We start from the raw sequence: 41,630 nt of genomic DNA on the forward strand, positions 1-41,630 counted from the left end.
ACGACCCGCCGCCGCCCGCCGACCCGGCGGCACTTCCGCCACCCCCGCAGGGGCTGCTTCCCCCGCCCGGGACCATCGCGGACTCGGTCAGTGGATTCTCGAATTATCTGGCCGGCCCGGCAGGTAACCAGTTGCTGCTCGGACAAACCCCGGCCCCGGCGCTGGCCGGCACCGCCGCGGCAGCGCCGCCGAATGTTGACATCCTCGACGGCACCCAGCTGTTGATCCCGCAGAACTATGGGATGCCGACCGCCGATCAGACATCGCCGTACCAGCTGGGCCCCGGCGCTGATGGCCCGTTCGCTCGGGTGAATCAATTCAAGGGTGTTCACGCCATGCTGCACGGCGCCCTGGGCCGGATGCCGGCCGATCAACTCGGCCAGCCGCTGCCCGGAACCGCGCCGCCGCCCGAGATCAACATCCCGGCCGGGCCCGAACAGTTCCTGCCCGACCCGGCGGCTGCGCCCGCTCCGGGAGCACCGGTCGACCCAGCCCTGCCGCCACCTCCTCCACCGGCGCCCGGCGGCTGATCGCCCCCTCGGCGCCGTTCTCGGCATCGTCACGGCGTTGGCCGACTACGGTGTGACGAGAATCGAGGCAGGAGGCGCGGCGGAATGAGTACGGGCGAGCGGTCATTGTCGTCGGCGCTGCTGGTTGCGGCCGTGATCGGTGCCGGACTCGCGGCGTCGCCGGGTGCCCTCGCCGATCCGGCGCCCGCCGACCCGCCGCCACCGCCAGTCTTCGTGCCGCCCAACGCGACCGTCGGCAGCGTGCTGGCGCAGGACGGCACGCCGCCGGTCGGGCCCCTGGGACTGCCCGACCTGTCCGCCTACGCCCCGGGACTTCTGCTGGGACAGAACCCGGTTCCGTCGGCGCCGGGCGTACCGGGCGCGGTCGCGACCCCCGACCTGCACGCGTTCAACAACCAATACCTGCTGCCGCAGAACGTCGCCCCGGCCGCACCCGGGCAAGGTGTCACCGACGTCGGCATCGGACCGTCGGCCGACCAGCCGGGCACGGGGCGGCTGGCGTTCCTGCGCCGGCTGCACGAGATGTACCGGGGCGGTGGGCTCGACGGTGCGCTGCTCGGACAGATCCCCGACGAGCAACTCGGCGAACCGCTGCCGGGCACCGCTGCCGGCCCCGGGATCTATCTCCCACCGGGACTCGGCTCAGGCCTGGTAGATCCCACTTCGCCCGCACCCGCACCGTGAGCGCGACGCGCACGCGACATTCACCCGACGGCAAAGTGCCGGGCGGCTTCTGGTGCTAGCATCCGAAACCTATGCCTGCTAACGCCCCGCGCGTGATCGTCGAGCCAGACGACGGTTTGGACCCGGTCCACGAATTCATCATGAGCGCGCAAACCTCGCTTCTGATAAAGCAATTCACCTTCACCGAGCCCAGCCTCATGGATGCTGTGGTCGATCGGAAGAAGGCCGGGGTCGACGTTCGGATCATGCTGAATCCGCAACGTTCGGGCGGTGACCGGGCTAACGACGAGAGCTACGAGGCGTTCAGGAACGCCGGCATCGACGTCCGGTGGTCGAGTCCCAAATTCTATGTGACACACGAGAAGTCGATCGTCGTCGATGAGACCGCAGCCATGGTCGCCACCTACAACCTGATGACCAAATACTTCACCCTCACCCGCGACTACGGGATCATCACGCACGACCCCCAACACGTGGCACAGATCATCGACGTGTTCGACGCGGATTGGGAGCATCGCGACTTCACACCGCCCAGATACGAAGGATTGCTGTGGAGTAACTCCAATTCGCGCTACCACATGGCGCGCTTCATCGACAGCGCTGAGCGCAAGCTGTACATCCAGCACCCCAAGTACGTCGACGCGGTCATCCTCGACCACATCGCGGCGGCCGCCCACCGCGGCGTCAGGGTGCGAGTCTTGTGCGGGGGCAAGCACGGCATCAGCGAATGGGACATTCTCGACACCTTCGCCTCGTTGCGGACGCTACGCCGATTCGGCGTCGAGGTACGTAAGCAGAAGAACCTGCGGGTGCACGCCAAGCTGTTGATCGTCGACGGCAAAGAGGTTCTGGTCGGGTCGATGAACATCGACCGCAGCGCCTTCGATCTGCGCCGGGAACTCGGCATCACCACCGACGATCCGGACGTCGTCGCTCGACTCAAAGCGGTCTTCAAGAGCGACTGGCAGATTTCCAACCACTACGAACCGCCGGACCCGCTGGAACAGAACCGCCCGGTCGAAGACGAGTTCCCGCACGACAACGATCTGGTCCATGAGTGAGCCAGGCCCTACCGCGGCGAAGGTCTCGCTGCTGGAGGTCGCCCGGACGTTCAACCACATCGCGTTGGCGTCGTTCGGCGGTGGGCTCTCCGCGTGGTCACGCGAAGTCATCGTCGTCCAGAAGCACTGGCTGGGCGAGGAGGAGTTCCTCAGTGCGATGACGATGTGCCGCATCGTGCCCGGCGCCAACCAGGTGAACCTGGCGGTCTTCGTGGGCACCAAGATGCGGGGCCTGACCGGGGCCGCCGCCGCCTTGATCGGACTGTGCCTGGTACCCGTCGCAATCGTGCTCACCCTGGGCTTCGTCTACTTCACCTTCAAGGAAGTGCCCGCGGTCAAGGGCGCCCTGCACGGCGCCTCGGCGGCCGCCGTAGCCCTCACCCTGGCGATGGTGATCCAGACCGGACAGAAGTGCCTCAAAGGCGTGATGCCGGTCGTCTTCTTCCTGGCCAGCTTCGTGCTGAACGGCGTGGTGCGCTGGCCACTGCTGGAAACGCTGGCGATCCTGGCACCGCTGAGCCTGATCTGGGCCTGGCCGCGCAAGAAGGCGGTGCAGGCATGAGGACCTTCCTGGCGCTGATCGGCATGTTCGGCTCGTTGTCCCTGTTGTCGATCGGCGGCGGCAACACCGTGCTGCCCGACATGCACCTACAGGCGGTCACCGGCCACCACTGGCTGACCAACTCCCAGTTCGCCGACATCTTCTCGATCTCACAGGCCGCGCCGGGCCCGAGCATCCTGATCGTGGCGCTCGTCGGGTACGCCGCCGGGCTGGGGGTCGCCGGCGTCGTCGGCGGCATCATCGGCGGGGTGCTCGCCACCGTGGCGATGGTGGTCCCCGCGGCCGGCTTGATGTACCTGATCACGCTGTCCTGGCAGAAGGCACAGAAGTCGAAGCTGCGGTACGCCGTGGAGAAGGGCTTCGCACCGCTGACCGTCGGGCTGATCCTGGCCAGCTCGCTGGTGATGAGCAAAGCCGCCGATCACGATTGGCGGGCGTACCTGATCACCGGGGTCGCGACGCTGATCTTCGTCCGAACCAAGACCAACCCGTTGATCGTGGTCGGCGCCGCGGCCCTGCTGGGATACGTCGGGTTCGTCTGACCCGCATCGACGCCGGACGCGACGGCCAATGAGCCATCCCGGCGACAACTCGGGATAGGTTGCACCGGTGCGAGTCGACGGGCGCGAGATTGCCGTTTCCGGCAACGTGCTGCTGCCGTTGGGCCGCCGGACCAACGACATCGTGCGGCTCGGCCTGGCCGCGGTGGTGCTGGCCATCGTCATCACCAGCTCGCTGATCACCCGCAACGACTGGGTCGGGCTGGAGAAATCGGTGTCGCGGATCGTGGGGGTGCTCACCCCCACCCAGTCCAACCTGGTCTACCTGGCCTACGGCGTCGCGATCCTGGCCCTGCCGTTCGTGATCCTGATCGGGCTGATCGCCGCGCGGCAGTGGAAACTGTTCGCCGCCTACGCGGCGGCCGGGTTTTTGGCGGTGTTCTCCCTGTCCATCACGGGAAACGGGATCGCCGCTCCCCGCTGGCACTTCGACCTCTCCGAGCGGCTGTCCACCACGCTGTCGCAGTTCCTCGATGATCCGCGCTGGATCGCCATGCTGGCCGCGGTGCTGACGGTCTGCGGGCCGTGGCTGCCTGCTCGCTGGCGCCGTTGGTGGTGGACCCTGCTGCTGGCGTTCGTACCGATTCACCTGGTGGTCAGCGCCGTCGTCCCGGCCCGCTCCCTGCTTGGACTCGCCGTCGGCTGGTTCGTCGGCGCCCTGACGGTGTGGGTGGTCGGCACCCCGGCGCTCGAGGTCCCCCTGGACGGCGCGGTGCGGGCATTGTCCCGGCGGGGTTTTTTGGTGACCTCGCTGACCGTGGTCCGCCCGGCCGGCGCCGGACCGCTGGAACTGGCGGCCGCCGACGACGCCGGCCTGCGGGTCGTCGTGGAGATGTACGGACCGAATCAGCGCAGCGGCGGCGCGCTACGACAGTTCTGGCGGTGGCTCATCCTGCGGGACGCCGAGACCGCCCCCCTTCAGGCTTCGATGCGCCGCGCCGTCGAACACCGCGCGCTGATGACGATCGCGGTGGGCGATCTCGGGGTGTCCAACACCACGACCATGGCGGTCGCCGCGCTGGAACGGGGGTGGACGCTGTACGCCCATACCCCGCCGGTCGGCGACCGGATCGGAACGGCCACCGATGACACCCTGGTGACGACGATCTGGGGTTCGCTCGGTGTGCTGCATCGCCACCAGATCGCCCACGGCGACTTGCGATTCAAGGAGATGACGGTCGATTCGGGCAAGGTGCTGTTCGGCGGATTCGGCAGCTCCGAGTACGGGGCGACCGACGAACAGCTGCAGTCCGACATCGCCGCGCTGCTGGTGGTCACCACCGATCGGTTCGGCGCCGAGCCCGCCGTACAGGCCGCCGTCGACACGCTCGGCATCTCGACCGTTCTCACTGCGTCGCGGCGCCTGACCAGGGCCGCGGTGCCGCCCCGAATCCGCAGGTCGGTCAGCGATCCCAAGGCCGTCATGGCCGCCGCGCGCGACGAGGTGAAGCGGCAGACCGGGGCGCAGGAGATCAAGACCGAAACCATCACCCGGTTCACCCGTAAGCAGTTCATCCAGATGGTGCTGCTGGTCGCGCTGGTCTACGTCGCCTACCCCTTCATCAGCACCGTGCCCACCTTTTTCAGCGAGTTGCGCAACGCGAACTGGTGGTGGGCGCTGTTGGGGCTGGCGGTGTCCGCGCTGACGTATGTCGGTGCGGCGGCGGCGCTGTGGGCGTGCGCGTCGGGGTTGGTCGGCTTCGGCAACTTGGTGATCATGCAGTTCGCCAACACCTTCGCCGCCACCACCACGCCTGCCGGCGTCGGCGGACTCGCCCTGAGCACGCGCTTTCTGCAGAAGGGCGGCCTGGGCGCGTTGCGGGCCACCGCCGCCGTCGCACTGCAGCAGGCGGTCCAGGTCATCACCCACGTGACACTGCTGATCTTCTTCAGCGTCGCGGCCGGGGCCACCGCCGACCTGTCCCACTTCGTGCCGAGCACCACGCTGCTCTACCTGATCGGCGGCGTGGCGCTGGGAGTGCTGGGCACGTTCCTGCTGGTGCCTCGGGCACGACGGTGGCTCGGCACGGCGGTCCGTCCCCGTCTTGCCGAAGTCGGAGGCGAGCTGCTCGATCTGATCCGCGAGCCCAAGCGGTTGGCGATCATCGTGCTAGGTTGCGCCACAACCACTCTCGGACTGGCGCTGGTGTTGTGGGCCAGTATCGAAGCCTTCGGCGGTGACACCACCTTCGTCACGGTCACGATTGTCACGATGGTCGGCGGCACCCTCGCGTCAGCAGCGCCCACCCCCGGCGGTGTCGGCGCGGTCGAGGCGGCACTCATCGGTGGGCTCGCCGCCTTCGGTGTGCCCGCCGCCATCGGCGTGCCCGCGGTGCTGCTCTACCGAGTGCTGACCTGCTGGCTACCGGTGTTCGCCGGCTGGCCGATCATGCGCTGGCTCACCGCCAGGGAGATGATCTAGGGGCGGCCTGCGTACCGTGGTGATGTGCTGGCGATGCGGGCTTTGGCGGTGCTGTCCACGCTGACGCTTGCACTGGCCGCCTGCGGATCACCGCACGCACCGGTCACCGACTCGTCCTGGCCACCGTCGCGTGACCGCGGGCCGTGCGGGGTCAGCAAGCAGACCGATGTGCCCGCGCGGATGCGCGACGGGGTGGTCCTGCGCGCGGACGTCTACCGGCCCGCCACCGGCAGTGCGGTGCCGGTGATCCTGATGCGCACCCAGTACGGAAAGTCGGGTGCCCAGGTCCAGCCGGCCCGCTACCAGAGCCCGGACTGGTTCGCGTCGCACTGCTATCTCGTTGTCGTTCAAGATGTTCGGGGTCAGGGCAGCTCAGGAGGAACGTTCAGCGAGTTCACTCATGACCGCGACGACGGCTACGACTCGGTGGAGTGGGCAGCCGCTCTGCCCGGATCCGACGGCAAGGTCGCAATGTACGGCTCGTCCTACGTCGGGGCGACCCAGTGGCTGGCCGCCACAACCGCTCCCCCGCATCTGGTCACCATCGTCCCGGCCAACACCGCCTCGGACTACTTCGACGGCTGGATGTACGAGGGCGGCGAGTTTCGGTTGGCGTTCGTGCTGCCGTGGGCGATCGGCCTGGCCGCCAGCGCAGCCACCAATCGTCGCGACACCGCCACGGCGACTGCGCTCACATCGGCGGCCGCCGACCCCACCCGATGGCTGGACTTCCGGCCCTACCGCGCGCTTCCCGTGCTACAGCCCGCCAATCCGGCTGTGGCACCGTGGTATTTCGACTGGATCGCACACTCGTCGCGGGACGGGTTCTGGAAGCAGTGGAGCATCCGCGATCGATATGCCTCGGTGCGGGTTCCGGTGCTCGACATCGAAGGGTGGTACGACGCGTTCCTGGCCGGCGGGATCGAGAACTACACCGGGATGGTGAATTCGGCAGGCACCCCGCAGGCCCGGACCAACCAGCGGCTGGTGATCGGGCCGTGGGACCACGTGGACTGGGGACGTCCGGGCTCGCAGCCCGCTCCCCTGCTGAAGGACATCGGAGCTGTCGGCGAGAGCCCGATCAACGAGCTGATGCTGGCCTGGTACGACCACTTCCTCAAGGGCGTCGACAATCACGTGTCGGGCACGCCGAGGGTGGACTACTTCCTGATGGGCGCCAACCGGTGGAAGTCGGCGGCCGGCTGGCCGCTGCCGGACACTCGGTGGACCCGGTACCAGCTGTCCGGCGACGGCCAGATCAATTCGCGCACCGGCACATTGAAGACCACGCCGCCTCCCGCGGATCAGGCACCGGACCGTTACGTGTACGACCCGACCGATCCCGCGCCGAGCCTGGGGGGACATTCGTGCTGCGGCGCCCGCTCCGGACCACAGGGACCCTACGACCAGACGCCCGCCGAGCAGCGGTCCGACGTTCTGGTCTACACCAGCGATCCACTCTCGTCGGACACCGAGGTGACCGGACCGGTGACCGTCGACCTGTGGGCGTCCTCCTCGGCGGTCGACACCGACTTCACCGCGAAGCTGATCGTCGTCAAGCCTGACGGCGCGGCGATCAACCTGAACAACGGCATTCTGCGGACGGCGTTTCGGGACTCGCTGTCCCGGCCACGGCCCGGCATTCCACATCAGCCCTACGAGTACCACATCGCGATCTGGCCGACGAGCTACCTGTTCGGTGTGGGCGACCGGATCCGGCTGGAGATCTCCAGCAGCGACTACCCGCAGTTCGCTCCCAACCCCAATACCGGTGCATTGTTCGGCGAGAACAACGCCGCGGTGCCCGCGACGCAGACGATCCTGCATGACGCCGGCCACCCCTCTGCCGTCGTCCTCCCGGTGATCCCGCCCGGCGCGGCCGGAACCGACGCCGTCCCCATCGGCTACTGAGCAGGCCTGCTCCCGATCAGCGGCTCAGGAGCTCCCCGTCGGCGTCGGCGTGCGTCTCATGTTCGGCGCGGTCGTGCTCGACGACGTGGGCGATCAGCGAGTCCAGCCCGATCACGGCGGCGCTGACCAATACGGACATCACCAGCCAGTGATCCGGAGGTATCGCCTTGGCCAGTCCCAGCAGTGCTTCCATCGCGGGTTCCGTTTCTCCCGTCATAGGGCCCCACCCCGGCAAGCGCCCATGTACATGGTCGTTCAGAGATGGTTAATTATGCCACTTTAGCTGGTCAAGATCAGAACATGTCCCGGCAAGCCGCCGAATTGGTAACGATGTGGCCGCTGTTGCTCCCGCGACCAAGCCGGAGGTCGACTGAATCAGCCGTTCTGCCATGATGAGTGGGCTCGCCGATCAGTCGTTTCTCGAGATCCGGACCCGATTCGGCCCGCGGCGCTCTGGCTACGCCTTCCAACGGTTTATGGAGCGCTAGATTGAATTTCAGCAAACTTTTTTGCGAGCAACCAAAACGCCGCCGGCGAATTCATCGAAAGGGCGATGGCGGGTAGCGACCAGGGCGAACAGCGCCATGACACGGCGGCAGGAAAGGGCTGAAGACTTGTGGCGCAGACCTTCTCGATCAGAAGTCGCGCAGATGCGATGACAAGATTAGGAGAACTGCCGAATATCAGTCGGTCGAGGCAACCACACAGCAATCAGCGGGATCGGCCCCTTGGCGAACCGAGGAACTAGCGCGGGCGCAGCGCGTCGGCGGCTGCGCCGATGAACACGGCGTAGGCGGCCGACATCGCGATCTGGTCGATCATCTCGGCGTCCCCGCCGAGCTCACGCACCTGGTCTGCAATCGCATAGCGGATGAGATCGACCGAAGTCATCATGGAATCGCTCATCGTTGTAGCCACTCGCTCTCGGTGCTATTCACTGTCGGCTGTCAAGCAGAGCCACAATGCCGCCAGGAGGAAAAAGGCGACGTATACAACTTTGCCCAACTCGATCACCGTAGCTCCGATCTCGCATAAGTACCTGAGACCGACCTTAGAGTTCTAACGTTAGCTTAACTATTAGATTTGCAGTGTCGTGACCATGAGATGCGTCCAGCCTGCCGGCGATTGTGACGCAGGCCACGCGATAGCAGCAATCTACGCCCGGCCGTGGCTAGGAGTGCGGCGCCACGCAGAACGCGTTCCCGTCGGGATCGGCGAGTACCACCCAGCCGAAGTCGCCGAAGCTGTGACGACCGGTTTCGGTCGCGCCGAGCCCGACCAACCGCGCGACCTCCGCCTCGACGTCGTCAGCGGCGAAATCCACGTGCACCCGGTTCTTTCCCGCCGTCGGATCCGACACCTGCTGGAACGCCAGGCCGGGGCCTTCGGCACGACTGACGACAACGAAGAACGGCGGGGCGATCGGATTCACCTCTCCATCGAGGGCGCGGGCCCACCAGGCGGCGAGGCCTTCGGGGTCGGTGGTGTCGAACGTGATGTTCTCGGTGGTGAGTGCCATGGGCCAAAACTAACCCGGGCCGGTGACAAGCTTGACGCGTCGATGGTGCGGGCGGGGGGACTCGAACCCCCACGCTCTTTCGAGCAATGGCACCTAAAGCCATCGCGTATGCCGATTTCGCCACGCCCGCAAGACGGTTCACTCTACCCCGAGCGAAGTGGCGGGATCGGTGGGTGAGCACGCCCGGGCCGGCGCTGCACGGCGGCCGCCGCGTGGCTGGCCGAGTCCGTCGAACCGGCGTGGGCAGCATCACGCTCTGGTGAACCCATAACCGCTGGCACGGTACCGTCGTGGTGTGCCAACACCCCGCCGTCGCAGGTTCGCGCTGATCATCGGAGTGATCATCGCCGCCAGCGGCTGCCTGGCGTTGGGCTGGTGGCAGTGGAGCCGATTCGAGTCGACGTCGGGCACCTTCCAGAACCTGGGTTACGCCCTGCAGTGGCCCATGTTCGCGGGCTTCTGCGTCTACGCCTACCGCAAGTTCATCCGCTACGAGGACGCCCCTCCCGCGCCCCCGACCGCCGCCGATTCGGTCACCGAGATTCCCGCCGGGCTGCTGCCCGAACGACCCACGGCGCGAACCGCTTCGGTCGAGCTCGACCCTGCGACGCGCGAGTACAACGCCTACCTCGCCGAGCTCGCCGCAGCCGACCAGGCCCACGACGATCAGAACAGGACCACCGCATGAGCGCACCCGAGTCGCCCGAAGCCCACACGCAGCCCGGCGTTCCGATCGAGAAGATCCGCAGTGCCCTCAACGGGTACCGGGTGCTGGCGTGGACGACCGGCATCTGGCTGATCGCGCTGTGCTACGAGATGGTGATGAAGTACATCGTGAAGGTCGACGACCCGCCGACCTGGATCGGTGTGGTGCACGGCTGGGTGTACTTCATCTACTTGTTGTTCACCGCCAATCTCGCGGTCAAGGTCCGCTGGCCGATCGCCAAGACCATCGGGGTGCTCCTGGCCGGCACCATTCCGCTGCTCGGCATCATCGTCGAGCAGGTTCAGACCCGCGAGCTCAAGACCCGCTTCAACCTCTGACCAGCGGATCGCCGGTCAGCTCGGCCTCCTCGGACGGCCAGTCCGACGAATCCGCGTCGGCCTCCGGCGCGGCCGCGGTCGGGATGGTCAGCGACACCACGGCGGCCAGTGCCGCCACCCCGGCGGCGATGAGCAGCGCGGTCTGCAAACCCTGAAGTGACGGCACGGTGTGCCCGCCGTAGCTGATCGTCATCGACGCCAGTACGACACCGATCACGGCGCTGGATATCGACGTCCCCAGCGATCTGGCCAAAGCGTTGATTCCGTTGGCGGCCGCCGTCTCCGACATCGGCACCGCGGCGTTGATCAGCGCGGGCAGCGACGAGTACGCGAACCCCACTCCCAGGCTGATCGCGATGTTGGCCACCATCACCGCGGCGGGACTGCCGATCAGCCACACCGCGCCGAGGTAGGCGACGCCGATGATCGCCGAACCACATACCAGCGTGAACTTGGGCCCGCGGCGGCCGGCCAGCCGCGCCGCCAGCGGAGACGCCGCCATCATCGCCAGGCCGCCCGGCGCCATCCACAGACCCGCCTGCAGCATCGACTGCCCCAGACCGAAGCCGGTCCCCGTGGGTAGTTCGAGAATCTGCGGGGCGACCAGCGACAGCGCGAACATCGAGAAACACACCAGCACCGCGGCGATGTTCGTGGTCAGCACCGGCCGACGCAGGGTGGTCCGCAGATCGACGATCGGTGCGGGTGTGCGGAACTGCCAGCGGGCGAACACCGCGAACACCACCGTCGACACGGCGAACAACGAGAGCGTCGTCGCGCTCGTCCACCCCCACGTCGACCCCTTGGAGATCGGCAGAAGGAGCGCGATCAACGCGACCGCCAGCAGCAGAGTGCCCAGCGGGTCGAACCGGTCCGCCGAGCTCGGCGGGACGTCGGGCACCAGAAATCCGAACAGCAGCAGCGCCACGATGCCCAGCGCCGCCGCACTCCAGAACAGAACGTGCCAGTCCGCCTTCTGGGCGATCACCGCCGACAGCGGCAACCCGAGTGCACCGCCGACCCCGAGCGACGAGCTGATCAATCCCATGGCCGGTCCGACCCGGTCGGCGGGCAACGCCGAGCGCAGCACGCTGATGGCCAGCGGAATGATCGGCAGGCTCATGCCCTGCAGTCCGCGGCCGATGATGAACGGCACCAGCGAGCTGCTCACCGCGGCCAAAAACGAGCCGAATGCCATGATGCCCGCGCAGATCATCAGCATCGGCTTGGGGCCGTGCATATCGCCGAGACGCCCGAACACCGGCGTTGCCACCGCCGCGGTCAGCAGGGTCACCGTGATCGTCCACGACGCGTTGGCTGGGCTGGTGTTCAGCAGCGCCGGCAGCTCCGGGATGAGTGGGATCATCAGAGTCTGGGTCAACGACACACTGATGCCGGCGGCCGCCAGCACGGCGATCAGAACGCCGGGGTGCGCCGCCCGGACCGCGTGACGACCCACGGCAGCATCATGACACATTAGATGCGCTACCCAAATTGCTGAACGGTGACGTCAGCCGGCCAGCGCCCGCAACGCCGGCAACAGCAACGTCAGCGCCCGGCCGCGATGGGAGACCGCGTCCTTCTCAGCGGGACTGAGCTCGGCTGCACTGCGGGACCCGCCGTCCGGGACGAAAACCGGGTCGTAGCCGAAGCCACCCTCGCCACGCGGCTCGCGGTCGATGACGCCCGGCCACTGCCCGCGCACGACAGCCTGGTCATCCGGCCCCGGTCCGTAGACAAGAGCGCACGCCGAGACGAACGCCGCCCCGCGCCGCTCATCGGGGACATCGCGCAACTGGGCCAGCAGCAGTTCGTAGTTGGCGACGTCGGCATCTGGGGAGCCGTGCCGCCCGGCCCAGCGTGCCGACAGCACGCCCGGCATCCCGTTGAGGGCGGCCACCTCGAGTCCGGAATCGTCGGCGACCGTCGGCAGCCCGGTGGCGGCATAGCCGTCGCGGGCCTTGGCCACCGCGTTCTCCTCGAAGGTCGCGCCGGTCTCGGGCGCCTCCTCGAATGGCGGCACCTCGTCGAGGGACACCAGGGTAAGGCCCGAGACACCCGCGGCGTCGAGAACCCGGCGCAGCTCGGCCAGCTTCTTGGCGTTGCGGCTGGCGACCAGCAGGCGCGCCATCGTTACGAGCCGAACGCCTTCTTCGACGGCGGCCCCTCGGGAAGGACACCGGGATACGGCAGCTCCAGCGCCTCCCGCTGCACGGCGAACAGCGTCTCGCACGCACCCAGCGCCGCGTCGAGCATCTTGTCCAGCGTCGAGCGCGGGAACGTCGCCCCTTCACCGGTGCCCTGGATCTCGACCAGCGTTCCGGTGTCGGTGGCCACGACGTTCATGTCGACCTCGGCGCGCGAATCCTCCTCGTACGGCAGGTCGACCCGTACCCGGCCGTCGACGACGCCGACGCTGACCGCCGCGATGGCACACGACAGCGGGCGCGGATCGGACAGCTTGCCGCCCGCCGCCAGGTAGGTGACCGCATCCGAGAGCGCGACGTAGGCGCCGGTGATGGCCGCGGTCCTGGTGCCGCCGTCGGCCTGCAGCACGTCGCAGTCGATGGCGATCGTGTTCTCACCGAGCGCGGCGAGGTCGATGCAGGCCCGCAGCGAACGCCCGACCAGCCGGCTGATCTCCTGGGTCCGCCCGCCCACGCGCCCCTTGACCGACTCGCGATCCGAGCGGGTGTGGGTAGCTCCGGGCAACATCGCGTACTCCGCGGTGAGCCAGCCTTGCCCCGAACCCTTACGCCAGCGCGGCACGCCCTCGGTGACGCTGGCCGTGCACATCACCCGGGTCTCGCCGAAGGCGACGAGCACCGAGCCGGCCGGATGAGAGGTGAAGCCGCGGGTGATGGTGACCGGTCGCAGCTCGTCGTCAAGCCTGCCGTCTTGTCGTCTGGACACGTCGCAACACTATCGGAGGGACGCGTACCTCCCGGGGGTGCGTGAAATGCTCGCGGCGACGGCGTGTCGGCGTGCGGATATGCACGCTCGCGAATGACCGGTCAGTGCCGACGCACGTCGATGGTCTCCCCGCAGACCACGGCGTGCACCGGACCGTCGAACTCCGCCTTGGCCTCGCTGATCACGTCCTCACGGGAGGTCCACGGCGGGATGTGGGTCAACAGCAGCTCACCGACACCGGCACGCTTGGCGATCTGGCCTGCTTCGGTACCGGACAGATGCAGATGCGGCGGCCGGTCGGGCCCGTGCGTCCAGGACGCCTCACACAGGAAAGCGTCTGCGCCACTGGCCAACTCGACCAGGGACTCGCACACGCCGGTGTCACCGCTGTACACCAGGGTGGCACCCGCCGGGTCGGTGAACCGCATCCCGAACGATTCGGTCGGATGGGTGACCAGGCGCGGCAACACATTCAGCGCGCCGAACTGCACCGGCTGGTTGTCCACCCAGTGGTGGATCTCGAAGATGTCGGAGAAGTCGTCGAGCTCCCCGCCCAGCGGCGAGGAGGCCGCGGCCAGCCGGCTCCACGTGTCGCTGGGGCCGTACATCACCCCGCGGCCCTTCGCCGGTGACGGGTGATACCGACGCCACACGAACAGCCCGGGCAGGTCCAGGCAGTGGTCGGCGTGCAGATGGGACAGCAGGACGTGGACGTCGTTGGGGTCGGCGTAGCGCTGCAGGGCGCCGAGCACACCGCCGCCGAAATCGAGGACAAGCGGCGGGGTGTCCGGCGCGGTCAACAGGTAGCCGGACGCCGGCGAATCAGGTCCGACAACACTGCCGGAGCAACCAAGGATGGTGATTCGCACAGTCACTAGCTTGCCATGCCCGGATGCGAGGAGAGGAAAACATCACAGCTTTGGGCACCAGAATCACTTCGGCGCGCCGACGTGACGCTGAACAGGTTGGACACCGGTGATCGCCGGACCCAGGAAGCGTGCCGCGAGCGCGGTGAACGCCTCCGGATCGCCGGTCGCCTCGAACTGCCGGGTCGCCGGAGGCGCCTCGTGCGGCCGCAGCAGATCGCGCTCGGTCAACACTTTCAGCAAGTCCTTGGCCGTCTCCTCGGCGCTGGACACCAGCGTGACCGAATCCCCCATCGCCAGCTGGATCAGGCCGGACAGCAACGGATAGTGCGTGCAACCCAGCACCAGGGTGTCGACCTGCGCGCGCTGCAACGGCTCCAGGTAACCCTCGGCCAGGTTGAGCACCTGGCGGCCGCTGGTGACACCACGCTCGACGAAGTCGACGAACCGCGGGCACGCCACCGCCGCGACCTCGACGTCGCGCGCGGCGGCGAAGGCGTCCTGGTAGGCCCCCGAGGCGATGGTCGCCTGGGTGCCGATCACACCGATCCGGCCGGTGCGGGTGGTGGCCACGGCGCGCCGCACCGCGGGCAGGATCACCTCGACGACGGGCACGTCGTAGCGTTCCCGGGCATCGCGCAGGCAGGCCGACGACGCGGTGTTGCAGGCGATGACGAGGGCTTTGACCCCCCGCTCGACGAGATCGTCGCCGATGGCCAGCGCATGCGCCCGGACCTCGGGGATGGTCAGCGGGCCATACGGGCCGTTGGCGGTGTCGCCGACGTAGATGACGTCCTCGTCGGGCAGTTGGTCGATGATCGAGCGGGCGACCGTCAGCCCGCCCACGCCGGAGTCGAAGATGCCGACCGGCGCGAAGCGGTCGATCATGACGTCAGACCGGGAAACTGGCCGGCCTTCTTACGTTCCCGCGCTTTGCGTTCCGGACCGGACAGCCAGTAGGCGGCCAGCACCCCGGCGATCGCCCCGCACAGGTGGCCCTGCCAGGACACCCCGCCGCAGGTGGTCAATTCGGGCAGCGCCCCCCACAGCACGCCGCCGTACACGAACAGCACCACGATGCCGGTCACGATCCACCAGACGTGCCGGGTGAACCAGCCGAACACCAGCAGGAAGGTCAGCCAGCCGAAGATCAGGCCCGAGGCGCCGATGTGGTTGGTCTCCAGCCCGCAGCCCACGTTCCCGATCAGCCAGGTGCCCAGACCGCCGACGATCCAGATGATCGCGGTGGCCCAGACGAACCGGGCCATGCCCGTCAGCGTCACCAGGAAGCCGAGGACCAGCGCCGGGACGGTGTTGGCGGCCAGGTGCTGCCAGTTGCCGTGCAGCAGCGGCGCGAACACGATGCCCCACAGGCCGTCGCTTTCCAGCGGCCGGATGCCGTTGCGGTCCAGCGAGTGGCCGGAAAGCTGATCGATCAGCTCGATGACATAGAGCAGCGCCACGAACGAGACGATGGTGACGCCGCCGACCTTCCAGGCCGGCGGCTTCGTGGGCTGCGGTGGAACGGCTGAGTACGGCTGGTTCATCTGTGTCTCCAAGCCTCCGCGACTAGGCCCAGAGCTGGCCTTCCAAAGCCTCCTCGGCTTCGTCCAGGCTACCGGCGTAGGCACCGGTGGACAGATACTTCCACCCGGCGTCGCACACCGTGAACGCAATATCGGCGCGCTGACCAGCCTTGACGGCCTTGGCCCCCATCCCGAGCGCCGCATGCAGGATCGCGCCGGTGGAGATGCCGGCGAAGATACCTTCGACCTGGACCAGTTCGCGGGTGCGCCGCAGTGCATCGACCGAGCCGACCGAGAAGCGGGTGGACAGCACGTCCGGGTCGTAGAGCTCGGGGATGAACCCCTCGTCGATGTTGCGCAGGGCGTACACCCCCTCGCCGTAGCGCGGCTCGGCCGCCACGATCGCGACGTCGGGCACGTGCTCACGCAGGAACCGCCCGGTGCCCATCAGCGTGCCGGTGGTGCCGAGCCCGCCGACGAAGTGGGTGATCTCGGGCAGGTCCTTGAGCAGCTCGGGGCCGGTGCCGTAGTAGTGGGCGTCGGCGTTGGCGGGGTTGCCGTACTGGTAGAGCATCACCCAGTCCGGGTGCTCGGCGGCCAGCTCCTTGGCGCGGGCGACGGCGGTGTTCGAGCCCCCCTCGGCGGGCGAGGAGATGATCTGCGCGCCGTAGAGCTCCAAGATCTGGCGCCGCTCGATCGAGGTGTTCTCCGGCATCACACAGATCAGCCGGTAACCCTTCACCAGCGCCGCCATGGCCAGGGAGATGCCGGTGTTGCCGCTGGTGGGTTCCAAGATCGTCGCCCCCGGAACGAGCAGGCCGTCACGCTCAGCCTGTTCGATCATTCGCAGGGCCGGGCGATCCTTGATGGACCCGGTCGGATTGCGGTCCTCGAGCTTGGCCCACAGCCGCACATGCGGACCGTCGTCGGTGTCCTCCCAGCGCGGCGACAGCCGCGGCAACCCGACCAGCGGGGTGTCGCCGACCGCCTGCACCAACGACCCGTAGCGGGTCAATTCGCCCCGCCCGCCACGGCGGGCAGGATGGTCACCGAGTCGCCCTCGCCGATCTCGGTGGCCAAGCCACCGGAGAACCGCACGTCCTCGTCGTTGACATAAATGTTGACGAACCGGTTCAGTTTTCCGTTGTCCACCAACCGCTCCGAGATCCCGGAGTAGTTGGTCTCCAAGTCGGCGATCACGGCCTGCAACGTCGCGCCGGTGGCGGTGACGCGCTTCTCACCGCCGGTGTGGGTGCGCAGAATGGTCGGGATCGACACCTCGACGGACATGGGTGGCTCCTTACTCAGCTCTGGTACTGCTCGACGATGGTGACGGGTTCTTCGGTGACCACCCCGTCGACGATCCGATAGCTGCGCAGCTCGTGGGACTCGGGATCGCGGGTGGAGACCAGGACGTAGTGGGCGTCGGGCTCGGCGGCATAGGAGATGTCGGTGCGGCTGGGGTACGCCTCGGTCGCGGTGTGAGAGTGATAGATGACCACCGGCACCTCGTCGGCTCGGTCCATCTCGCGCCACACGGTGAGCTGCTCGCCGGAGTCGAACCGGTAGAACGTCGGCGATCGCTCGGCGTTGACCATCGCGATATGCCGCTCCGGGCGATCGGAACCCTCCGGGCCGGCCAGCACACCGCACGCCTCGTCGGGGTGGTCGGCGCGGGCGTGGGCGACCATGGCGTCGACCAGGTCGGCACGGATCACCAGCACGGCGGGCTTTCCTCCTGGACCTCAGCGGGCGGATGTGTCGAACGCACCGGGCAACATGCCGCGATACGTCGGTATTCCTGCCGCCGGCTCGGCGGCCAGCACCGCGGCCACGACCGCGCGCGCCAAACAGTCTGCCCCGGCAGCGCCGATCGCAGCGAGCGCCTTGGTCTCCGGCACCATCGCCTGCGGTGTGTCCGGGTCCGGTTCGAGCGCGACCGCCCCGGTGGCCAACGCGAACACGGTGTCGCCGTCCAGCGGGGTGTGCGCCGGCCGGATCGTGTGCGCCAAACCGTCCTGGGCGGCCACCGCCAACCGCCGGCAGGCCGCGGGTGACAGTGCGGCATCGGTGGCCACCACCGCGATGGTGGTGTTGAGCGGACTGGACTCGGCGTCGCGAGCACCGAGCGCGGCGATCTCGGCGGCGGGCGGTCCGACCAGGCCGAACTCGGCGATCAGGTGGTTCATCCAGGGCAGCCCGGTGGCCGGGTCGACTACGTTGCCCGCACTGTTGACGACGACGATCGCGCCGATGGTGACGCCGGATTCAAGCGTGATCGAGGCGGTGCCGACGCCGCCTTTGAGCACCGCGGCGCGCGCGCCGATGCCGGCGCCGACGGTGCCGACCGCCACGTCCACCCCGGCCGACTGCGCCGCCGCATAGCCGAATTCCGCTGTCGGCCGGCAGGCCCAGCCGCCGACCGGAAGATCAAAAATCACCGCGGCCGGAACTATCGGGACGACCCCGCCCTCCATCGCCACACCACGGCCCTGTTCCTCCAGCCAGGTCATCACGCCGTCGGCGGCGGCCAGGCCGTACGCGCTGCCGCCGGTGAGCACGACCGCGTCGACGTGGCGGACGCTGTTGGCCGGGTCCAGCAGGTCGGTCTCGCGGCTGCCGGGCGCCCCGCCGCGGACGTCGACGGCGCCGACCGTGCCCGGCGGCGCGACGATGACGGTGGTGCCGCACGCCCAGCCCGAGCCGAGGGTGGCGTCGTCGTCGAGACGACCGTGATGGCCGACCAGGATGCCGGCGACGTCGGTGATGGAGCCACTCATCGCACGAGTCATCGGATGGGCTTGCCCATCAACCCGAGCACCAGGTACTCCTGCAGCACAGTCAGCCACTGGTACACGTCCAGGTGCCCGGCCAGCGGATGGTCGGCGGGCAGCCGGTCCGGCCCCTCCGGCCCGATCTCGAGCATCGCACCCAACGCGAGCCGGACGTCGTTGATCGCCGAGATCCAGGCGTTGGCATCGTCCTCGGTGATCTCGAACCGGCCGCCGCCGTCCGGCACGGTGTCCAGAACACGTTGGGCTGCGGCCTTTTTGGCGTCGATGATGTCGGGTTCGTGCAGGCTGCGCAGGGCGCCGTTGAGGCTTTCGGCGGCAGCCGAGCCGGCCGGATGGTCGCGTTGCGGTTTGAAGAAGTCGGGCAGTAGCCGCCGCATGGTGGAGTCCTCGGGCGGCTGGGGGTTGCCGGCGCGGATCCCGGTGATCTGCGCCAGCGGATCGGCCGGTGTCGAGGCCTCCCGCTCGTCGAGCATGCCCTGCACCGAGGACACCATGTTCTTGAGCAGGGCGGCTTCGTGCGGGGCCAAGGCCGAACGGAAACGGGGACCCTCAGCGGTGTCGACCCGCTTCCACTTGCGCACCTGTCAGCGGTCCTGCTGCATGGTCGCCCACAACCCGGCGGCATGCAGTTTGGACACGTCAACCTCCATCGACTCCCGGCTCCCCGCCGACACGACCGCTTTGCCCTCGTGATGAACCTGCAGCATCAGCTTCGTCGCGTGCGGTTCGCTGTAGCCGAAGAGCTTCTGGAACACGTACGTCACGTAGTTCATCAGGTTGACCGGGTCGTCCCAGACGATCGTCACCCAGGGGGTGTCCAGGGCACCCACGGATTCAGTGTGGTGCTGTCCTGCGGCGTCCGGTCGGGTCGGAGCTGCTTGCGAGCCCATGCGGACAAGGATAGCGAGCGGGTTCTGCGGCTATCCACCCCGTGCGACGGCGGATACCGTTGCGCTGTGACCGCCGCCCTGCTGACGGACAAGTACGAGCTGACGATGCTGGCCGCAGCGCTGCGCGACGGCTCGGCCGAACGCACCACCACCTTCGAGGTGTTCGCCCGCCGGCTGCCCGACGGGCGCCGCTACGGCGTGGTGGCCGGGACCGGACGGCTGCTGGAAGCCTTGAGCGAGTTCATCTTCGACGACCAGGCTCTGACCCCGCTGACCTCGTTCCTGGACTCCGCGACGCTGGACTACCTCCGGGATTTCCGCTTCACCGGCGACATCGACGGTTACGCCGAAGGCGAGCTGTACTTCCCCGGCTCGCCGATCCTGTCGGTCACCGGCACCTTCGCCGAATGCGTCGTGCTGGAGACGTTGGCGCTGTCGATCTTCAACCACGACAGCGCGATCGCATCGGCGGCGGCCAGGATGGTCACCGCGGCAGCCGGCCGGACGCTGATCGAGATGGGGTCACGTCGGACCCACGAACACGCCGCGGTCGCGGCGGCCCGGGCGGCCTACATCGCCGGCTTCAACGGCACCTCCAACCTGGAAGCCAACCGTCGCTATGGCATCCCGGCCATGGGAACCAGTGCGCACGCGTTCACGATGGTGCATGCCACAGCGGACGGGCCTGCTGATGAGCCTGCCGGGCGAAGAACAGACAGGTGGGAGCAGGCGGCATTTCGCGCACAGGTCGACGCGCTCGGACTCGGGACGACCCTGCTGGTCGACACCTACGACGTGACGGCCGGGGTGGCCAACGCGATCGCGGTCGCCGGGACCGGGCTCGGTGCGGTGCGCATCGACTCCGGCGACCTCGGTGTGCTGGCCCGCCGGGTTCGCGCCCAGCTCGACGAGCTGGGGGCGACCGGCACCCAGATCGTGGTCTCGGGCGATCTCGACGAGTTCTCGATCGCGGCGCTGCGCGCCGACCCCGTCGACAGCTACGGTGTCGGGACCTCGGTGGTCACCGGATCCGGTGCACCCACCGCCAGCATGGTCTACAAGCTGGTCGAGGTCGACGGCCTGCCGGTGCAGAAGCGCAGCAGCCGCAAGGAGTCTCACGGCGGCCGCAAGGCGGCCCTGCGGCTGTCCCGCCCCACCGGCACGATCGTCGAGGAGGTGATCTACCCGGTGTCCGCCCCGCCCGAGGTGACCGAACCCTCCCGCCCGCTGACCGTGCCGCTGGTCCGCGGCGGAAAGCCGGTGATCACCCCCGACCTGCCCTCGGCCCGCGATCTGATGGCTCGCGGCCTGCGCAGCCTGCCGTGGGAGGGTCTGGCGTTGTCGGCGGGCGATCCGGCGATCCCGACCCGCCAGGTGCCGGTGCAGCAACGGTGAGTGCACAGGACGTACCGCCGGTGACCGAGTTGCTGGCGACGGCGGTGGCCGCGCTCGGCGGCCAGCAGCGGCCCGGCCAGGTGCAGATGGCCGAGGCGGTGGCGCGCGCCTTCGCCGACGGCAAGCACCTGGCCGTGCAGGCCGGCACCGGCACCGGCAAGTCGCTGGCCTACCTCGTCCCGGCGATCGCCCGGGCCGTGGCCGACGAGACCCCGGTCGTGGTGTCCACCGCCACCATCGCGCTGCAGCGTCAGCTCGTCGACCGCGACCTGCCCCGGCTGGTCGATGCGCTGGCCGACGCACTGCCCCGGCGGCCCAGGTTCGCGCTGTTGAAGGGGCGGCGGAACTACCTGTGCCTGAACAAGATTCACAACGGTGCCGGCGAGGAGTCGGCCGACGCGCCGCAGGAAGAACTCTTCGAACCGGTCGCCGCCACCGCCCTGGGCCGCGACGTCGCCCGATTGACCGCGTGGGCGTCGTCCACCGAAACCGGCGACCGTGACGAGCTGCGGCCCGGCGTGCCGGACCGGTCCTGGTCGCAGGTCAGCGTCTCGGCCCGCGAATGCCTGGGCATGGCCCGCTGCCCGTACGGCAGCGACTGTTTCTCCGAACGCGCCCGCGGCGAGGCCGGCCGCGCCGAGATCATCGTCACCAATCACGCACTGCTGGCCATCGACGCGATCGCCGACGCCGCGGTGCTGCCCGAGCATGAGTACCTGGTGGTCGACGAGGCGCACGAACTGGTGGACCGGGTGACGTCGGTGGCCACCGCCGAGCTGACGCCCGCCCCGCTCGGGGTGGCGACCCGGCGGATCGCCCGGCTGGTCAGCCCGCACCTCGTGCAGCGAATGGAGGCCGCGGTGGCGACGTTCTCCTCGGCCATCCACGACGCGACGCCGGGCCGGCTCGACTACCTCGACGACGAGCTGGCCACCTACCTGACCGCGCTGCGCGACGCGGCGACCGCGGCCCGCGGCGACATCGACCCGTCGCCCAAGGACCCGAAGGCGGCCGCCGCTCGGACCGAGGCGATCGCCGCACTGACCGAGATCGGCGACGCCGCCTCGCGGGCGCTGGATTCGTTCGTGCCGGCCATCCCGGACCGCACCGAGGTCGTATGGCTGGATCACGAGGACGCGGGCAGGAGCGGAGCGACCCGCGGATCGGGTGGGGGTGCCGTCCGGCCGGTTTTGCGGGTGGCACCGCTGTCGGTGGCCGGGCTGCTGCGGACCCGGCTGTTCGACAGTGCCACAACGGTATTGACCTCGGCCACACTCACCATCGGCGGTTCGTTCGACGCGATGGCCGGCGCGTGGGGACTGAGCGACGGGCCGTCGTGGACTCCCCTGGACGTCGGCTCACCCTTCGAGCACGCCAAATCCGGGATCCTCTACGTCGCCGCACACCTACCCCCGCCGGGCCGGGACAGCGCGGGCAACGCCGAACAGCTGGACGAGATCGCCGCGCTCATCGACGCGGCCGGCGGCCGCACGCTGGGGTTGTTCTCCTCGATGCGTGCGGCCAAGGCGGCCGCCGAAGCGCTGCGCGCGCGGATCGACACCCCGATCCTGTGCCAGGGCGAAGACAGCACCGCAGTCCTGATCGAGCGCTTCGCCGCCGACCCCGAGACCTCGCTGTTCGGCACGTTGTCGCTGTGGCAGGGCGTCGACGTCCCGGGCCCGTCGCTGTCTCTGGTGCTCATCGACCGCATCCCCTTTCCCCGCCCCGACGACCCGCTGCTGACCGCCCGGCAGCGCGCGGTCGCCGCCCGCGGCGGCAACGGGTTCATGACGGTCGCTGCCGCGCACGCCGCGCTGCTGCTGGCCCAAGGCGCGGGGCGGCTGCTGCGCCGGGCCGACGACCGCGGCGTCGTCGCAGTACTGGATTCGCGGATGGCGACCGCCCGCTACGGCGGCTACCTGCGCGCGTCGCTGCCGCCGTTCTGGCCGACCACGGATCCGGCGCAGGTCAAGCAGGCACTGGGGCGGCTGCGCGACAACGTCTCGCCCTGAATTGGGATCGGTAGACCGCAGGCACGGCACTATTGTGAGAGCGATTTTTTCCACGCCCGATGCTTTGACCTGAAGGTGGCTCTCATGTGCCGACGACACCTCGGCCGCCTGCTCGCCGTCGCGGGCACCGCTGTGGTGGTCCTGGCGGGCTGCGGCTCCACCGTCTCGGGCACGGCCGTGTCGGTGTTCGACGACCCGTTCAAGGTCGGCGGCCTGCAGGCCGTCGACGGGTCCAGCGGCCTGCGCCCGGACGCCGAGAAGCCGACCCGGCAGGTCTCCGACACCGACGGCGGTAAGGACGACGAGATCGCCGCGCAGTCGGTCAGCGATCTGGAGGCGTACTGGGCAGACGCCTACGGCTCCACGTTCGACGGTCAGTTCACCCCGATCAAGGATCTGGTGTCCTGGGATTCCAACGACTACTCAGGCACCTTCTGCGACGAGTCGACGTCAGGCTTGATCAACGCCGCGTTCTGCGATGACGACAACACCATCGGTTGGGATCGCGGCGTGCTGCTGCCCGCGCTGCGAAAAGCCAACGGCGACATGGCGATCACGATGGTGCTGGCCCATGAGTACGGGCACGCGATCCAGAAGATGGCCAAGCTCAACAAGAAGGGCACCCCGACGCTGGTGGCCGAACAGCAGGCCGACTGCTTCGCCGGGGCGTACATGCGATGGGTCGCCGAGGGCAGCTCGAAGCGGTTCACGCTGAGCACCGGTGACGGGCTGAACAACCTTCTGGCCGCGATGATCTCGTTCCGCGATCCGCTGCTGAGCCAGGACGACTACTTCGACACCGGCGACGAGCACGGGTCGGCCTTCGAGCGGATCTCGGCGTTCCAGTTCGGCTTCACCGACGGGCCGACGTCCTGCGCGGCCATCGACGCCCAGGAGATCGGCCAGCGCCGCGGTGATCTGCCCATCGAGCTGCAGCAGGATCAGACCGGCGAGTGGCCGGTGAGCGAGGAGTCGACCCGCTCGATCATCGATGCGATGAACATGCTGTTCTCGCCGAAGAACCCGCCGGCACTGACGTTCGACACCGCCGCCGCATCGACGTGCCCGAACGCCCGGCCCAGCCCGCCGGTGTCGTTCTGCCCGGCGACCAACACCATCGCCGTCGACCTGCCCGCCCTGCAGACGATGGGAACGGCCACCGAAGGCGACGAGAACGTGCTGGTCACCGGCGACAACACGGCCTATTCGGTGCTGGTGTCGCGCTACATGCTGGCCCTGCAGAACGCGCGCGGCGGCCTGGTGCTCGACAACGCCGAAGCCGGGCTGCGCACGGCATGCCTGACCGGGGTGGCCACCACCAAACTGTCCAAGGAGGTCACCACTCCCGACGGCAACACGGTGGCGCTGACCGCGGGTGACATCGACGAGGCCGTCTCGGGCCTGCTGACCAACGGGCTGGCCGCCAGCGACGTCAACGGTGAGTCGGTGCCCGCCGGGTTCTCCCGCATCGACGCGTTCCGGATCGGGGTGCTCGGCGACCAGGAGCGCTGCATCAAACGCTTCCCCTAGGCCCCGCGCCGAAAGTGGGCACACTGGAAAGGATGAACACTCTCGAAGCGGTGCGTGCCGCACGCGCCGAGCAAGACCGAGCCGAGGCGATCGTCGCCGACGCCGTGCAGCATGCCCGCGACGCGGGCCGGACCTGGCAGGAGATCGGCGACGCCCTCGGCCTCTCGGCCCAGGCCGCGTTCCAGCGTCACGGCGACCCGAGTCCCCTTCCCGGAGCCGGCGAACTGGCCGCGTCGATCATCGACGATCTCGCGCACGCGCGCTGGGCCGAGGTCAGCGCCCGGTTCGATGCCACGATGCGCGACGGGCTCAGCGACGAGGGGCTGGCCGCCGGGTGGGCACAGATCGCCACGGCAGCGGGGGCCTATCGAAGGCACGGCGCCACGGAGGCGGCCCGCGTCGCCGATCTCACCACCACCAACACGCCGCTGACGTTCGAAGCCGGCGAGTTCGTCGCTCGCATCACCTTTCGCGACGACCAGACGATCGCCGGTCTGTACATCCTGAATCCGGATGCGGCAGCGGCGATGTGAATCGGCCGGTCAGATCTTCTTGGTGACCCCGTACCAGGACAGGATGGCGTCACCCTCGTCGGTGGACTTCGTCAGCGTCGCGTAGGAGCGGATGAAGGACTCCCCCACGCAGCCGTCGATCTTAACGTGGAAGTTACTGATCGACACCCAGGGGGCGGCGCCTTTGTACTCCTTCTTGGTCACCGGGACCATGTTGATGATGCCCGGCTTGAGGCCGACGGTGATGCCGCCGCCGATGTTGCCGCCGATACCGGGCAGCACGCCCTCGGCCGCGTTGTTGGGGAAGTCCAGCCCGAACACGCCGATCGACGGGTTGATGCCGGCGGTGCCCGTCAGCGAGACGCCGTTGGAGGTGCTCATGTCGATGCCGCAGCCGATCTGATAGCCCACCTCGAACACGCCCTTCGGTGAGTCACCCGGGCCGTCCAGCGCCCCGTTGAAGACACCGCCGACGATGTATTCGCGCGACGAGATCGCGGTGGTCAGCGGTGCACTCGGCATCTGCACCTCGTCCTTGGCCGAGATCGTCAGGGTCCAGCCGTCCGGCGATTTTGTGGTGGCCGGCGGACCGGACGGCACCCGGCCGTCGTCGACAGGCGGCGCCGCCGGGTCGGCTGCGGCGACAGGCTGGGCCAGGTCGGGACCCGCAGGATCGGGATCGGCCGATGCCGGCACCGGCGTCGCCACCAAGGTCCCTATCAGCGCCACCAGCACCGCACGACGAACAAACACTGCCCCGAACGCCTTCCCGAAGGCCGATGGCCCGCCCCGATGCGGCACCGCGCGACCTCCTGTTGGGAACCTACAGGTGGCTCCCATGCCCTACTAACCGGTCCCGGAACTCGCGGCGTTACGCCAGCGTCACCAGGCCCAGCTCGGTGTCACCGGCCAGCAGAGCGTCGTGCGGTAGCACCCGCACCGTGTACCCGACCGAGCCGGCCAGCGGCAGCGGGGTCGTCGTCGTGAAGATTTCCGCCCCGCCGTCGCCGGAACCGGTGTGCACCATATCCACGGTGACCGGGTCCTGCAGGGCGTCGGCGAGGTCGACGCGGCCCAGCACCGCCTGCACCACGACCTCGTCGGGGGTCAGCCCGGCCAGCTGCACGGCGGCCGTCAGGGTCAGTTCCGACCCGAGCAGCGGGGTGTCCGGCAGGCCGGTGCTGTCCACATCGGTGATCTGGATCTTCGGCCAGGCTTCCTTGGCCCGCAGCCGGTAGGCCGACAGCTCCCGGGCGGCACCGAACGGCAACCCGTCCACCGGCGCGCTGGTCCTGGCGAACGACTGGGCAGCCGGTGCGTAGTACTTCTCCGTGTAGTCGCGCACCATCCGCGACGCCAGCACCTTGGGGCCCAGCGACTGCAGGGTGTGCCGGACCATTTCCACCCACCGGTTCGGCACGCCCTTGTCGTCGCGGTCGTAGAACCGCGGCGAGACCGAATGCTCGAGCAGGTCGTACAGCGCGGCGGCCTCCAGGTCGTCGCGCCGGCCCTCATCGGCCAGACCGTCGGCGGTCGGTATCTCCCAACCGTTTTCGCCGTCGTACCACTCGTCCCACCAGCCGTCCCGGATGGACAGGTTGAGCCCGCCGTTCAGCGCGCTCTTCATACCCGACGTACCGCACGCCTCCAGCGGGCGCAGCGGATTGTTCAACCACACATCGCAACCCCAGTACAGCTGGCGCGCCATCGACATGTCGTAGTCGGGCAGGAACGCGATGCGGTGCCGCACCTCGGGCCGGTCGGCGAACTTCACGACCTGCTGGATGAGCGCCTTACCGGCGTCGTCGGCGGGATGCGACTTGCCTGCGACGATCAGCTGCAGCGGCCGCTCCGGGTCGAGCAGCAGCGCCTCGAGCCGCTGCGGGTCGCGCAGCATCAGGGTCAGACGCTTGTAGGTGGGCACCCGCCTGGCGAACCCGATGGTCAACACGTCCGGGTCGAAAGCCGTTGCAATCCAGCCGAGTTCGGCTTCCGAAGCGCCGCGCTCCAACCACGACCGGCGCAGCCGGACCCGGACATCGGAGACCAGCATCGCCCGCAGCTGGGAGCGGATCCACCAGATGTGACCGGTGTCGACCTGCTGCAGCCGCTGCCAGACGTTGGGCTCGCGCAATGCCTCGGTGGAGCCGGCCAGCTCGCGCCCGAGCTGCAGCCACTGCGGCGCCGCCCAGGTAGGACCGTGCACCCCGTTGGTGATCGAACCGATCGGAACCTCGGCGGGATCGAAGCCGGGCCACAGCTCGTCGAACATCGTGCGGCTGACCCGCCCGTGCAACAGCGACACCCCGTTGGCGCGCTGCGCCAGTCGCAGGCCCATATGCGCCATGTTGAACTTCGACGGGTCGTCCTCGGCGCCGAACGCCAGCACCCGGCCGACCGGGACGCCGGGCAGCAGCCCGGTCTTGGTCTCGTCGCCGAAGTAGCGCTGCACCATCTCGACCGGAAACCGGTCGATGCCGGCCGGCACCGGGGTGTGCGTGGTGAACACGGTGGCCGACCGCACCAGGGTCAGCGCGGTGTCGAAGTCCAGCTTCTCCTCGGCCATGTACTCGCGGATGCGCTCCACGCCCAGGAAGCCGGCATGGCCCTCGTTCATGTGGAACACGTCCGGGCCGGGCAGGCCCTCGATCGCGGTGAACGCCCGGATGGCCCGCACCCCGCCGATGCCGGCGAGCAGCTCTTGCTTGATGCGATGTTCCTGGTCGCCGCCGTACAGCCGGTCGGTGACCGTGCGCAGGTCGTGCTCGTTCTCGGGGATGTCGGAGTCCAGCAGCAGCAGCGGTATCCGGCCGACCTGCGCCACCCACACCCGGGCCCGCAGCACCTTGGCGTCCGGCATGGCCAGCTCCACCAGCACCGGCGCCCCGGCCGCGTCGGCCAGCAACCGCAGCGGCAGCCCCTGCGGATCCAGCGACGGATAGTTCTCGTGCTGCCAGCCGTCGGCGGTCAGCGACTGGCGGAAGTAGCCGGACCGGTAGTAGAGGCCGACTGCGATCAGCGGCAGCCCGAGATCCGACGCCGACTTCAGGTGATCGCCGGCCAGGATGCCCAGCCCGCCCGAATAGTTGGGCAGCACCTCGGCGACCCCGAACTCCATCGAGAAGTACGCGATGCCCGTCGGCATACCGGCCGCGTCCTGCTGCTGGTACCACATCGGCCGGCGCAGATAGTCGTCCAGATCAGCCGCCAGCTCGTCGAGACCGTTGAGGAACTGCTCGTCGGTGGCCAGCTCGTCGAGCCGTGCCGGGGCGACCGCGCCCAGCAGCGCCACCGGATCCTGACCCGTCTGCAGCCACAGCTGCGGGTCGATCGAAGCGAACAGATCCTGGGTGGGTTTGTCCCACGACCACCGCAGGTTGGTGGACAACCGACCCAGCGCTGAGAGCCGATCGGGCAGGTGGGCGCGGACCGTGAATCTCCGGAGGGCCTTCACGCGTTCCTACCTTACTGAGCTTTTCCCGCCGCGATGGACGAGCCCGCGCTTCTTCCCCGGTCATTCATTTGGACCACTACGGTGTGAACTACAGCGCATGCGGTTACCCCGAGGGGCAAGGAGTCTCACGGCCGGTGCAGGAACGAACACGACTGCACCACGACATCAATGACGACGGACTGAGACGGCGCGGGCAAGCCGCGCCGTACAAGTCAGGAATGGAGTGGTTGGGTGCCCGGTCGTATCGAGATCGATGACGTCGCGCCCGTGGTGTCCTGCGGTACCTACCCGGCCAAGGCGGTCGTCGGCGAGGTGGTGCCGGTCTCGGGGTCGGTATGGCGCGAGGGGCACGACGCGGTGGCGGCGACGTTGGTGGTGCGCTACCTGGGACCGTCCTATCCGCAGCTGGGCCAGAACCCGGCCCGCCGGGTCAAGGCGCTCGAAGGCGCCGAGCTGACCGAGGGGGCGCCGGCAACCAGCCGGATCAAGCCGCAGTTGTTCGCGATGTCGCCGGGGCGCACCCCGGACCTGTTCCACGGCCAGTTCGTGCCCGACCGGGTCGGCCTGTGGACCTACCGGATCGACGGCTGGGGCGATCCGATCACCACCTGGCGGCATGCTGTGACCGCGAAACTCGACGCAGGCCAAGGCGAATCGGAACTCGACAACGATCTGCTGGTGGGTGCGCGCCTGCTGGCGCGGGCGGCCACCGGGGTGCCACGCGATCGGCGCACCCCGCTACTCGACGCGTCGGCGGCACTGCGCGAGCCCGGCGACCCGCTGACCCGCGCGGCGCTGGCGCTCTCGCACGAGGTCACCGACCTGCTCGCCCAGTACCCGTTGCGCGAGCTGGTCACCCGGGGCGCCACCTACGGCGTCTGGGTGGACCGGCCGCTGGCCCGGTGCAGCGCCTGGTACGAGTTGTTCCCCCGGTCCACCGGCGGGTGGGACGCCGACGGCCGTCCGGTGCACGGCACGTTCGACACCGCCGCCGCGGCGCTGCCGCGCGTGGCCTCGATGGGATTCAACGTCGTCTACCTGCCGCCGATCCACCCGATCGGCAAGGTGCACCGCAAGGGCCGCAACAACAGCGTGACCGCCGAGCCCGGCGACGTGGGCTCGCCGTGGGCCATCGGCAGCGACGAGGGCGGGCACGACGCCGTGCACCCCGACCTCGGCACGATCGACGACTTCGACCGGTTCGTGGCCGCGGCCCGCGACAACGGCCTGGAGGTGGCCTTGGATCTGGCGCTGCAGTGCGCGCCGGATCACCCGTGGGCCAAGAATCACCGGCAGTGGTTCACCGAGCTGCCCGACGGCACCATCGCCTACGCGGAGAACCCGCCGAAGAAATATCAGGACATCTATCCGCTGAACTTCGACAACGATCCCGGCGGCCTCTACGACGAGGTGCTGCGGGTGGTCCGGCACTGGATGGACCACGGCGTCAAGATCTTTCGGGTCGACAATCCGCACACCAAGCCGCCGAACTTCTGGGCGTGGCTGATCAGTCAGGTCAAGGCGGTCGACCCGGACGTGCTGTTTTTGTCCGAGGCGTTCACCCGGCCGGCACGGCTGTACGGCTTGGCCAAACTCGGCTTCACCCAGTCGTATTCGTACTTCACCTGGCGGACCGCCAAATGGGAGCTGGAGGAATTCGGCCGCCAGATCGCCGAGCACGCCGACTATGCGCGGCCGAACCTGTTCGTCAACACCCCCGACATCCTGCACGAGAGCCTGCAGCAGGGCGGCCCGGGGATGTTCGCGATCCGCGCGGTGCTGGCCGCGACGATGGGCACGTCCTGGGGGGTGTACTCCGGTTTCGAACTGTTCGAGCATCTGCCGGTGCGCGAGGGCAGCGAGGAGTACCTGGACTCCGAGAAGTACGAGTTGCGCCCGCGCGACTTTGCCGCCGCCCTGGAGCAGGGGCAGTCCCTGGAGCCGTTCCTCAAGCGTCTCAACGAGATCCGTCGCGTGCATCCGGCGCTGTGCCAGATGCGCACCATCACGTTCCACCACATCGACAACGACGCGCTGCTGGCCTACAGCAAGTTCGATCCGGTTTCCGGTGACACCGTGCTGGTCGTTGTGACGCTCAACGCTTTCGGGCCCGAAGAAGGCGTTGTGTGGCTGGACATGGCCGCGTTGGGTATGCACCCCTATGACCGGTTCTGGGTCCGCGACGAGATCACCGGGGAGGAGTACCAGTGGGGACAGTCGAACTATGTGCGTCTGGAGCCGTCCCGGGCGGTCGCGCACGTCTTGAACATGCCGTTGGTACCGCAGGAGCAGCGAGCGACTCTGCTGCGGCGGGAATGACGCGAACGCAAAGGAGCCTTTGGCCATGACGAGAACGGACAAGCTCGCGAGCCCGCACCTGGCACCGGATCCCGCCGAGCTGGGCCGGCTGGTGGCCGGCGTGCATCACAGCCCGCACAGCATCCTGGGCGCCCACGAATACGACGACCACACCGTCATCCGCGCGCTCAAGCCGCATGCCGAGGCGGTGGTGGCGTTGGTCGGCGGTGAGCGGTTCCCCTTGACGCACATCGACTCCGGGGTGTTCGCGGTGGCACTGCCGTTCACCGATCTGGTCGATTACCGGTTCGAGGTCACCTATCCCGGTGGGCACACCATCACCGTCGCCGACGGCTACCGGTTCCTGCCAACGCTGGGCGAGATGGATCTGTATCTGTTCGGCGAGGGACGCCACGAGCGGTTGTGGGAGATCCTCGGGGCCCACCCCCGCTCGTTCACCACCGCCGACGGCGTCGTCGATGGTGTGTCGTTCGCGGTGTGGGCGCCGAACGCCAAGGGCATCAACCTGATCGGTGAGTTCAACCACTGGGACGGCAACGACGCGCCGATGCGGGTGCTCGGGTCCTCGGGTGTGTGGGAGTTGTTCTGGCCCGGATTCCCGACCGACGGGCTCTACAAGTTCCGGGTGCACGGTGTCGACGGTTCGGTGACCGACCGGGCCGACCCGTTCGCGTTCGCGACGGAGGTGCCGCCGCACACCGCGTCGCGGGTATTCACCTCGGAGTACACCTGGGACGACGCCGACTGGATGACGCAGCGAGCAGCGCGCAACCCGGTGTTCGAACCGATGAGCACCTACGAGGTACACCTCGGTTCGTGGCGGCCCGGCCTGAGCTATCGCGAACTCGCCGACCAGCTCACCGAATACGTGCTGGCCCAGGGGTTCACCCACGTCGAATTCCTCCCGGTGGCCGAGCATCCGTTCGGCGGCTCGTGGGGCTACCAGGTCACGTCGTACTACGCGCCGACGTCGCGTTTCGGGTCACCGGACGAATTCCGGCTGCTGGTGGACACCCTGCACCGGGCCGGCATCGGCGTGATCGTCGACTGGGTGCCAGCCCACTTCCCGAAGGACGCCTGGGCGCTGGGCCGCTTCGACGGCACGCCGCTCTACGAGCATTCCGACCCGCACCGCGGTGAGCAACTCGACTGGGGCACCTACGTGTTCGACTTCGGCCGCGCCGAGGTGCGCAACTTCCTGGTGGCCAACGCGCTGTACTGGTTGCAGGAATTCCACGTCGACGGTCTGCGCGTGGATGCGGTGGCATCGATGCTCTATCTGGACTACTCCCGGCCGGCCGGCGGGTGGACGCCCAACATCTACGGCGGGCGGGAGAACCTCGAGGCGGTGCAGTTCCTGCAGGAGATGAACGCCACCGTCCACAAGATGGCGCCGGGCATCGTCACGATCGCCGAGGAGTCCACCTCGTGGCCCGGAGTCACCCGGCCCACCAACCTTGGCGGGCTTGGCTTTTCGATGAAGTGGAACATGGGCTGGATGCACGACACCCTGGACTACATCGGCCGCGACCCGATCTATCGCACCTATCACCACCACGAGATGACGTTCTCGATGCTGTACGCGTTCAGTGAGAACTACGTGCTGCCGATCAGCCACGACGAGGTGGTGCACGGCAAAGGCACGCTGTGGGGCCGCATGCCGGGCAACGACCACGTCAAGGCCGCCGGGCTGCGCAGCCTGCTGGCCTATCAATGGGCGCACCCGGGCAAGCAATTGTTGTTCATGGGCCAGGAGTTCGGCCAGCGCGCGGAGTGGTCGGAGGAACGCGGGGTCGACTGGTATCAGCTCGACGAGAACAGCTATTCCGACGGCATCCTGCGCTTCGTCGCCGACATCAACGCGCTCTACTCGTCGCGGCCGGCCCTGTGGAGCCAGGACACCCGGCCCGAGGGGTACTCCTGGATCGACGCGAACGATTCAGCCAACAACGTGCTGAGCTTCCTGCGCTACGGCAGCGACGGTTCGGTGCTGGCGTGCGTGTTCAACTTCGCCGGCGCCGAGCACAGTCAGTACCGGCTGGGCCTGCCGCACGCCGGCACCTGGCGGGAGGTGCTCAACAGCGACGCGACCATCTACAACGGGGCGGGGGTGGGCAACTTCGGCGCCGTCGAGGCGACCGCGGAGCCGTGGCACGGCCGCCCGGCGTCGGCGACTCTGGTGCTGCCGCCCACCTCGGCGATCTGGCTCGAACCGGCGTAAGCCCCAGCGCCCAAACCGACAAACGGGCGCACAAGTGCGAGTAGATCGCACCAATTCGTCGATCTCGGCGGCTAGTACAGCGCGTTAGCGAGGTTGCGCCGGCCGGTGATCACGTCCGGATCAGCCGGGTCGAACAACTCGAACAGCTCGATCAGCCGGGTCCGGACCCTGGTGCGGTCGTCGTCGGATGTCTTGCGCACCAAAGCGATCAACCGGTCGAAGGCAGCCACCACGTCCTGGTTGAGGATCTGCACGTCGGCGGCCGCGAACGCGGCGTCGATGTCATCGGGGGCGGCGTCGGCGACGGCGACCGCATCGGGGCGCTGCGCGGTGGCGCGCTCCAAGAAGGTCATCTGCCGCAGCGCGCCCTTGGCTTCGGCGTTGGCGGGATCGGCGTCCAGGATGGCCTGATACGCCGCGGTGGCCGCGGCGAAGTCGCCGGACTCCAGATGGTCGCGGGCCTGGGCCAGCGCCGGGTCGACGGCAGGCTCGTCCTCGGAGCCCGGGGCGCCCGGGAGCTTGCCTGCGGTCGCCGAGAGCAGCGAGTCGACCCAGCGGCGGAGTTGCTCCGGCGGCTGCATGCCCTGGAAGCTGGCCAGCGGCTGGCCGCCGGCCAGGGCGACCACCGTGGGCACCGCTTCGATGCCGAACATCTGGGCCACCCGCGGGACGACGTCGACGTTGACCGACGCCAGTGACCATGTGCCGTTGTCGTCGGCGGCCAGGGCGGCCAGCACCTCGGCCAGTTGGACCGAGGCGTCGCTGCGGGGCGACCACAGCACCACGACGACGGGCACCTGCCCGGACCGGACGAGCACCTCGGCTTCGAAATTCGCCTCGGTGACCTCGACACCACCGGGGGCGCTCGCACCGCCCGTGCCGGGCTGCTGGGCCCGCTGTTTGAGGCCGGAGAGATCGACGGCACCAGCCAGAGCCGGTCCGATCGAGGGGCGTGGACGTGTCACGACGCCAAGTCTGTCACGTCGCCGTGCGGACCGACTCCAGTGGCTGAGAAGATCCAGCAGACACCGCGCGACCACCCAGTTTGGCCGTCCGATCAGCCCATATGAGGAAGATCACACTTCCCAGCGGCACGATGCTGCCCAGCAACGCCAGCAACCAGGTGCCCACCCCCCAGGAGTAGACGATCCCCGCCATCACCGCGGTCACCACGAACGCGATGAACACCAGCCCGTGGGCCATCCCGAAGATCTTGACGCCGATCTCGGTGCGCGGGCTGCCCAGGTACTTGAAGTACATCCCGACCAGCAGTCCGACCCAGCTCACGGCTTCGGCCAGCGCCACCAACCGGAACCGGCCCGCGGTGCTGCGGATATCAAAAGTGCTCGCCATGCCGCCATTGTGCCGGAGCGGCCCGCCAGCTACTACGACGCGTCGTTGAAGCCTGCGGGTTATCCGGCGCGCAGGATCAGCGCATCACCCTGACCGCCGGCACCGCAGAGGGCGGCCACGGCGTAGCCCGAGCCACGCCGGGACAGTTCCAGCGCCGCGTGCAGCGTGATGCGCGCACCGGACATGCCGATCGGATGCCCGACCGCGATGGCGCCACCGTTGCGGTTGACCCGCGCGGGGTCGACACCCAGCTCCCGGGTCGAGGCCAGCGCCACCGCGGCAAAAGCCTCGTTGATCTCAATAACGTCGAGCTGGTCCAGGCTGATGCCCTCCCGCGCGACGGCCTTCTTGATCGCGTTGGCCGGCTGCGACTGCAGCGTGGAGTCGGGACCGGCGACCACGCCGTGGGCGCCGATCTCGCACAACCAGGTCAGACCCAGCTCCTGCGCCTTGGCCTTGTTCATCACCACGACGGCGCAACCGCCGTCGGAGATTTGGGACGCCGATCCGGCGGTGATGGTGCCGTCCTTGCGGAACGCGGGACGCAGGCCGGACAGCGACTCGGCAGTGGTGTTGGCCCGGATGCCCTCGTCCTGCGCGAACTCGATCGGATCGCCCTTGCGCTGCGGGATCTGCACCGGCACGACCTCGTCGGCAAACACGCCGTCCTTCCAGGCCGCGGCGGCCTTCTGGTGCGAGATCGCGGAGAATTCGTCCTGCTCGAGGCGGGTGAACTGGTCGGTGTCGTTGCGCTGCTCGGTCAAGGCGCCCATCGGCTGATCGGTGAACACGTCGTGCAGGCCGTCGTAGGCCATCGAGTCGACGACAGTGACGTCGCCGTACTTGTACCCCTCGCGACTGTTGACCAGTAGATGCGGCGCCTTGGTCATCGACTCTTGGCCACCGGCCACCACCACGTCGAACTCACCGGCCCGGATCAGCTGGTCGGCCAGCGCGATCGAGTCGATGCCCGACAGGCACATCTTGTTGATGCTCAGGGCGGGAACATCCCAGCCGATCCCGGCGGCGACGGCGGACTGGCGGGCCGGCATCTGGCCGGCACCGGCGGTCAGCACCTGGCCCATGATCACGTACTCGACCAGCGAGGCCGGGACCTTCGCCTTCTCCAACGCCGCCTTGATGGCGATCGCGCCCAGATCGCTGCCGGAAAAATCCTTCAGCGAACCCATCAGTTTGCCGATGGGGGTGCGAGCCCCAGCAACGATCACCGACGTCGTCATGACAACCTCCAAAAGCGTTTCGAGCCGCTTCGATGCGGCTATCCACGGATCCCGCAGTGTTGAATCCGATGTGGTTAGGTTACCTTTGCGTTATGACCGCCGAGCAAGTTGACGCCCGTCCAGTCCTCGCTAGCGCGCTTGTCACCGCTGTCGACCACGTCGGCATCGCGGTGCCGGATCTCGACGCGGCGATCCAGTGGTACCACGAGCACCTGGGCATGATTCTGGTGCACGAGGAGATCAACGAAGACCAGGGCATCCGTGAGGCCATGCTGTCGCTGAAGAACGCGTCCGCGGACTGCGCCCAGATCCAGCTGATGGCTCCGCTTGACGAGACGTCGACGATCGCCAAGTTCATCGACAAGCGCGGCCCCGGCATCCAGCAGATGGCCTACCGGGTCACCGACCTGGACGCCATCTCAGAACAGCTGCGCGCCCAGGGCGTCCGGCTGATCTACGACGCGCCGCGGCGCGGCACCGCCAACTCGCGGATCAACTTCATCCACCCCAAGGATGCCGGTGGCGTCCTGGTGGAGCTCGTCGAGCCGGCCGCCGCCCACTAGTCACCGCCTAGTCGCTACGACCACCGCCGGGTGGGGCCGCGCCGGTTCCGGTTGGCCCAGCACGCGGTGTGCCAATGCCGTCTGTCCTCGAGCCCCGACTCGCCGTGATCAATCGGCCACACCACCACATGTGCCGTGCCCGAACGAATTTCGTGATCACAGCCGGGGCACCGATAGGCCTTGACGGCCCGCGCCCCCGGCACGGCTCGCACCTCATAGTCGAAACCGTCGGCGCCGACCTCGATCCTGCGATGGGCGCCCAGCGGCGGCAGGTCGCTCCTCGTCCGCCGTTCGGGTCGCCGCCGCGGCATCAGAAGAGCCGGAACTCGTCGCTGTCCATGCCCCGCATGACGTCGTAATCCAAAGTGACGCAACGTATTCCACGATCGGTGGCCAGGGTTCGGGCTTGCGGCTTGATCTGCTGGGCGGCGAACACCCCGGCGACCGGCGCCAGCAGGCTGTCCCGGTTGAGCAGTTCGAGATACCGGGTCAGCTGCTCGACCCCGTCGATCTCGCCGCGGCGCTTGATCTCCACTGCGACGGTGCGGCCCTGATCGTCGCGGCACAAGATGTCGACCGGTCCGATCGCGGTCATGTACTCGCGGCGGACCAGGGTGTAGCCGTCGCCCAGCAGCTCGATGTGCTCGGCCAGCAGCTCCTGCAGGTGAGCTTCGACACCATCCTTCACCAGACCGGGATCGACACCGAGCTCGTGGCTGGTGTCGTGCTCGATGTTCTGGATGGTGATCCGCAACTGCTCACCGGCCTTGTTCTCCACCACCCACACCGGCAAAGAGTCGTCCTGGGCCTCCTCGGTCAGCCAGCACGGCGGGCTCATCCAGTTCAGCGGCTTGTAGGCGCGGTCGTCGGCGTGCACGCTGACCGAACCGTCGGCCTTGATCAGCAGCAGTCGGCGGGCGGAGGGCAGATGGGCAGTGAGCCGGCCGACGTAGTCGACGGTGCACTGGGCGATCACGAGGCGCACCGCACAAGCTTAGGGTCTGCGGCCTGCGACGAATTAGGCTGACGCCACCATGAGTTCCCACCCCAGCGTTGCGCAGCGGTTGGGCCGGGTTCTGGAACGGGTCACCCGGCAGAGCGGTCGGCTGGCCGGCACGCCCGCGTACGGCTCGTTGATCCTCGGGCGGGTGAACGAGAGTCCGGCCAAACGGCGGGTCCGAATCCAGACGCTGATCACCGTGTTCCTGCTGTCCGTGAACATCATCGGCGTCGCGGTGGCGGCCCTGCTGGTCGCCGTCGCCTTTCCCGTGCCCAGCGTGTTCCGCGATGTTCCGGGCTGGCTCACCTTCGCGGTGGCGCCCGCCTACGGGGCGGCGGCGCTGGCATTCGGCAGCTGGTGGATCACCACCCGGACGGTCAACGACCTGCGCTGGGCGATCAACAGCAGGCCACCCACGCGCGCCGACCAGCGCAATGTGTTCTTCACGCCCTGGCGCATCGCGAGGGCTCAGCTGACGCTGTGGGCCGTCGGGACCGCGCTGTTCACGGTCCTCTACGGGATGTATGACACCGACTTCATCCCCCGCCTGGCGATCGGGGTCGGCGTGTGCGGGGTGATCGTGGCCACCAGCGCATATCTGTTCACCGAATTCGCGCTGCGGCCGGTGGCAGCGCAGGCGCTGGCCGCCGGACCGCCACCGCACCGACTGGCGCCGGGAATCATGGGCCGCACCATGACGGTGTGGATGCTGAGCTCCGGCTTGCCGGTGATCGGTATCGGCCTGGTGGCGATGTTCTCGCTCATCCTGCAAAACCTCACCAAGACGCAGCTGGAAGTCGCGATCCTGATCACCTCGGTGGCCACCTTCGTCTTTGGCTTCCTGCTGACCTGGATTCTCGCCTGGCTCAACGCCACCCCGGTGCGGGTGGTGCGCGCCGCGCTCAAACGCGTCGAGGACGGTGACCTGAGCGCCAACCTGGTGGTGTTCGACGGCACCGAACTCGGCGAGCTGCAACGGGGTTTCAACTCGATGGTGAACGGACTGCGGGAACGCGAACGGGTGCGTGATCTGTTCGGCCGCCACGTCGGGCGGGAGGTGGCCGCGGCGGCCGAGCTGCAGCGGCCCACGCTCGGTGGCGAAGAACGCCATGTCGCAGTGCTTTTCGTCGACATCGTCGGATCCACCCAGCTGGTCAGCGCCCTGCCGCCGATCGAGGTGGTCGAGTTGCTCAACCGCTTCTTCGCGGTCGTCGTCGAGGAGGTCGACCGCCATCGCGGGATCGTCAACAAATTCGAGGGTGACGCGACACTGGCGATCTTCGGCGCCCCCGTCACGCTGGAGCACCCGGAGGACGACGCACTTGCCACGGCCCGCGCGATCATGCAACGGCTCGAGCGGGAGGTGCCCGAGTGTCCCGCAGGAATCGGGGTGGCCGCCGGGCAGGTGGTGGCGGGCAACGTCGGCGCCAACGAACGATTCGAGTACACCGTGATCGGGGGCCCGGTCAACGAGGCCGCCCGGCTCTCGGAGCTGGCCAAGTCTGTCGAGAAACGCGTGTTGGCGTCCGCAGCGGCCGTCGAGAACGCCGGCGATCAGGAGCGAGCCCGCTGGACCTACGGCGATTCGGTGACGCTGCGCGGCCATGACGAGCCGATCCGGCTGGCCGTACCCGCCTGAACGGCCCGACCACGATGTCGGATTTCCGCTAGTGCTGTCGCCGGCGGCATGTAAAAGTCGAAGTGTGCATGACGATTTCGACAGCTGCTACCGGGCCGTGCAGTCCAGGGACTCCCGGTTCGACGGCTGGTTCGTCACCGCGGTCAAGACCACCGGCATCTACTGCCGGCCCAGCTGCCCGGTGCGGCTGCCGCTGGCTCGCAACGTCTGCTTCTACCCCAGTGCGGCGGCCGCGCAGCGGGCCGGCTTCCGGGCCTGCAAGCGGTGCCGGCCCGATGCCTCGCCCGGATCGCCGGAGTGGAACGTCCGCGGCGACGCAGTCGCCCGGGCCATGCGGCTGATCGCCGACGGCACGGTGGACCGGGACGGGGTCACCGGTCTTGCCGCCCGCGTGGGCTACACCCCCCGCCAACTCGAGCGGATGCTTCAGGCCGAAGTGGGCGCCGGCCCGCTGGCCCTGGCCCGCGCTCAGCGCGTGCAGACCGCCCGGGTGCTCATCGAGACCACCGACATGCCGTTCAGCGACATCGCGTTCGCCGCAGGCTTCGCCAGCATCCGGCAGTTCAACGACACCGTCCGCGCGGCCTGTGACACCACGCCGACGGCCTTGCGGCACAAGACCAACCATCGTGAGTCCGCCGACACGTCGGCAGGCGGCCAGGCGCTGTCGCTGCGGCTGCCGGTGCGCACGCCGTTCGCCTACGAGGGGGTGTTCGGCCATCTGGCGGCCGGCGCGGTGCCGGGCTGCGAGGAGGTGCGCGACGGCACCTACCGGCGCACCCTGCGCCTGCCGTCGGGTTCCGGAGTGGTCAGCCTGATCCCGATGCCCGATCATGTCCGGTGCACGCTCGTGCTGGATCAGGTCCGCGATCTCGCGACGGCGATCGCCCGGTGCCGCCGGCTGCTGGACCTCGACGCCGACCCCGAGGCGGTCATCGATGTTCTGGGCGCCGACGCCGACCTACGGGCGGTGGTGGCCAAGGCGCCCGGGCAGCGGATCCCCCGCACCGTCGACGAAGAAGAGCTGACGCTACGGGCCGTGCTCGGCCAGCAGGTGTCGACGAAGGCAGCGCGCACCCATGCCGGACGGCTGGTCAGCGCCTACGGCAGTCCGGTGAGCGATCCGCACGGCGGGCTGACCCACACGTTTCCCAGCATCGCGCAGCTGGCCGAGATCGATCCGGCGCATCTGGCGATGCCGGCGGCCCGCCGCAGGTCGCTGGCCGCGCTGATCGCGGCGCTGGCCGGCGGCGAGGTCAGCCTGCACCCGGGTTGTGACTGGGCGCGCGCCCGCGAGCAGCTGCTGGCGTTGCCCGGGATCGGCCCGTGGACCGCAGAGATCGTCGCGATGCGGGGCCTGGGTGACCCTGATGCCTTCCCCGCCAGTGACCTCGGCGTACGGCTTGCGGCTGAACAACTGGGGTTGCCGGGCGAGGTGCGGGCGTTGACCGCACGCAGCGCCCGCTGGCGGCCCTGGCGGTCGTACGCGGTGCAGCATCTCTGGACCACTCTGGACCATTCCGTGAACCACTGGCCCCCGAAGGAGACGATGTGACGACGACAATGCGGTACCGGATCATCGACAGTCCGGTCGGGCCGTTGACCCTGGCCGGGCCCGGCACGACGCTGATGCACCTGCGCATGGTCGATCAGACCCATGAACCCGATAGGTCGGACTGGCAGCCCGCCGACGGCGAGGTGTTCGCCGACGCGGTCGAACAGCTGGCCGCCTATTTCGCCGGCGAACTCACCGAGTTCGACCTCGACCTCGAGCTCGCCGGGACCGAATTCCAGCGCAAAGTGTGGGCGGCGCTTCGCACCATTCCTTACGGCGAGACGCGATCATACGGAGAAATTGCGGCGCAAATCGGTTCGCCGGGTGCGTCGCGAGCGGTGGGATTGGCCAACGGCCGAAATCCGATCGGCATCATCGTGCCGTGTCACCGGGTGATCGGATCGACCGGCGGATTGACCGGCTACGGCGGTGGGCTGGACCGCAAGCGGCAGCTCTTGGCGTTGGAGCGAATCCGGGAATCTGCCACCCTGTTCGACTGAGCTCCCGCAACGCACTGCACGGGGCGATTTCGTTCTCCCAGAACAATTGTCGGCGGGCCCGGATTTCAACCTGAAACTGCAGCTCACACTTGTCGAGGTCGGGAGCGGGTGAAGCCGGATCACGACCTCGGCCAAGCGTCGTACAGATCGACGATCCAGAATTGACGCCGGTGCACTGTGCAATGCGACGAGAGGCGACGAACATCGATGTGGCACGGTTGGTTGCCGCTACTCGGCGAACTCACGGCCCTGGCCGCCGTCGTTGCCCTCTCGCCCTTCACCGTCATTCCAGCCGTCGCCCTGGTCGTCCACAGCGATCGACCGCGACCGGTAGGGCTGGCGTTCATTGCGGGCTGGCTGGTGGGCAAGGCGGCGATCACGGTGGCATTCCTTCAGGTGCCTCAGCTGGTGCAGAAGCTGGACGGGCCGGCACCGTCATGGACGGGTTGGGTGCGCATTGGTTTGGGGGGCTTGGCCCTCGTTGGCGCCGTCCTCTATTGGCGCCGATCGCACTCAAGTACCGATAGCCCCCGGTGGGCGAGCCACATCAAGCGGATTACACCGCTCAGCGCCGCGGCTACCGGAGTAATCCTGACCGTCATCAACATCAAGGTGGTTGCGGCATGCGCCGCGGCAGGCTATCTGATCGGCTCGGCGCCATTGAATTCGGCCGGCATTGCGGGGGCGGTTACCTTTTTCACGCTCGTGGGTGGCTCAACCGCCGCGGTGCCCATTCTCGGCTATGCAATTTGGACAAATCGGATTGACCGCTTTCTTGCCGCATTCCGTGACTGGATGCAGCGCAGGCAACGCGTATTGACGGTTATTGCCCTCGGACTGCTGGGCGGTGCGCTTGTCTATTCGGGCGCCAGCACACTCTGAAAAGAGAACTCTATCGAATAATCAATTACTAGATATACAAAAATGCCTGTGCCCCCCAATCGAGATTGAGGGGCACAGGACTTAAATTGTGTTCGGCGGTGTCCTACTTTTCCACCCGTGTTGGGTAGTATCATCGGCGCTGGCAGGCTTAGCTTCCGGGTTCGGGATGGG

Annotated in this window: 42 protein-coding genes and 1 tRNA gene; 20 read left to right on the forward strand and 23 right to left on the reverse strand. The window is 68.3% G+C overall.

All coding sequences use genetic code 11. The features are described from left to right. The 7 genes from MSZK_RS32725 to MSZK_RS23670 all read left to right on the forward strand — a co-directional run. Positions 1-530: hypothetical protein (locus MSZK_RS32725; RefSeq protein WP_199203457.1), on the forward strand; the 530-nt coding region annotated here is incomplete at its 5' end. Between the two features lie 84 nt (positions 531-614). Further along, positions 615-1,214 carry a hypothetical protein gene (locus MSZK_RS23645; protein WP_199203458.1) on the forward strand — a complete coding sequence of 200 codons (600 nt, stop codon included), beginning with the start codon at positions 615-617 and terminating at the stop codon, positions 1,212-1,214. Between the two features lie 71 nt (positions 1,215-1,285). Beyond that, on the forward strand, positions 1,286-2,275 hold the full coding sequence (locus tag MSZK_RS23650) for a phosphatidylserine/phosphatidylglycerophosphate/cardiolipin synthase family protein (protein ID WP_099250981.1): 990 nt from the start codon (positions 1,286-1,288) through the stop codon (positions 2,273-2,275). Then, positions 2,268-2,837, forward strand: coding sequence for a chromate transporter (locus MSZK_RS23655; protein WP_099250982.1), 570 nt, complete (start codon positions 2,268-2,270; stop codon positions 2,835-2,837). Before MSZK_RS23650 ends, MSZK_RS23655 begins: the two co-directional genes overlap by 8 nt. Then, complete coding sequence (locus MSZK_RS23660; RefSeq protein ID WP_099250983.1) at positions 2,834-3,379, forward strand: chromate transporter; 546 nt, start codon at positions 2,834-2,836, stop codon at positions 3,377-3,379. The genes MSZK_RS23655 and MSZK_RS23660 overlap by 4 nt, the downstream gene beginning before the upstream one ends. 67 nt (positions 3,380-3,446) lie before the next feature. Continuing rightward, positions 3,447-5,819 (forward strand): lysylphosphatidylglycerol synthase transmembrane domain-containing protein, encoded by a 2,373-nt coding sequence (locus MSZK_RS23665; RefSeq protein ID WP_099250984.1) that lies wholly within the window; start codon positions 3,447-3,449, stop codon positions 5,817-5,819. Between the two features lie 33 nt (positions 5,820-5,852). After that, positions 5,853-7,730 (forward strand): CocE/NonD family hydrolase, encoded by a 1,878-nt coding sequence (locus MSZK_RS23670; RefSeq protein ID WP_099251016.1) that lies wholly within the window; start codon positions 5,853-5,855, stop codon positions 7,728-7,730. A 16-nt stretch (positions 7,731-7,746) separates the two neighbouring features. Here MSZK_RS23670 and MSZK_RS32145 read toward each other — a convergent pair whose 3' ends face one another. From MSZK_RS32145 to MSZK_RS23680, 4 genes are all read right to left on the reverse strand, one after another. Further along, positions 7,747-7,947 (reverse strand): hypothetical protein, encoded by a 201-nt coding sequence (locus tag MSZK_RS32145; protein WP_142389993.1) that lies wholly within the window; start codon positions 7,945-7,947, stop codon positions 7,747-7,749. Between the two features lie 527 nt (positions 7,948-8,474). Continuing rightward, the gene (locus MSZK_RS32730) at positions 8,475-8,621 is read right to left on the reverse strand and encodes a hypothetical protein (protein WP_233211483.1); all 147 of its coding nucleotides are present in this window, start codon (positions 8,619-8,621) and stop codon (positions 8,475-8,477) included. A gap of 280 nt (positions 8,622-8,901) precedes the next feature. Then, a complete protein-coding gene (locus MSZK_RS23675; protein WP_099250985.1) occupies positions 8,902-9,249 on the reverse strand; it encodes a VOC family protein in 348 nt (115 codons plus the stop codon). 43 nt (positions 9,250-9,292) lie between these two features. Then, positions 9,293-9,379: transfer RNA gene (locus MSZK_RS23680), tRNA-Leu, on the reverse strand. A 165-nt stretch (positions 9,380-9,544) separates the two neighbouring features. Between MSZK_RS23680 and MSZK_RS23685 the strand changes: the two genes are divergently transcribed. Together MSZK_RS23685 and MSZK_RS23690 are read left to right on the forward strand one after the other, a co-directional pair. Beyond that, positions 9,545-9,937, forward strand: a complete 393-nt coding sequence (locus MSZK_RS23685) for a hypothetical protein (RefSeq protein ID WP_099250986.1) — start codon at positions 9,545-9,547, stop codon at positions 9,935-9,937. Beyond that, entirely contained in the window at positions 9,934-10,293 is a 360-nt protein-coding gene (locus MSZK_RS23690; RefSeq protein ID WP_099250987.1) for a DUF3817 domain-containing protein, read from the forward strand. The genes MSZK_RS23685 and MSZK_RS23690 overlap by 4 nt, the downstream gene beginning before the upstream one ends. Here the strand turns inward: MSZK_RS23690 and MSZK_RS23695 are convergent. From MSZK_RS23695 to clpS, 12 genes are all read right to left on the reverse strand, one after another. Further along, entirely contained in the window at positions 10,283-11,752 is a 1,470-nt protein-coding gene (locus MSZK_RS23695; RefSeq protein WP_233211484.1) for an MFS transporter, read from the reverse strand. The genes MSZK_RS23690 and MSZK_RS23695 overlap by 11 nt on opposite strands. Before the next feature lie 51 nt (positions 11,753-11,803). Beyond that, positions 11,804-12,424, reverse strand: coding sequence for an RdgB/HAM1 family non-canonical purine NTP pyrophosphatase (rdgB, locus tag MSZK_RS23700; protein WP_099250989.1), 621 nt, complete (start codon positions 12,422-12,424; stop codon positions 11,804-11,806). Between the two features lie 2 nt (positions 12,425-12,426). Further along, a complete protein-coding gene (rph, locus tag MSZK_RS23705; protein ID WP_071942444.1) occupies positions 12,427-13,206 on the reverse strand; it encodes a ribonuclease PH in 780 nt (259 codons plus the stop codon). Positions 13,207-13,307: 101 nt separating this feature from the next. Further along, positions 13,308-14,081 (reverse strand): cyclic nucleotide-degrading phosphodiesterase, encoded by a 774-nt coding sequence (locus MSZK_RS23710; RefSeq protein ID WP_099250990.1) that lies wholly within the window; start codon positions 14,079-14,081, stop codon positions 13,308-13,310. A 57-nt stretch (positions 14,082-14,138) separates the two neighbouring features. Then, the gene (gene murI / locus MSZK_RS23715; RefSeq protein ID WP_099250991.1) at positions 14,139-14,960 is read right to left on the reverse strand and encodes a glutamate racemase; all 822 of its coding nucleotides are present in this window, start codon (positions 14,958-14,960) and stop codon (positions 14,139-14,141) included. After that, the gene (locus MSZK_RS23720; RefSeq protein WP_099250992.1) at positions 14,957-15,619 is read right to left on the reverse strand and encodes a rhomboid family intramembrane serine protease; all 663 of its coding nucleotides are present in this window, start codon (positions 15,617-15,619) and stop codon (positions 14,957-14,959) included. The genes murI and MSZK_RS23720 overlap by 4 nt, the downstream gene beginning before the upstream one ends. A gap of 22 nt (positions 15,620-15,641) precedes the next feature. Further along, complete coding sequence (locus tag MSZK_RS23725) at positions 15,642-16,613, reverse strand: PLP-dependent cysteine synthase family protein (RefSeq protein WP_099250993.1); 972 nt, start codon at positions 16,611-16,613, stop codon at positions 15,642-15,644. Then, the gene (locus MSZK_RS23730; RefSeq protein WP_099250994.1) at positions 16,610-16,888 is read right to left on the reverse strand and encodes a MoaD/ThiS family protein; all 279 of its coding nucleotides are present in this window, start codon (positions 16,886-16,888) and stop codon (positions 16,610-16,612) included. Before MSZK_RS23730 ends, MSZK_RS23725 begins: the two co-directional genes overlap by 4 nt. 14 nt (positions 16,889-16,902) lie before the next feature. Beyond that, positions 16,903-17,322: a Mov34/MPN/PAD-1 family protein gene (locus MSZK_RS23735; RefSeq protein WP_099250995.1), complete on the reverse strand. Its 420-nt coding sequence runs from the start codon at positions 17,320-17,322 to the stop codon at positions 16,903-16,905. 21 nt (positions 17,323-17,343) lie between these two features. Then, positions 17,344-18,378, reverse strand: coding sequence for a P1 family peptidase (locus MSZK_RS23740; protein WP_099250996.1), 1,035 nt, complete (start codon positions 18,376-18,378; stop codon positions 17,344-17,346). A gap of 8 nt (positions 18,379-18,386) precedes the next feature. Next, positions 18,387-18,974 carry a DUF2017 domain-containing protein gene (locus tag MSZK_RS23745; RefSeq protein ID WP_099250997.1) on the reverse strand — a complete coding sequence of 196 codons (588 nt, stop codon included), beginning with the start codon at positions 18,972-18,974 and terminating at the stop codon, positions 18,387-18,389. A 3-nt stretch (positions 18,975-18,977) separates the two neighbouring features. Beyond that, positions 18,978-19,283, reverse strand: a complete 306-nt coding sequence (gene clpS / locus MSZK_RS23750; protein ID WP_099250998.1) for an ATP-dependent Clp protease adapter ClpS — start codon at positions 19,281-19,283, stop codon at positions 18,978-18,980. 24 nt (positions 19,284-19,307) lie between these two features. Between clpS and MSZK_RS23755 the strand changes: the two genes are divergently transcribed. From MSZK_RS23755 to MSZK_RS23770, 4 genes are all read left to right on the forward strand, one after another. Continuing rightward, positions 19,308-20,678 (forward strand): nicotinate phosphoribosyltransferase, encoded by a 1,371-nt coding sequence (locus tag MSZK_RS23755; protein WP_255414249.1) that lies wholly within the window; start codon positions 19,308-19,310, stop codon positions 20,676-20,678. Next, entirely contained in the window at positions 20,675-22,690 is a 2,016-nt protein-coding gene (locus MSZK_RS23760) for an ATP-dependent DNA helicase (protein WP_199203460.1), read from the forward strand. The genes MSZK_RS23755 and MSZK_RS23760 overlap by 4 nt, the downstream gene beginning before the upstream one ends. A gap of 84 nt (positions 22,691-22,774) precedes the next feature. Further along, positions 22,775-24,220, forward strand: a complete 1,446-nt coding sequence (locus MSZK_RS23765) for a neutral zinc metallopeptidase (protein ID WP_099251000.1) — start codon at positions 22,775-22,777, stop codon at positions 24,218-24,220. Between the two features lie 32 nt (positions 24,221-24,252). After that, positions 24,253-24,753: a DUF3887 domain-containing protein gene (locus MSZK_RS23770; RefSeq protein WP_099251001.1), complete on the forward strand. Its 501-nt coding sequence runs from the start codon at positions 24,253-24,255 to the stop codon at positions 24,751-24,753. A 9-nt stretch (positions 24,754-24,762) separates the two neighbouring features. Here MSZK_RS23770 and MSZK_RS23775 read toward each other — a convergent pair whose 3' ends face one another. Together MSZK_RS23775 and glgP are read right to left on the reverse strand one after the other, a co-directional pair. Beyond that, positions 24,763-25,485 (reverse strand): MspA family porin, encoded by a 723-nt coding sequence (locus tag MSZK_RS23775; RefSeq protein ID WP_199203461.1) that lies wholly within the window; start codon positions 25,483-25,485, stop codon positions 24,763-24,765. Between the two features lie 118 nt (positions 25,486-25,603). Beyond that, on the reverse strand, positions 25,604-28,186 hold the full coding sequence (gene glgP, locus MSZK_RS23780; RefSeq protein WP_099251003.1) for an alpha-glucan family phosphorylase: 2,583 nt from the start codon (positions 28,184-28,186) through the stop codon (positions 25,604-25,606). A 231-nt stretch (positions 28,187-28,417) separates the two neighbouring features. Here glgP and MSZK_RS23785 point away from each other — a divergent pair, with 231 nt between their 5' ends. Together MSZK_RS23785 and glgB are read left to right on the forward strand one after the other, a co-directional pair. Beyond that, entirely contained in the window at positions 28,418-30,505 is a 2,088-nt protein-coding gene (locus MSZK_RS23785) for an alpha-1,4-glucan--maltose-1-phosphate maltosyltransferase (RefSeq protein WP_099251004.1), read from the forward strand. Positions 30,506-30,530: 25 nt separating this feature from the next. Beyond that, positions 30,531-32,726 carry a 1,4-alpha-glucan branching protein GlgB gene (gene glgB / locus MSZK_RS23790; RefSeq protein ID WP_099251005.1) on the forward strand — a complete coding sequence of 732 codons (2,196 nt, stop codon included), beginning with the start codon at positions 30,531-30,533 and terminating at the stop codon, positions 32,724-32,726. 71 nt (positions 32,727-32,797) lie between these two features. Here the strand turns inward: glgB and MSZK_RS23795 are convergent, their stop codons facing one another. The 3 genes from MSZK_RS23795 to MSZK_RS23805 are packed head-to-tail and all read right to left on the reverse strand — an operon-like array spanning position 32,798 to position 35,320. Beyond that, positions 32,798-33,691: a tetratricopeptide repeat protein gene (locus tag MSZK_RS23795; RefSeq protein ID WP_099251006.1), complete on the reverse strand. Its 894-nt coding sequence runs from the start codon at positions 33,689-33,691 to the stop codon at positions 32,798-32,800. Positions 33,692-33,704: 13 nt separating this feature from the next. Next, positions 33,705-34,079 carry a DUF3817 domain-containing protein gene (locus MSZK_RS23800; protein ID WP_099251007.1) on the reverse strand — a complete coding sequence of 125 codons (375 nt, stop codon included), beginning with the start codon at positions 34,077-34,079 and terminating at the stop codon, positions 33,705-33,707. A 59-nt stretch (positions 34,080-34,138) separates the two neighbouring features. Next, positions 34,139-35,320 (reverse strand): acetyl-CoA C-acetyltransferase, encoded by a 1,182-nt coding sequence (locus tag MSZK_RS23805; RefSeq protein ID WP_099251008.1) that lies wholly within the window; start codon positions 35,318-35,320, stop codon positions 34,139-34,141. A gap of 92 nt (positions 35,321-35,412) precedes the next feature. Between MSZK_RS23805 and mce the strand changes: the two genes are divergently transcribed. Further along, positions 35,413-35,883, forward strand: a complete 471-nt coding sequence (gene mce / locus MSZK_RS23810) for a methylmalonyl-CoA epimerase (protein ID WP_099251009.1) — start codon at positions 35,413-35,415, stop codon at positions 35,881-35,883. 14 nt (positions 35,884-35,897) lie between these two features. Here the strand turns inward: mce and MSZK_RS33200 are convergent, their stop codons facing one another. Beyond that, positions 35,898-36,197, reverse strand: a complete 300-nt coding sequence (locus MSZK_RS33200; RefSeq protein WP_371411381.1) for a hypothetical protein — start codon at positions 36,195-36,197, stop codon at positions 35,898-35,900. Continuing rightward, entirely contained in the window at positions 36,194-36,868 is a 675-nt protein-coding gene (gene nucS / locus MSZK_RS23820) for an endonuclease NucS (protein ID WP_099251011.1), read from the reverse strand. Before nucS ends, MSZK_RS33200 begins: the two co-directional genes overlap by 4 nt. 49 nt (positions 36,869-36,917) lie before the next feature. Here nucS and MSZK_RS23825 point away from each other — a divergent pair, with 49 nt between their 5' ends. The 4 genes from MSZK_RS23825 (at position 36,918) to MSZK_RS23840 (ending at position 41,459) form a co-directional block, all read left to right on the forward strand. Next, on the forward strand, positions 36,918-38,522 hold the full coding sequence (locus MSZK_RS23825) for an adenylate/guanylate cyclase domain-containing protein (RefSeq protein WP_099251012.1): 1,605 nt from the start codon (positions 36,918-36,920) through the stop codon (positions 38,520-38,522). Positions 38,523-38,586: 64 nt separating this feature from the next. Beyond that, positions 38,587-40,077, forward strand: a complete 1,491-nt coding sequence (locus MSZK_RS23830) for a DNA-3-methyladenine glycosylase 2 family protein (protein ID WP_099251013.1) — start codon at positions 38,587-38,589, stop codon at positions 40,075-40,077. Positions 40,078-40,085: 8 nt separating this feature from the next. Next, on the forward strand, positions 40,086-40,577 hold the full coding sequence (locus MSZK_RS23835; protein WP_099251014.1) for a methylated-DNA--[protein]-cysteine S-methyltransferase: 492 nt from the start codon (positions 40,086-40,088) through the stop codon (positions 40,575-40,577). 207 nt (positions 40,578-40,784) lie between these two features. Then, on the forward strand, positions 40,785-41,459 hold the full coding sequence (locus MSZK_RS23840) for a GAP family protein (RefSeq protein WP_099251015.1): 675 nt from the start codon (positions 40,785-40,787) through the stop codon (positions 41,457-41,459). The last annotated feature ends 171 nt before the right edge of the window (positions 41,460-41,630 follow it).

The organism is Mycobacterium sp. shizuoka-1 (genome assembly GCF_002723835.1).
Classification (GTDB): Bacteria; Actinomycetota; Actinomycetes; order Mycobacteriales; family Mycobacteriaceae; genus Mycobacterium.

What these genes read in the sequence shown, in the direction of transcription:
- MSZK_RS23720 (WP_099250992.1), bottom strand. Translation starts at nt 15,619, where the DNA reads ATGAACCAGCCGTACTCAGCCGTTCCACCGCAGCCCACGAAGCCGCCG.
- MSZK_RS23690 (WP_099250987.1), top strand. Translation starts at nt 9,934, where the DNA reads ATGAGCGCACCCGAGTCGCCCGAAGCCCACACGCAGCCCGGCGTTCCG.
- MSZK_RS23840 (WP_099251015.1), top strand. Translation starts at nt 40,785, where the DNA reads ATGTGGCACGGTTGGTTGCCGCTACTCGGCGAACTCACGGCCCTGGCC.
- MSZK_RS23835 (WP_099251014.1), top strand. Translation starts at nt 40,086, where the DNA reads ATGCGGTACCGGATCATCGACAGTCCGGTCGGGCCGTTGACCCTGGCC.
- MSZK_RS23675 (WP_099250985.1), bottom strand. Translation starts at nt 9,249, where the DNA reads ATGGCACTCACCACCGAGAACATCACGTTCGACACCACCGACCCCGAA.
- MSZK_RS23670 (WP_099251016.1), top strand. Translation starts at nt 5,853, where the DNA reads ATGCGGGCTTTGGCGGTGCTGTCCACGCTGACGCTTGCACTGGCCGCC.
- MSZK_RS23655 (WP_099250982.1), top strand. Translation starts at nt 2,268, where the DNA reads ATGAGTGAGCCAGGCCCTACCGCGGCGAAGGTCTCGCTGCTGGAGGTC.
- MSZK_RS32730 (WP_233211483.1), bottom strand. Translation starts at nt 8,621, where the DNA reads ATGACTTCGGTCGATCTCATCCGCTATGCGATTGCAGACCAGGTGCGT.
- murI (WP_099250991.1), bottom strand. Translation starts at nt 14,960, where the DNA reads ATGATCGACCGCTTCGCGCCGGTCGGCATCTTCGACTCCGGCGTGGGC.
- MSZK_RS23730 (WP_099250994.1), bottom strand. Translation starts at nt 16,888, where the DNA reads ATGTCCGTCGAGGTGTCGATCCCGACCATTCTGCGCACCCACACCGGC.
- MSZK_RS23645 (WP_199203458.1), top strand. Translation starts at nt 615, where the DNA reads ATGAGTACGGGCGAGCGGTCATTGTCGTCGGCGCTGCTGGTTGCGGCC.
- glgB (WP_099251005.1), top strand. Translation starts at nt 30,531, where the DNA reads ATGACGAGAACGGACAAGCTCGCGAGCCCGCACCTGGCACCGGATCCC.
- MSZK_RS32145 (WP_142389993.1), bottom strand. Translation starts at nt 7,947, where the DNA reads ATGACGGGAGAAACGGAACCCGCGATGGAAGCACTGCTGGGACTGGCC.
- rdgB (WP_099250989.1), bottom strand. Translation starts at nt 12,424, where the DNA reads ATGGCGCGCCTGCTGGTCGCCAGCCGCAACGCCAAGAAGCTGGCCGAG.
- MSZK_RS23800 (WP_099251007.1), bottom strand. Translation starts at nt 34,079, where the DNA reads ATGGCGAGCACTTTTGATATCCGCAGCACCGCGGGCCGGTTCCGGTTG.
- MSZK_RS23650 (WP_099250981.1), top strand. Translation starts at nt 1,286, where the DNA reads ATGCCTGCTAACGCCCCGCGCGTGATCGTCGAGCCAGACGACGGTTTG.
- clpS (WP_099250998.1), bottom strand. Translation starts at nt 19,283, where the DNA reads ATGGGCTCGCAAGCAGCTCCGACCCGACCGGACGCCGCAGGACAGCAC.
- mce (WP_099251009.1), top strand. Translation starts at nt 35,413, where the DNA reads ATGACCGCCGAGCAAGTTGACGCCCGTCCAGTCCTCGCTAGCGCGCTT.
- MSZK_RS23805 (WP_099251008.1), bottom strand. Translation starts at nt 35,320, where the DNA reads ATGACGACGTCGGTGATCGTTGCTGGGGCTCGCACCCCCATCGGCAAA.
- MSZK_RS23765 (WP_099251000.1), top strand. Translation starts at nt 22,775, where the DNA reads ATGTGCCGACGACACCTCGGCCGCCTGCTCGCCGTCGCGGGCACCGCT.
- MSZK_RS23740 (WP_099250996.1), bottom strand. Translation starts at nt 18,378, where the DNA reads ATGAGTGGCTCCATCACCGACGTCGCCGGCATCCTGGTCGGCCATCAC.
- MSZK_RS23825 (WP_099251012.1), top strand. Translation starts at nt 36,918, where the DNA reads ATGAGTTCCCACCCCAGCGTTGCGCAGCGGTTGGGCCGGGTTCTGGAA.
- MSZK_RS23770 (WP_099251001.1), top strand. Translation starts at nt 24,253, where the DNA reads ATGAACACTCTCGAAGCGGTGCGTGCCGCACGCGCCGAGCAAGACCGA.
- MSZK_RS23660 (WP_099250983.1), top strand. Translation starts at nt 2,834, where the DNA reads ATGAGGACCTTCCTGGCGCTGATCGGCATGTTCGGCTCGTTGTCCCTG.